The organism is Leptolyngbya sp. Heron Island J, assembly GCF_000482245.1.
Classification (GTDB): Bacteria; Cyanobacteriota; Cyanobacteriia; order Phormidesmidales; family Phormidesmidaceae; genus Leptothoe.
Window position 1 is genome coordinate 1 of the sequence record NZ_AWNH01000024.1, and the last position, 57671, is coordinate 57671.

At 46.4% G+C, this 57671-nt stretch carries 49 protein-coding genes and 2 pseudogenes (1 of these 51 running past the window's edge); 26 read left to right on the forward strand and 25 right to left on the reverse strand.

What is annotated here, in order from left to right; genetic code table 11:
• A partial coding sequence (locus tag N836_RS47465; protein ID WP_031292102.1) for a winged helix-turn-helix domain-containing protein occupies positions 1-1090 on the forward strand: 1090 nt, incomplete at its 5' end.
• Positions 1091-1092: 2 nt separating this feature from the next.
• Here the strand turns inward: N836_RS47465 and N836_RS75210 are convergent.
• On the reverse strand, positions 1093-1290 hold the full coding sequence (locus N836_RS75210; RefSeq protein ID WP_235071058.1) for a hypothetical protein: 198 nt from the start codon (positions 1288-1290) through the stop codon (positions 1093-1095).
• Between the two features lie 228 nt (positions 1291-1518).
• Between N836_RS75210 and N836_RS47470 the strand changes: the two genes are divergently transcribed.
• From N836_RS47470 to N836_RS47480, 3 genes are read left to right on the forward strand one after another with little or no spacing between them, the layout of a single operon-like run.
• Positions 1519-2124 (forward strand): flavin reductase, encoded by a 606-nt coding sequence (locus tag N836_RS47470; protein WP_023071734.1) that lies wholly within the window; start codon positions 1519-1521, stop codon positions 2122-2124.
• Positions 2121-3302, forward strand: a complete 1182-nt coding sequence (locus N836_RS47475; RefSeq protein ID WP_023071735.1) for a M20 family metallopeptidase — start codon at positions 2121-2123, stop codon at positions 3300-3302. Before N836_RS47470 ends, N836_RS47475 begins: the two co-directional genes overlap by 4 nt.
• 37 nt (positions 3303-3339) lie before the next feature.
• Positions 3340-4371 carry a hypothetical protein gene (locus tag N836_RS47480; protein WP_023071736.1) on the forward strand — a complete coding sequence of 344 codons (1032 nt, stop codon included), beginning with the start codon at positions 3340-3342 and terminating at the stop codon, positions 4369-4371.
• A gap of 80 nt (positions 4372-4451) precedes the next feature.
• On the opposite strand, the gene N836_RS47485 is transcribed toward N836_RS47480, so the two are convergent.
• The 13 genes from N836_RS47485 to N836_RS73030 all read right to left on the reverse strand — a co-directional run bounded on the left by N836_RS47485 (position 4452) and on the right by N836_RS73030 (position 15453).
• Positions 4452-5354 carry a F0F1 ATP synthase subunit gamma gene (locus tag N836_RS47485; protein WP_023071737.1) on the reverse strand — a complete coding sequence of 301 codons (903 nt, stop codon included), beginning with the start codon at positions 5352-5354 and terminating at the stop codon, positions 4452-4454.
• A gap of 19 nt (positions 5355-5373) precedes the next feature.
• Entirely contained in the window at positions 5374-6909 is a 1536-nt protein-coding gene (locus tag N836_RS47490; protein WP_031292104.1) for an alternate F1F0 ATPase, F1 subunit alpha, read from the reverse strand.
• A 1-nt stretch (position 6910) separates the two neighbouring features.
• Positions 6911-7699, reverse strand: a complete 789-nt coding sequence (locus N836_RS47495) for a F0F1 ATP synthase subunit B family protein (protein WP_023071739.1) — start codon at positions 7697-7699, stop codon at positions 6911-6913.
• A gap of 3 nt (positions 7700-7702) precedes the next feature.
• Complete coding sequence (locus tag N836_RS47500; protein WP_023071740.1) at positions 7703-7981, reverse strand: F0F1 ATP synthase subunit C; 279 nt, start codon at positions 7979-7981, stop codon at positions 7703-7705.
• The gene (locus N836_RS47505; protein ID WP_023071741.1) at positions 7974-8699 is read right to left on the reverse strand and encodes a F0F1 ATP synthase subunit A; all 726 of its coding nucleotides are present in this window, start codon (positions 8697-8699) and stop codon (positions 7974-7976) included. The genes N836_RS47500 and N836_RS47505 overlap by 8 nt, the downstream gene beginning before the upstream one ends.
• A 12-nt stretch (positions 8700-8711) precedes the next feature.
• Positions 8712-9050, reverse strand: coding sequence for an N-ATPase subunit AtpR (locus N836_RS47510; RefSeq protein ID WP_023071742.1), 339 nt, complete (start codon positions 9048-9050; stop codon positions 8712-8714).
• A gap of 93 nt (positions 9051-9143) precedes the next feature.
• Complete coding sequence (locus N836_RS47515) at positions 9144-9443, reverse strand: AtpZ/AtpI family protein (RefSeq protein WP_023071744.1); 300 nt, start codon at positions 9441-9443, stop codon at positions 9144-9146.
• A gap of 2 nt (positions 9444-9445) precedes the next feature.
• Positions 9446-9832: a F0F1 ATP synthase subunit epsilon gene (locus N836_RS47520; protein ID WP_023071745.1), complete on the reverse strand. Its 387-nt coding sequence runs from the start codon at positions 9830-9832 to the stop codon at positions 9446-9448.
• Positions 9833-9838: 6 nt separating this feature from the next.
• Positions 9839-11188, reverse strand: coding sequence for a F0F1 ATP synthase subunit beta (gene atpD, locus N836_RS47525; RefSeq protein WP_023071746.1), 1350 nt, complete (start codon positions 11186-11188; stop codon positions 9839-9841).
• Positions 11189-11193: 5 nt separating this feature from the next.
• Positions 11194-11361: a hypothetical protein gene (locus N836_RS76975; protein ID WP_023071747.1), complete on the reverse strand. Its 168-nt coding sequence runs from the start codon at positions 11359-11361 to the stop codon at positions 11194-11196.
• Positions 11362-11604: 243 nt separating this feature from the next.
• A complete protein-coding gene (locus N836_RS47530) occupies positions 11605-11985 on the reverse strand; it encodes a response regulator (RefSeq protein ID WP_023071748.1) in 381 nt (126 codons plus the stop codon).
• Positions 11986-12189: 204 nt separating this feature from the next.
• Positions 12190-14019, reverse strand: coding sequence for a response regulator (locus N836_RS47535; protein ID WP_023071749.1), 1830 nt, complete (start codon positions 14017-14019; stop codon positions 12190-12192).
• A gap of 345 nt (positions 14020-14364) precedes the next feature.
• The gene (locus N836_RS73030; protein ID WP_023071750.1) at positions 14365-15453 is read right to left on the reverse strand and encodes a universal stress protein; all 1089 of its coding nucleotides are present in this window, start codon (positions 15451-15453) and stop codon (positions 14365-14367) included.
• Between the two features lie 204 nt (positions 15454-15657).
• Between N836_RS73030 and N836_RS47540 the strand changes: the two genes are divergently transcribed.
• Positions 15658-16386: an LOG family protein gene (locus N836_RS47540; RefSeq protein ID WP_023071751.1), complete on the forward strand. Its 729-nt coding sequence runs from the start codon at positions 15658-15660 to the stop codon at positions 16384-16386.
• 27 nt (positions 16387-16413) lie between these two features.
• On the opposite strand, the gene N836_RS47545 is transcribed toward N836_RS47540, so the two are convergent.
• The 3 genes and pseudogenes from N836_RS47545 to N836_RS78145 form a co-directional block, all read right to left on the reverse strand.
• Positions 16414-16626 (reverse strand): YheV family putative metal-binding protein, encoded by a 213-nt coding sequence (locus N836_RS47545; RefSeq protein WP_152532095.1) that lies wholly within the window; start codon positions 16624-16626, stop codon positions 16414-16416.
• Positions 16627-16657: 31 nt separating this feature from the next.
• Positions 16658-17338 (reverse strand): GerMN domain-containing protein, encoded by a 681-nt coding sequence (locus N836_RS73035; protein ID WP_023071753.1) that lies wholly within the window; start codon positions 17336-17338, stop codon positions 16658-16660.
• A 135-nt stretch (positions 17339-17473) separates the two neighbouring features.
• Positions 17474-17548 (reverse strand): annotated as a pseudogene (locus tag N836_RS78145) (Hsp70 family protein); the annotation flags it as partial.
• Positions 17549-17736: 188 nt separating this feature from the next.
• Between N836_RS78145 and N836_RS47555 the strand changes: the two are divergent.
• Positions 17737-18258, forward strand: a complete 522-nt coding sequence (locus N836_RS47555; protein WP_023071754.1) for a CBS domain-containing protein — start codon at positions 17737-17739, stop codon at positions 18256-18258.
• Between the two features lie 118 nt (positions 18259-18376).
• Positions 18377-18850 (forward strand): DUF2267 domain-containing protein, encoded by a 474-nt coding sequence (locus N836_RS47560; RefSeq protein ID WP_023071755.1) that lies wholly within the window; start codon positions 18377-18379, stop codon positions 18848-18850.
• 48 nt (positions 18851-18898) lie between these two features.
• Here the strand turns inward: N836_RS47560 and N836_RS47565 are convergent, their stop codons facing one another.
• Complete coding sequence (locus tag N836_RS47565; RefSeq protein ID WP_023071756.1) at positions 18899-21637, reverse strand: UPF0182 family membrane protein; 2739 nt, start codon at positions 21635-21637, stop codon at positions 18899-18901.
• A gap of 460 nt (positions 21638-22097) precedes the next feature.
• Between N836_RS47565 and N836_RS47570 the strand changes: the two genes are divergently transcribed.
• The 14 genes and pseudogenes from N836_RS47570 to N836_RS47630 all read left to right on the forward strand — a co-directional run bounded on the left by N836_RS47570 (position 22098) and on the right by N836_RS47630 (position 44563).
• Positions 22098-22658 (forward strand): hypothetical protein, encoded by a 561-nt coding sequence (locus tag N836_RS47570; protein WP_023071757.1) that lies wholly within the window; start codon positions 22098-22100, stop codon positions 22656-22658.
• A gap of 65 nt (positions 22659-22723) precedes the next feature.
• Positions 22724-23413: pseudogene (locus N836_RS78150) on the forward strand (5'-methylthioadenosine/S-adenosylhomocysteine nucleosidase); the annotation flags it as partial.
• 597 nt (positions 23414-24010) lie between these two features.
• Positions 24011-24661, forward strand: coding sequence for an SIR2 family protein (locus tag N836_RS78155; RefSeq protein WP_442785773.1), 651 nt, complete (start codon positions 24011-24013; stop codon positions 24659-24661).
• Positions 24662-24680: 19 nt separating this feature from the next.
• Complete coding sequence (locus tag N836_RS47580; protein WP_023071759.1) at positions 24681-28415, forward strand: nSTAND1 domain-containing NTPase; 3735 nt, start codon at positions 24681-24683, stop codon at positions 28413-28415.
• A gap of 617 nt (positions 28416-29032) precedes the next feature.
• Complete coding sequence (locus N836_RS47585; protein ID WP_023071760.1) at positions 29033-30667, forward strand: LA_3751/LA_3752 family putative glycosyltransferase; 1635 nt, start codon at positions 29033-29035, stop codon at positions 30665-30667.
• 487 nt (positions 30668-31154) lie between these two features.
• Complete coding sequence (locus N836_RS47590) at positions 31155-32981, forward strand: fatty acyl-AMP ligase (protein ID WP_023071761.1); 1827 nt, start codon at positions 31155-31157, stop codon at positions 32979-32981.
• 91 nt (positions 32982-33072) lie between these two features.
• The gene (locus N836_RS47595; protein ID WP_023071762.1) at positions 33073-34887 is read left to right on the forward strand and encodes an acyl-CoA dehydrogenase family protein; all 1815 of its coding nucleotides are present in this window, start codon (positions 33073-33075) and stop codon (positions 34885-34887) included.
• Between the two features lie 94 nt (positions 34888-34981).
• The gene (locus tag N836_RS47600; RefSeq protein WP_023071763.1) at positions 34982-35281 is read left to right on the forward strand and encodes an acyl carrier protein; all 300 of its coding nucleotides are present in this window, start codon (positions 34982-34984) and stop codon (positions 35279-35281) included.
• A 27-nt stretch (positions 35282-35308) separates the two neighbouring features.
• Positions 35309-36769: an MBOAT family O-acyltransferase gene (locus N836_RS47605; protein ID WP_023071764.1), complete on the forward strand. Its 1461-nt coding sequence runs from the start codon at positions 35309-35311 to the stop codon at positions 36767-36769.
• Positions 36770-36803: 34 nt separating this feature from the next.
• Complete coding sequence (locus N836_RS47610; protein WP_023071765.1) at positions 36804-37730, forward strand: hypothetical protein; 927 nt, start codon at positions 36804-36806, stop codon at positions 37728-37730.
• A 99-nt stretch (positions 37731-37829) separates the two neighbouring features.
• The gene (locus N836_RS47615) at positions 37830-39677 is read left to right on the forward strand and encodes a DCC1-like thiol-disulfide oxidoreductase family protein (protein ID WP_023071766.1); all 1848 of its coding nucleotides are present in this window, start codon (positions 37830-37832) and stop codon (positions 39675-39677) included.
• A gap of 236 nt (positions 39678-39913) precedes the next feature.
• A complete protein-coding gene (locus tag N836_RS47620) occupies positions 39914-41383 on the forward strand; it encodes a membrane protein (RefSeq protein ID WP_023071767.1) in 1470 nt (489 codons plus the stop codon).
• Entirely contained in the window at positions 41373-42998 is a 1626-nt protein-coding gene (locus N836_RS47625; RefSeq protein WP_023071768.1) for a membrane protein, read from the forward strand. Before N836_RS47620 ends, N836_RS47625 begins: the two co-directional genes overlap by 11 nt.
• A 308-nt stretch (positions 42999-43306) precedes the next feature.
• Positions 43307-44563 carry a glycosyltransferase gene (locus N836_RS47630; RefSeq protein WP_023071769.1) on the forward strand — a complete coding sequence of 419 codons (1257 nt, stop codon included), beginning with the start codon at positions 43307-43309 and terminating at the stop codon, positions 44561-44563.
• A 34-nt stretch (positions 44564-44597) separates the two neighbouring features.
• Here the strand turns inward: N836_RS47630 and N836_RS47635 are convergent, their stop codons facing one another.
• From N836_RS47635 to N836_RS47650, 4 genes are read right to left on the reverse strand one after another with little or no spacing between them, the layout of a single operon-like run.
• Positions 44598-45725, reverse strand: coding sequence for an ABC transporter permease (locus N836_RS47635; RefSeq protein ID WP_023071770.1), 1128 nt, complete (start codon positions 45723-45725; stop codon positions 44598-44600).
• Positions 45726-45728: 3 nt separating this feature from the next.
• Complete coding sequence (locus N836_RS47640) at positions 45729-46829, reverse strand: ABC transporter permease (protein WP_023071771.1); 1101 nt, start codon at positions 46827-46829, stop codon at positions 45729-45731.
• Positions 46826-48778 (reverse strand): ATP-binding cassette domain-containing protein, encoded by a 1953-nt coding sequence (locus tag N836_RS47645; protein WP_023071772.1) that lies wholly within the window; start codon positions 48776-48778, stop codon positions 46826-46828. The genes N836_RS47640 and N836_RS47645 overlap by 4 nt, the downstream gene beginning before the upstream one ends.
• Before the next feature lie 42 nt (positions 48779-48820).
• Positions 48821-50098, reverse strand: a complete 1278-nt coding sequence (locus N836_RS47650) for an HlyD family secretion protein (protein WP_023071773.1) — start codon at positions 50096-50098, stop codon at positions 48821-48823.
• Positions 50099-50222: 124 nt separating this feature from the next.
• Between N836_RS47650 and N836_RS47655 the strand changes: the two genes are divergently transcribed.
• Positions 50223-50441, forward strand: a complete 219-nt coding sequence (locus N836_RS47655) for a PLDc N-terminal domain-containing protein (protein ID WP_023071774.1) — start codon at positions 50223-50225, stop codon at positions 50439-50441.
• A 44-nt stretch (positions 50442-50485) separates the two neighbouring features.
• On the opposite strand, the gene N836_RS47660 is transcribed toward N836_RS47655, so the two are convergent.
• Together N836_RS47660 and N836_RS47665 are read right to left on the reverse strand one after the other, a co-directional pair.
• Positions 50486-50734, reverse strand: coding sequence for a hypothetical protein (locus N836_RS47660; protein ID WP_023071775.1), 249 nt, complete (start codon positions 50732-50734; stop codon positions 50486-50488).
• A 243-nt stretch (positions 50735-50977) separates the two neighbouring features.
• Positions 50978-51169 (reverse strand): DUF4278 domain-containing protein, encoded by a 192-nt coding sequence (locus N836_RS47665; protein WP_023071776.1) that lies wholly within the window; start codon positions 51167-51169, stop codon positions 50978-50980.
• Positions 51170-51471: 302 nt separating this feature from the next.
• Here N836_RS47665 and N836_RS47670 point away from each other — a divergent pair, with 302 nt between their 5' ends.
• Positions 51472-52176, forward strand: coding sequence for a YwaF family protein (locus tag N836_RS47670; RefSeq protein ID WP_023071777.1), 705 nt, complete (start codon positions 51472-51474; stop codon positions 52174-52176).
• Between the two features lie 278 nt (positions 52177-52454).
• On the opposite strand, the gene N836_RS47675 is transcribed toward N836_RS47670, so the two are convergent.
• Entirely contained in the window at positions 52455-52946 is a 492-nt protein-coding gene (locus tag N836_RS47675; RefSeq protein WP_023071778.1) for a host attachment protein, read from the reverse strand.
• Positions 52947-53486: 540 nt separating this feature from the next.
• Between N836_RS47675 and N836_RS76980 the strand changes: the two genes are divergently transcribed.
• From N836_RS76980 to N836_RS73040, 3 genes are all read left to right on the forward strand, one after another.
• On the forward strand, positions 53487-53717 hold the full coding sequence (locus N836_RS76980) for a hypothetical protein (protein WP_023071779.1): 231 nt from the start codon (positions 53487-53489) through the stop codon (positions 53715-53717).
• Between the two features lie 109 nt (positions 53718-53826).
• Positions 53827-55764: a response regulator gene (locus tag N836_RS47685; protein ID WP_031292119.1), complete on the forward strand. Its 1938-nt coding sequence runs from the start codon at positions 53827-53829 to the stop codon at positions 55762-55764.
• A gap of 226 nt (positions 55765-55990) precedes the next feature.
• Positions 55991-57671: the 5' portion of a PAS domain S-box protein gene (locus N836_RS73040; RefSeq protein ID WP_161634946.1), read on the forward strand. Its footprint extends 749 nt past the window's final position; 1681 of the gene's 2430 nt are visible here — the first part of the coding sequence; its start codon is at positions 55991-55993; its stop codon lies beyond the right edge, outside the window.

Sequence of the window (57671 nt, forward strand, 5' to 3'; positions counted from 1 at the left end):
CCTCGGGTATGTACAGATCGACACTATATCGGTGGTAGAACGAGCACACCATCATGTCTTCTACTCTAGAGTGCCGAAATTTAAGCCCGCCATGACCAATCAAATGTTGCTCAATGGCGACATTTTTGAGTATTGGGCCCACGCGGCAGCTTTTCTCCCCATTACCGATTTTCGCTTCTCCTTACCCTACAAACACGCCATTAAAAGCGGCCAAACCCATTGGTATAGAAACCGTGATACAAAGCTCATGGGAGAGCTGTTGGCCCGCATCCGTTCAGATGGCCCGATACGAGCCCGAGATATCGAAACGAACACCACAAAACGTGCAGGTTGGTGGGACTGGAAGCCTGCCAAAAAAGCACTCGAACAGTTGTATATGGAGGGCGACCTCATGGTCAGCAACCGTGAAGGTTTCCAGAAAACCTATGACCTGACCGAGCGGGTACTACCATCTCACGTAAATTCACAAATGCCCAGCATGGAAGAATTTGCGGCGCATATTGTCGATCAACAGCTGCGCTGCCATGGTTTGGTTTCACTTAAAGGGCTGACCTACCAGCGTCGCAATGCTGAACTACGTAAGGCTGTAAAAGCTTTAGTAAACGAACGGTTGGCGCAGGGCACTTTAGAACAAGTACAAGTGAGCAGTGGCGAAGTATTTATATTGGAAACGGGGGCGTTGGAACGTCCTCTTCCCCGGTTGAACAGCCGCATGTTGATTCTTTCACCATTCGACAATAGTGTCATTCAGCGAGAACGGCTCAAAGCACTGTTTCAATACGACTACCGGATAGAATGTTATGTACCTGCAGCCAAACGTCAGTATGGCTACTTTTGCCTGCCGCTACTTTACCGCGATGAATTTATTGGGCGGATGGATTGTAAAGCCCATCGAAAAATTAGCCATTTAGAGATCAAATCACTCCATTGGGAACAACATAATTTTGATGAAGATTTAGTCATTGCTGCATTTGTAGACGCTATTACACAATTCTGTCATTTTCAACAATGTGACTCAGTGGCTTTGACTAAAGCTCACCCAAAACATCTAACTCAACGTTTGCACAGTGCGCTCAAACCTCTAGGGTGATATCAAGCCAAACAGGCTAAGAAGTCAATCAGGCCGTTTTTGGCCTTTGCCCGTAGCTTGCCAGGATTCTTCGTCCAGTCGCTGACCAGTTCCACCCAGTCAGAGGCTTCGATCACCCGATAGGTTTTGCCGTCATTTGCTTTGATTTCTGACACCCTATCGGTAAGGGTTTGAGCCGGTATATTCGTATGGTGGCTCATGGTGCGATCCCCCACTTGGCCCGCTAGTTCTGGATACCATCGCCTACAGGTCGTCCACCAGTCGCCATCGAGAGCTTGCGTTCTGACCTGCTATAGCAAATGCGCCCCTTTCGGAGTCCATGGCATGTGAGGAACAATATTACAAGTTATCCTCGCGCCATCTCACCATGAAGAAAGATTCTTACTATAGGAATAGGGTGTCCTTATTGTTGAGCGGAGGTACTTATCGTGACAGCTACTTGCCACACTCCCATTAACTTAGATTTGCAAACACCCATTTGGGAACGGTTTTTCATCGTTTCTCCACTGGTCATTATCGGTACCCGTGAACCTGATGGGAACTGTGATCTGGCTCCTAAACATCGGGCTATACCCCTGGGGGACGGCAACTTTTTTGGGTTTATTTGCACTCCACGTCACCATACCTATCAGAATATTCGACGAGAACAGGCATTTACAGTTAGTTTTTTGAATCCTAGTCAAATTCTGTCGGCAAGTCTGGCTGCGACTCCTCGTGATGCTCATGATCAAAAACCAGCCCTTAATACGTTGCCCACTATCCCGGCAACGGTGATAGAGGGTGAGTTGCTGACTGATATTACCTTAGGTTTAGAATGTGAGCTTTTCAAAATTGTCGATGGCTTTGGTGATAATAGTTTGATTGCTGGCAAAATTGTCGCAGCCCAGGTCAAGGAGGCCGCTTTGCGTACCAATGCCGAAGACGATCAAGATATTTTGCTGCGCTCACCATTGTTGGCCTATTTATCCCCAGGTCGCTACGCCAAAATTGATCATAGCTACTCGTTTCCCTTTCACGTTGGTTCGCATCTATGACTCTGACTCCCATACCTGCTCAGACTGGTCGGTTACTTCTAGATTATTTTTATCAGCACCGCAACACTATGGTTGAAACGGTGCAAGCACTGGCTAAGATAGAGTCTCCTTCTACTGTGCCCGCTTCGCAACAACCGTTACTCGATCGGTTACAGACAGAATTTGAACGGCGGGGGCTACGGGTACGGCGATTGTCAGGTGAGCGTACAGGCGGGCATCTGTTAGCTATCTCTAAGCAGAGTTCTCCGGAACAGCCGAAACAGCTAATGCTGGGACACTGTGATACGGTCTGGCCTTTAGAAACCCTAGCGACTATGCCCATTAAGCGGCACCAGGGTAAACTCTATGGTCCGGGGGTCTATGATATGAAGGCAGGCATCACTATGATGCTGTTTGCTCTAGAAGCACTGCAGGTTTTAGACCTCAAACCACAGGTATTGCCATTAGTATTGCTTAACTCCGATGAGGAGATTGGCAGCTTTGAATCGACCCGCCATGTGAGAAGACTGGCTAAGATTTGCGATCGCACCTTTGTGCTGGAACCCTCTCTAGGTCCCCGTGGTCATCTCAAAACTGCACGCAAGGGGGTGGGGCATTTTACCATTGAAGTCATCGGTCAGGCCGCCCATGCTGGATTAGAACCTGATAAAGGTGCTAGCGCCATTTTGGAACTCTCCTTTATCATCCAAAAACTATTTGACCTCAACGATCCTGAAGCCGGTATCACGGTCAATGTCGGTACCATTGATGGTGGCATTCGCCCCAATGTCATCGCTCCCGTCAGCCGCGCCGAAGTGGATGTGCGGGTGTTGCACCAAAGTGACGTTCATCGTATTGAGCAGGCAATTCTTACCCTGCAGCCCAATACGGTCGGCACTCAGCTAAAAATAAAGGGCAAAATTGGCCGGGCTCCCTTAGAAAAGACTCCCCGCAATCAACAGCTTTGGCAGCTGGCTCAACAAACAGCGACAGATCTGGGGTTTGACTTAGAAGAACGCACCGTAGGCGGTGGCTCAGATGGCAATACCACCAGCTTATATACCGCCACCCTGGATGGCATGGGGGCCGTTGGAGACAGTGCCCATGCCCCCGGTGAATTTATTTACATTGACCCCTTGGTTGAACGCACTGCCCTACTGACACAACTGTTACTCGCTCCTGCCCTGCCTCTCCTCTGAGGCAAGTCCGCTATTAAATCTCCATCAGGAGGCCATTATGGAACGACGATATATATTGGGTGCCCTCACACGCATTAGTGATTTAGACACTGTGCCGTTTACAGTTAGGCACCTGGCTAGAGATAATTGGGCTACTGGTGACTATGTGGTGGGGGAAGTGCTCTCAGCCCATCGACAGCCTGATGCCATTGAACTAACAACGGGTCGCATGGCTCGCGTGATGCCAGGAGACTGGGTTGTAGGTGCCTTTGGCGTGCGCCGCGCGACATTAGAAGCTGTAGGAGATTGGCAATCTATCCAGAAGGATAACCTGATGGAAGATATGACCAATGCCGGTTTCTTTGGTCGGATTACCTCGCAATCGGTGTTAATCGCTCCGCAGCCTGTTTTAAGGTATTGCGGCCATGTGATCCGTGAGGGACATAAGATTTGTATGCAAGATTTTGTTCCTAGGGTAGAGTGGCAATCCTATACGTGTCCCACCATTATGATCATCGGCACCTCTATGTCAGCCGGTAAGACAACAGCAGCACGAGTGATTATCCATTTACTCAAAGAGATGGGGTTACGGGTGATTGGCACAAAGCTGACAGGGGCTGGCCGCTATCGCGATATTCTGTCAATGCATGATGCGGGCGCTGATGCCATCTTTGACTTTGTAGATGCGGGGCTACCCTCTTCTGTGGTACCACCGGAAGAATTTCGGCAGTCCCTACGCCAGCTGCTATCGACAATTATGGCCCAACATCCCGATGTGGTAGTCGCTGAGGCTGGAGCCTCTCCCTTTGAACCTTACAATGGTGCCGTTGTCCTAGAAGAGGTGGCAGATCAAGTTGTATTCACCGTATTATGTGCCTCTGATCCCTATGCTGTCATTGGCGTTAGCCAAAGCTTTGGCATCACTCCCGACATTGTTAGTGGCATTACCACTAATACAACAGCTGGCATTCAGCTAGTGGAAAAATTAGCGAAGGTACCTGCCCTCAGTCTCACAACCGATGAATCTATAAATAGGCTGCGGTCATTACTCAAAAATTGTTTGGCTGAGCACCCATTAGGGATCGCTTAAGTAGTTCGGGAGTATGGGAGATCAGGCTGGTTACCCTTTTTGTAGTAATGCTGAACACATAAAAATACGGTCATAAGCTATCACGGATCTAATGCCTCAAAACCAGAAACAATATCCAGGAGTTCTTCTGTGATAGCATCTTGGCGTTGCTGCTGATAGGCTACTCTAAGGGTTTGTAAACGCTCATCAATATTCTTTTCAGCAACTTGCATGGCTGCCAGACGGCTAGCATTTTCACTTGCCAATGATTCAGCACAGGCCCGATATAGACCACTAAAGAAGTGCTGTTGAAAAATAGCTGTAAATAGACGCTCATAATCCATCATCACCTGGGGCCGACAGCGAGCAGGCCAGGGCTTCTGCTCTAACTGCTTTAGGTAGAGATAGCTCAGGGGAAATAATTGTAATAATGTTGGGGATGACATCATGCCCCCCGTCGGTCGATTATGAAATACCCAAATATGATCAACTTGAGATTTTTGTCGCCAGCTTTCTAACTGCAACACAATTTGCTGTATCAATGGGGTGATTCCCCCTAGTGAACAGGGCACTGATAGACATTGATTGACCTCATATCCAGCTGCAGTCAAACTATCTCCCACACGAGAGCCAACAGCTAAAAATGTGGGGGATTTTAACTCTGCCTCAGACCTAGCCTGAAAGCGATATAATCGTTCCAGACGGCGATTCATAAACTCAACCAGCTGTGGATTAAAACGTCCACACATGCCTTGATCGCTACCAAAGATAACAATGCCTAAACACTGAGGAACTCCGGGTTTTTGGGTACTAAGTACCCCTGGCAAATTAATCATGAGTACTTGCATAGCCATAGCCAAAACCTGACTATGGTCAGCCAAGGAAAGTACAGCATCCTCATATTGATGAATATTGACTACTGCTAGGGATTTCATCATTTTGACAATCGACTGTAAATCATCCGCAGTGCTAATTTTTCGTTGCAGAGATTCTAATGTCTTCATCGGTTCTCTTAGACTAAAGTTATCCAGAAACTAAATGCAGAGACTGTCTGGCTATCTCTAATAATGCTTGACAGTCTTCGTTAGACAGCTTTTCGCCGAGTACAATCCGCTGACATACATCCGGGAGTTGTTGCTCTACTGTTCGACACAGTAACGCTTCTATGTCAGGAATTTTAGCAAGTGGCACTTCATCTAATAAGCCGATATTGGCAGCCAGCAGCAGAGCAATCTGTTGGCTAACGGTGAGTGGATGCTGCTGGTCTTGCCGCAGTACAGCCCTAATCCGACGCCCCCGCACCAGCGATTGTTGGGTCGATTCATCCAACCGGGTACCAAAACGGGCAAAGGATTCTAGTTCTTGAAACTGGGAATACATTAATCGTAAATCCCCTGCTACGGCCCGATAGGCCGATAATTGGGCTTTGCCACCTACACGAGAAACCGACCGACCGACATCCACAGCCGGTAATACTCCCTTTTGAAAGAGTGTGGGTGTGAGATAAATTTGCCCGTCCGTAATTGATACTAAATTAGTCGGAATATAGGCCGATAAGTTTCCAGCTTCGGTTTCTACAATTGGTAACGCTGTCAAAGATCCTCCCCCCAAGTCTGACCGGAGACAGGTAGAGCGCTCCAGCAAGCGAGAGTGAAGATAAAAAATATCGCCGGGAAACGCTTCTCGTCCTGGGGGGCGACGTAACAATAACGAGAGTTCTCGGTAAGCCCGAGCATGGTGGATTAGGTCATCATAGACAATTAAGACATCACGCCCTTTATCCATAAAATATTCGGCCATAGCCGTTGCAGTATAGGGGGTAATATACTGAAGAGCTGGGGTTTCTTCACCACTGGCCACCACCACAATGCAATGGTCCATGGCTCCTTCGTGACGCAGTGTGGCAATGAGCTGGGCGACGGCATCACTCCGCTGGCCAATGGCGCAATAAATGCAGATCACATTATGCTTTTTTTGGTTGAGTATCGTGTCTAAAGCAATGGCAGTTTTGCCGGTCTGACGATCGCCCACAATCAGCTGTCGTTGTCCACGGCCAATTGGTACTAGCGCGTCGATTACCTTAATACCGGTCTGTAGAGGCACACGTACAGGAGCCCGTTCCATAATGGTAGGCGCTGGTCGTTCAATCGGTCGTCGCTCTAATAAAGGTAGGGGTCCACCTTGATCTAACGGTGTCCCAAGCGCGGTCACTACTCGACCTAACAAGCTTTCTCCCACAGATGTATCTAATACCCGACCAGTGCGCTGTACCTGGCTGCCTGCCTTGATGTCCGTATGGTTATTTAGTAACACCACACCGACTTCGTTTGGGTCCAGGTTGAAGGCCAAACCGATAGAGCCATCGGCAAACTTAACTTGTTCTTGCGATCGCACATTTGGTAACCCCACCACCCGTGCAATGCTATTTCCCAAAAAGGTAACTGTGCCAACTTCCCGACAGGTCAACTCCAGAGTAGTTTGTGTTCGCGCTTGGGCAAAGGATGCCAGCGTCTGGTCCAATGCTGTTGTTAGTGAAGTTGATGACTTAGTGTTTTGCATATCATTGCCCAGCTGGTCCACTCGATACTTGCCGATCAACTTGTCGATCTAGCATTTGAGTAAGATTCTGTTCCAGGGTCTCTAAATACCTCGCCAGGTTCCAATCTAAACAATAACCAGGAACATTCAGCTCCAGGCCACATACCAGGGCCGGATTTATGTCGTATTGGATGTGGGAGAACGGTCCAATGGTATGCAGTGCCTCTGTAATTGCTTGCTCTGTCACAGCTGATAAAGGAAAGCTACTATACAGCTGCACTGACGCTGCATCTGTGAGAGCTGTACGGAGCTTGGTACGCTCTACCTCTGGTAGCTGAGCCAGGCGAGCGAGAAAGCGATTAACAATCTGATGCTCCAGAGAAGCATCAGCCAGTTCCGTCAGTACCTGACGCAGGGTTTGGGTAACCTGATAGGTAGTTTGTTGTTGACAAGTCCGCAATACGGTTGCCTTTTCCTGAGCAATCCCTCGGTACCAGCGATCTCTGGCGGCTGCGACTTCATCTTTGGTTCTCTCTAGAAGCGTCAGGCGTTCGTCTTCTAGCTGCGATCGTAGTTCAGCTATGCGCTGTTCTCGATGGGCGGCAAAATCCTGCTGCATCTGTTGTAACCGCTGAGTCTCTTGTTGAGCTAAGGTCTCCCGCTGCTCTGCTCGTTCTAGCTGATCTAGAATGGTCTTTTTGCGCTCCTCCATAGCACGAGTAATTGGCCCATAGAGAAATCGTTGTAACAACCAAACCAAAATTAAAAAGTTAATGATTTGCACTACCACGATGCGGTAATCAATCAGCATGGCCTACCCTCCCAATTGGGTTGTCACGTAAGACCAAAATGGATTGGCAAAAATCAAAATCAGCGTAATCACAAAGCAATAAATTGCAGTGGATTCTACTAATGCCATACCCACAAATAGAGTACGGGTAATGGTATTCGCCTCATCGGGTTGTTGGGCCAGGGCACTGAGAGCTTGGGCCAGGGCACGACCTTCCCCTAACGCAGGAGCGATTGAGCCTACCGCAATAGTTAACCCAGCCACCACGATCGAAGCCATGCCAATAAGCGCAACATTATCCATGAGAAACGTCTCCTGAAGAATTAGATGAATCCGGGGATGAAAGATGGGAAGATGGGGTTTGAACCTCAGTGGCCGAGGCAATAAATACCATGGCCAAAATGGCAAAGATGTAGGCCTGAAGTAACCCAGTTACCAGGGCAAATGCCTGCATGACCACAGGAAAAAATAGCGGGGCAATAGACAGCAAAATCGCCCCGATCATGGTGCCACTCATGACATTGCCAAATAGCCGTACCGACAATGAAATAATACGAGATACATCGCCGATCAGGTTGAACGGTAACATGATCGGCGTAGGTTCTAAATATTGCTGTAGGTAGGCTCGCCATCCCTTCCGGCGGATGCCAAACCATGGTACGGCCCCAAAAACACAGATGGCTAAAGCTACCGTAGTAGAGAGTGAACCAGTGGGTGGTTGATACCCCGGCAAAATGGTGAGTAAATTTGAAGTGGCAATAAAAATAAACAACGATCCGACAAAAGGTAAATAGGGGGCCGGATCTTGCTGACTGATATCTCGAATTTGGTTGGTTACCCCCAGTACTAGCACCTCCAATAGGTTTTGCCCTGGCGAAATCTGCGTTGCTGCTGACAGTTTACGGGTTATCCACCAGGACCCTAAGACCAACAATCCCATCACAAACCAGGTAAACACCAATGTGGCATTAAGAGTAATCGGCCCAAAGTATATCAAGATTTGATCAGGAGTGAGTTTCACAAGCCCAGTTCCTTACTGGTGAGACAATATTTGAGAATCTTTGGTAGGGTAAGTAATTTTCACAGATCGTTCTACAGCTGCTAGCAACCAGACGATCAATAACGTGCGGCTAAACAACACGCCGGCACTCAGTAACAAAATCACCAACAGCGGTGGCATAGCCGTCTGTTTTAATAACCAAACACCACCTCCCAACAATATAGTTAAACGGACTAACCAGCTCACGCCCATCCCTAAGACTGGCTGTCGCCAGTGGCGAAGGCGACGCAGAGTAAACCAAAGACCACCAAAGTAAATACTTCCTAGGCCCAAACCTGCTAAGAAGAACCCTAACCAACCGATAACGCTCATACTAAAATCCTCAGTGCGATCGCATCCTTGCTCACCATCGCTACTACAACCGTAATCTCCACCAACAGGGTCAAGATCATCAGCTCTGACTCATCAATCATGCCGACTCTCCTTGGTCACCCAGTACCAGGCATTCCAACAGCCTAGCCCCAAGCCGAGAACTAACAGCATCAGGGTCCAGGAATATTGCCCCTGGTCACGACGATCTAGCCAGATACCTAAACCAAGACCCATCAGCGTTGGTAATGTGACGGCCCAACCCACCATGCCAAACATGCCCACGGCAAACCATACAGATTTTTGACTATGACGCGCCTTCAGTTTACGATGAGCTTTTTTGCCAATCTTACCTGAAAAAGAATGATTTTCTGGAGGTGGATGAGATGACGGCATATTTACTCCACAGATAAGGCCGTAAATTGACGAGCTAGACTCGATTCCATGCGAGCAATGGCTGTGCGGGCCTGACGCTCTTGTTCATCAATGGCATAAAACTGTTGTGTCACATCCTGTTTTAATACCTCTAAACTTTGTCCCTGAAATGCATTGCGGGTGGAAACGAGTACTTCCGGTCCACATTTAATCAGAATGCCTCCCTCTACGGCTAAAAATGTTTCATCGCCGTTGGTCGTTTGGAAGGTTAGAATGCCAGGCACCAGAGCCGTTAACATATCAATATGACGTGGTAATAGGCAAAAGCTCCCATTGGCTGCTTCAGCCACAACTTTGGTCACGGGCTGGTCGATGAGAATTTGAGTGGGAAGCAGAATTTTGAGATGCATCAGAGCTTAGGGGGTTGGGGCAGAACCAATCATATACAGAGCTTTTTCAGGCACATTGGCAAATTCATCATTAAGGATGCGATCGCACCCATTCAGCGCATCATCCAAAGACACCTGCTGTCCCTGGATACCCGTAAATTGTTCAGTCGTAAAAAACGGCTGAGTCAAGAATCTCTCTAGGCGTCGTGCTCGATAAACCGTTTGTCGCTCAGACTGGGCCAGCTCCTCAATCCCCAGCATGGCAATAATGTCCTTTAAGCCTTCATAATCTGCTAATGTCTGACGAACTGCCTGAGCAATCTCATAGTGACGCTTTCCCACCACTGAAGACATTAAAATTTTTGACCCAGACTGTAGCGGATCAATAGCTGGGTATAATCCCTCACTGGCGCGCCTTCGAGACAATACAATCGAAGCCGACAGATGGGAAAAAATGTGAACTACAGCAGGATCGCTCAAATCATCCGCTGGAACATACACCGCCTGCACCGAAGTAATCGAACCTGTATCAGAACTACAAATCCGCTCCTCTAACGCCGCGACTTCTGTTGCTAGAGTAGGCTGATAACCCACCCGCGAAGGCAACTGTCCCATCAGCCCCGACACCTCCGAACCGGCCTGAATAAACCGGAATACATTATCGATTAACAACAACACATCCTGGTGGGCCTCATCCCGAAAATATTCCGCCATAGTCAAAGCCGTATGCCCGACCCGAAATCGTGCTCCTGGCGGTTCATTCATTTGCCCGAAAACCATGACAGTCTTATCTAAGACCCCCGCTGTCTTCATTTCACGATACAGCTCTTCCCCTTCACGAGAACGCTCACCTACCCCACAAAAAATGCTGACACCTTGATACTGTTTGGCAACATTATTGATTAACTCAGTAATCAATACCGTTTTACCCACCCCAGCTCCTCCAAATAGTCCCGCCTTACCTCCACGTTCTAAGGGGGCCAGTACATCAATGGCTTTAATCCCCGTAGTTAGGATCTGAGTCTGAGTAATCCGCTCATTTAAAGACAACGGCTGTCTATAAATGGAACGAACAGGACCAGAGACCTTTCCTTTCCCATCGATCGGTTTGCCAAAGACATTAAAAACTCGCCCCAATAAACCATCTCCCACAGGGACTTGTATGGGCAAATGTGTCTCTTCTACACCTGTTCCCCGAGCAATGCCATCAGTGGATGTGAGGGCAATTCCTCGTACCGTATGAGCATCTAGATAACTCACCAGCTCAACAGTGCCACGCCCACCGAGAATTACCTGGGTATGTAAGGCAGGCAGTGCATCTGGAAAATGTAGATCGACTACACTGCCTCTGACCGCAATAACAGTTCCAGCTGCCATAGACTTTATGGCTGATCGGTCTCTGGAATATCACCCTCAAAGGGCTGTACCCCCGTATCAGGATAGTTGTCATCACTGGGAGAAAAGAGCCGCTTAGCGGCTTTTAGTACCCAAGCTGTCGATTTTTGGATAGACTCACCAATGGTATTAATCATGGTTTTTACTGTACTCATGATAAAGCTCCTTGAATTAACTTAACCCTGTTTTCCTTACTGCCATAGTTCTAGAACAGTTTGCCGGTTTCTATCAAGCAGTAGTTGATTCAGATAACGCCTAGAAGTATTCCAAAACACTTGAAGTGAGCTTTCCAGATAAACATTGGTTGACACTCCCTAACTGGTCCCTATCGAACTCTTTTTAGAGTACGAGGAAAGTTTGGGGATATTATGAGGAAGGAAAATAAACGGGACTACTATTTACTCGTTCCAACCCAGAAAACCAGATACTTGACTTGCCAAAGTAGTGGGATCAAAGGGTTTACTAATTACCCCCTTCGCACCCAAACGATAAAACTCACGACGATGGGTTGCTTGAGTTTTGGCTGTAAAGAAAATTACAGGAATATCTTTTGTCTCAGGGGATGATTGTAAAATCTCTAATGTTTCCGTACCTCCTTGTTGAGGCATCATAGCATCTAATAAAATAGCATCTGGATGCTGCTTGTGGGCAATCTCTACGCCTTCAATCCCTGATGACGCCGTTAGAACTGTCCAGCCGGTTTCTAATGTTAGTCCTATTTGGGCAACAGTGTGAATATCAGTTTCGTCATCAATGATGAGAATGCATTTATTAGCCACGGAAAATTCTTTCCATTAATGCTCAGAATTCTAGCCTAAGACAACTAGTCCTCAGTAAGCTAATTATCTTATTAAAATAAGCTTAATAACTGATGGAAAGGAGTAAACTGAAATTGAACAGATTGAATCTCGATGGATTCAACTGGACTACCGTGGCCTTGATCTTTATTCCTTAGTGTCATTATCCATAACATGAAGCCCTACTTATGCCTGCACATGTTGCAAGCGACTTAAAATCCGCATCGGCAGCTCTGTCACCATTACAGATTTACTAATAAAATCATTGGCTCCCACCTTGAAGGCATCCTGTTTAGTTGGGATATCTTCATGGACAGTCAAAAATAAGATTGGTAGTTGTTGCCATCGATCATCAGCGCGTAAAACCTGACAAAGTTCTAACCCATTAACCTCGGGCATCTCCACATCTAAAACGAGTAAGTTCGGTTGCACTGTCTCTAGGGCCTGCAATAGCTGAGTCGAATCAGTGAGAGTGGTTAATTGAAACCCCCAAGGAGATAATATCGTTTTCAAAAAGTCCAGTACCTGAATATCATCGTCCACAATCATCACCTTGGCTGCTGTTTGATCCTCTTGAAGTAGCTGTTTCAATGCCTTAATTACCTGTTGCGGTGATGTAGACTTGGGCAAAATTCGATCTACTCCCTGTTGTACCCAGATTAACCGCTGGCGAAAATCCATTACATCAGAAATCACCAACAGTGGCTTATCTCCTATCTCTTTCGCTAAGTGCTCTAAAAAGTCTGTTAATCCAACGTTCGTTGGTTCTACTTCCGGTAGCCATATCACTAAGCCATCGGATGGTTGTTCTTGTAATTTGGGTTTAGCTTGGGATAGGTCAGGGCAAGCTACAATACGCAATCCAGATGCTGCCCCTAACGTTATTAAAGACTGACTAAATTCTGTTCCAGCACCAAGCAGCAGAATCTGAGGTGTACTGGCCATTGCAGCGGAGACAGCTTGTTGACTCCCCCCAGACGCTAGATTCTGCTTCAACCCCTCCACCAAACTGGTCATTTGAAATACCTGTTCATTGTCCAGCGGGACATCAAGCTGTAGCAACTGCTCTAGTTTACGGGCCAGCCGTGATCCCTCTGCAAACCCAAAACACCCTAAGGAACCGGCAAGTTTATGGGCTTGAGAACGCCCTGCATGTTGCAGTTCTGGACTCAACTGACCGTCGCTACCCAAAGCAGCCACAGCCGCTTCTAATACGGTCAGCCGCTCTTGCATCGTGTCTTGATGCATGACCCAAGCTTTTGCGATCGCAGCCTCCATATCTGCTTGGGTCAGTGATTTAGAGTCTGGTACCGGCTTGTTTGCTTCAGACGGTACCATAGCTTCCAAGGCCCTCAAGCGATACCCTAAACCATAGACCGTTTCAATAAAATTCTTAGGCGCTCCGCCAGCCTTCAGCTTTTGCCTGACGCCCTTAATATGAGTCCTCACCGCATCTCCACTGGGTGGATCCTCAAATGCCCAGAGATTGTCAATAATTGCATCTAGACTAAAGACGCGATTAGGGTGACGTATAAAAAGCTCTAGTAGTGCATATTCCTTCGGCGTTACATGAAGTTGATGGTTGCCATAAAAAATCTCAAAGGTTTCTGGAGCGATCGATAGATCCCCCCACTTAAGCGTCGGTGTTGCATCGTGACCATCACGTCTGAGTAGTGCCCGGATCCGGGCACATAGCTCCTCAAAATCAAACGGTTTGACCACATAGTCATCGGCCCCAGCATCTAAAGCCTTGACTTTGTCTTGGCTCTCATCCTTGGCAGTTAACATCAAAATGGGGCAGTTAACATGTTGTTGCCGACAGGTTTTACAGAGGGTGATCCCATCTATATCAGGCAACAACATATCTAGGACTATCAGATCATAGGCAAACAGATCTAAAAATTCCTGGGCCATCTCACCATTACTAGCAATATCAACGGCATAGCGCTGTTTGATGAGACGCGCTGCTAGCGTCTCCATCAAAACCTCGTCATCGTCAATCAGCAATAGGCGCATAACCCTCAGGCTAACTTACTAACTATCCACAGTCACAATTTTACGATAGGCCAAGTCAAGATTCACCTTGAGACCCCACAAAACGCTCAGACTAGCTGTTTAAAGTTATTAATTGCCCATACTCAAGGATTGAAGATGCAAATTGTCAGTGCTGGTTTTATTAAGATTCTATGCTTTTGATTTAGAAATATGGAATAAAAGGTATGTCCTTGCCTATAACAAATCAATTATCTGACCTGTCTGGCTCTGACAAAAACACGGTGGCCCGCCGATGAGCCCGGCTCATCGGCGTAATCCACAACTGCTAAATCCTAATGAATTCCAAGACGTCAAGTTGATGATTTTCTAGGAATTCACCAGCGCCATCTCACGAGATTTTTGGCTGATGTCAGATGATTTTTCCCTTGATGGTTTTGATCGCGTAACTAACACAGAACAGGATGCTCGATGGCTGACATAATAGCTAACACTACCGACCAATAGCTCTTTTAGACCTGATAATCCACGAGAACCTATCACAATGAGATCAGCTTGCCAATCCTTGGCCACCTCACAAATACGTGGCCCTGTCCGCCCTTGCATCACATCGCAGATGGCATCAATCTTTTCATGCTCAATATCTTGAACCTTCATCTGCAGTTGTCGCCACCAGCCGTCAATAAATTTATTCCAGTTACGCTGATACTCCTCCAACAAAAGCCCATTGTGTTGCAGCATATACTGGCTATCGCTCAAAATAGGCTTTTGAGGAATATCATACTCATCCTCATCAATGACATGAACTAGCTTAATTTCAGCACCATGAAGCTTGGCTAAATCAACCGCAGTTGCGATTGCCTGTCCTGTCATATCAGACTTATCCACGGGCACTAAAATATGTTGCAATATGTTTTGCGGATTCGTTTTACTAGCTGAACCAATGGGCTGAGTAGACATCTCCGTCTGTTCCGTCTGTTTACCTGCATGAACAATCAACACAGAACAAGGGGCATGGTGCATCACATAATTACTGACACTCCCCATCCATAATTCACTTATCCCAGAGAAACCACGGCTGCCAACAATAATCAAATCTGCATTCCAGGTTTCAGCAAACTCACATAACTTTGCTCCCGGAGCACCATAAAGTAGACTTCCAGACGTATCAGTATAGGTCTTCTTACTATCAGAAACCTGCTGCCCTAACCAAGACTGAGAGTCATCAACATACTGATTCCAAGCTGTCTGGTAAGATTCTAGCGCTGTGGAATTCATCCCCGGATAGGGATAGCCATTAAAATAGGACCAAACTTGTGGTGCATCTGATTCATGACCAGACAAAACGCAAACTAGCTTGAGTTCAGCCTGATAGCCTTGAGCAAAGGCAAGTGCTTGCTGTAGCGCTTTTAGACTTAAATCAGATTTATCAAGACCAACCACAATTTTATGAATCATTATTTTCCTCCTGCATCTTCCCTATGCACGTGAAGTCAAAAAATATCTGTTGCTAGATATGCCAACCAATTCAACAGAGAATAAAAGCAGCTGATATTTCTATCCCTTCTATCATCTAGTACATCACAATAGATTGAGAAACTTGTGGGGAATAGCCATTTATGCGGAAAATCTTTAGGATAGAGCTACCTCTGGAGATACACAATGGCTGATTCGGAAAATTTCAGGAGTTTACCAACAGCCATAGAAACGGATAGCAAAGCCGTTTTTGAAGTAGTTGAAAAATCGGTCTTAGACCTTTGGGAGGTCGTTAACAACTTAACAGCCCTACGTCCACCTAAACGGGCCAGATATCGTGTCACTATTTTTGGTTCAGCCCGCATGAAACCGGGTAGTGAACTGTATGAAATTGTTAAACAGTTAGCAGGTGAATTAACCTTAATGGGCTGTGACATTGTCACCGGGGGTGGTCCGGGCTTAATGCAAGCCGCTAATGAGGGTAGTGTAATTGCCGACCCCGATGACCAAGTAAAATCCATTGGCATTCGAGTTGATTTAAAGCAGGAGCAGGAAACGAATCCATTTGTGGAAGAAGCCTACTGCCATCGTACTTTTTTCTCTCGATTGCATCATTTTGTCTTAATGTCAGATGCTTTTATTGTTATGCCAGGTGGCATTGGCACAACATTAGAAGCGCTCATGATTTGGCAACTCCTCCAAGTTCGAAAGCTAGATAAAACACCTTTTATTCTGGTGGGTTCCATGTGGCAAGGACTCATGGATTGGGTAAACAAGCATATGCTGGATGGTAAAACACCGATGATTGATCCAGCAGATATTACCATTCCTCATTGTGTAGAGAGGTATGAAGATGCGATCGCAATTCTACAAACCTCCCACCAATACTGGCAGAATAGTCGAACAGAAGCGTAGATGGCAAAAACTGTTCTCAGCCAAAACCTACACACCTAGCATTAGCAACGTAATCAACACAGCGATCAAAGCCGTAAAGACAAAGCCAGAAAAATTACGAGCAGCGGGCTTGCTTAAGTCTTCTTCATGATGACAATAAACACATTCAAAAATATCCTTATTATCACCACGATGTTCTAATCTAACAAGCCCCTGTTTTTGGCATTTAGGACAGACTAAACCAGATTCATGAGAAAGCATCACAATACCTCCTGCTATCCCGTAAACAATCTTATAGATCAACTTCGTTATTCCTGAAAATCGAGAAGTCTTTAGCAAAGGTCTGACGCGTCACAGGCTGTTCTAGAATCAGGCCCTCACCTCCTAAGGGATAGGCTTCATCAATTAAATGTCCTGCTACCGATAGATAAACCGCTGCATCAGGATCCAGACTAGTCACCGTGTAAATAACTTGAGCTACGCGGTAAATTATTGAGCTAGAACCACCACCCTCCGCAAACTCCTGGGAAAGATTGATATAAATTCCCTTAGGAGTAATGGTTAAACTTAACAACTGGGTGTCTTTAGGAATAGTGGTAAAGGCATCATCGACCTTCACTGCACCTGATAGTAAAATCTCTATTGTATTGGCAAGCATTGTCTCTGGAGCCACTTGAGTTTCCCACGACAGCGGTTGAGGCAATAACATTTCTTGCTGATCTACTATGCTTACCCAATAAGCCTGAGGCTGGACATTCACCAATACAGCCAGCTTTTCTGGCAACGATGATTTTAGTTTTGTGACCACATCAGATATATCAAACGACTGAACCGGTGTCGCTCCTTCTAGAGAATAAGTTTGTTGAGATGTCCACCAATATCCCCAGCCAGCAGCAGCCCCCAAAATGATGGCAGCTATATACATTTCTAGTGTCTTTAAACTAAAGTGGGGCAATGTTTTTTGTGCATTCATTGCTGCTACCTGCTTCCGAAACAATCGTCTTTACACTGAGCCAAGACCAGGGTGAAGCAAAACACATTCAAAAGCCTATCTCAGCTTGTGTCTTTAGGCTAACTTAACAGTTTGAGGATGTTGTGTAGATACCAATGTCACCTCAATTTGAGGAATCCCTCTGGGTGCTGGTGGTATGCCATCTAGATGGAATGTCCCTAGCACTTTTGACCAGTATGGCAACCAAGCCACAATCCTCATAACTTCCCCACATAGACCACCTAATCTAAGGTATGAGCTAGTTATGGGTATCCACTTAAACGGAGAAGTCCTGGTTGGTTAGGAATCCAGAATTCAGTCAAGATCTGGCTGCTGACTCCTAACTTCTATCCTTCAAGCGGGGAAGTGAGATAAAGACAATGGATCAAACTTATCTTGTTAAAGACTTGATGACCCCAAACCCGGTCACTGTGAAACCATCTGATTTAGTGGAGACCGTGTTGCAGCACTTGGAAAAAAATCATATCAGTGGACTGCCTGTTGTGGATGACGACGGTAAGGTAGTCGGCGTTATTTCAGAAGCTGATTTGCTCTTTAGAGAACGCCCTATTAAGCTACCGCTCTATCTAAATTTTCTAGGGAGCTTTTTTTACTTAGAGCCCCCTCGTAAGTTGAAGCAGCAGCTTCGCAAAACTCTGGGTGTCTTGGTACAGGATGTGATGACCGCCAATCCCATCACGGTTGCCCCGGACATGCCTATCGCCAAAGCCGCTAACTTCATGATCGAAAAGCGAGTCAATCGTCTGCCCGTGATCGATAATCAGGGACAGTTAGTTGGCATTATCACCCGTGAAGACTTGCTAAAAGCATTAAGAACAGAGTCTGCTCCTGAGGTTGACGTGGCCTATACTCAACACAGTTTACCGGATTTGGGGCGATAGTTTGCCATCAATTAGAAACTGATCGACCAAGGTCTTTGCGGCTGCCCGTTCATGTAGAACCCACAGACGTAAGTGACTGGGAAGCTCATAAGATCCTCACACCTTTTACCTATGATTTTTGTTAGAGGCACAAGGACGTGATGTGCCTGGAGGCAAGCTGGGAGTTTCTCAAAAAATGAAGTACGACGAGTTTATCAAACATGTTCAGAGCTTTTCCCAAGTGGAGTCGCTGGATGAAGTGAAGCGAGCTGTTCGTGCCACCCTGCAGACGTTGGCTGAGCGTATTCCTGGGAATGAGGCTAGCAAGTTAGCTAAACAATTACCTGAAGAAATGTCAACCCATTTCCAAGGTCGAGAGAACCAACCTGGCAGTGCGTTCTCACTAAAAGAGTTTTATCGGCGGGTCAGCGATAGAGAGAGCATTGATCCGGCGGCGGCTGTAGTACATGTTCGAGCAGTATTTGCTGTACTTAATTCAGCCATTGTCCCCGCTGATTTTGGTGAAGTGCAGACAACCCTTACAGAAGACTACGAAGAACTATTTGCAGCTCCCAGTGTCACCGTTCCTGGCATCAGAATGATTAGCAGCTAATAGATAGCTGTCTGCGGATAGCTATCCAGCTCAAGCTCAACAAGAGGCTTACGGTAGCGTTTCAACCTGTTGGCTTAGCTGCTGTAAGAGATTGCCTAAATTTTGTAGGGATTGACCATAGCTGTTCCAATCACGTCGATCCAAGGCGTCCTGGGACTGTTGATAGGCGGCTTGCGCAGCTTTAATCAGGGCTTTAAGATCTCTAGTATCAGCACTGACTTGTTGTGTTAGAGGTGGGCTGTCTCCAAAAATGTCAGCCAGAGCATCTTCCAAAGATGCTGCCATCACGATCTGATCACCATACGCCACAATAATTCGTTTCAGCTCGGGCAGCTCACCCTGTTCAGCCCGCAGATAGACTGGCTCAACGTAGAGAAGCGACTCCTGGATAGGAATCACTAGCAAATCGCCTCGAATCACCCGCGACCCCTTCTGACTCCACAGGGTCAAGCGCTCGGAAATTTCTGGATTCTGGTCGATTCGAGCTTCCACTTGGTGGGGACCATAGACCAGTTCTTGTTTGGGAAATTCATACAACAATAGTTTGCCATAGTGTTCACCGTCCGAGCGAGCTGCCATCCAGGCAATCATGTTGTCTTTGTTAGCGGGTGTAAACGGCAAGATCAGGATAAATTCTTCCCTCGCCTCTGCCGGTAGCCGCATGATCACATAGTAGGGCTCCATCAGCTGCTCATTTTCCTCGTACACCTCCGTGGGAAAACGCCACAGATCCTCTCGGTTGTAAAACACGTCTGGATTGCTCATGTGGTAGGCCAGATACATCTGTGCCTGAATTTTGAAGAAATCGATGGGATAGCGAAAATGGGCTCTGATTTCAGGGGGTACTGCCTGAACTGGTTCGAACAGGTTAGGAAAGATTTTGCGGTAGGTGGCCAGTAATGGATCCTGGGGATCAACCACGAAGAAACGCATATCACCATTGAAGGCATCGACAACTACCTTGACTGAATTACGGATGTAGTTGCCATTCCAACCTAAAATCTGCCTGATATTGCCCTGCAGGATGACATTAGCATTATTGCTGCGAGCAACGGGTTCAGAATAGGGGTAGCGATCGCTAACCGTATAGGCATCGATGATCCACTTCAGCTGACCGTTGATCACCGTGATATAGGGGTTGTGGTCGAACCGGAGAAACGGCGCTACATGCTGAACCCGTTGCCGAATCTGGCGATAGTAGTGGATGCGTGAGTCTTGGGTAAAGTAGTTAGAGATTAAAATCTTAAGACTGCCCAGGTCATAGGCATAGGCCAACCGATGCCAGATTGATGGGATCGGAACACCGCCTGTACCCTCATATAGGGTGAAGGCGTTCTCGCTGCCTCTGGGATAGTCAAATTCTTCGGTATTGGTGCCAGTGAAAATATAGTGATTGGTGGCCTCCCCATAATAAATGGCGGGTTCACTCACCTGTCGATCGGTGTTGGAGACCGGTGGAATATCCTTAATCAACAGATCCGGTAAGCCTTGGGGTGTTACCCGGTTCACGGAACTCATCACCAGACCATAGCCGTGGGTATACTTCAAACGCTGGTTCACCCAGGTTTGGGCCTCGGATGGTACTTGGGAATAGGCCAGTTCCCTTGCTGCCAGCATCACCTGTCGATAGTCGCCATCCAGGGTATAGCGGTCCACATCTACATCTCTAAAGCGGTAGTAAAGTCGAATCTCCTGGAGTTGGTGATAGGTGCTCAGCAAAGGGCGGTAGTCCCACAGCCGAATGTTACCGACCGTTGCCTGGTTTGCTTGCAAAATCTCGTGATTGAGCTGGCCTTTTGCTGGATAACGCTCTCGTTGCACCTGCTCTAAACCATAGGCTTCACGAGTGAAGTCAATGTTGTAGGCCACATAGGGACGCTCTTTATCCAATTCGTTAGGTTCAACGATGAAGAGCTGCTGAAACCAGGGGTAAATGCCGCTTACCAGGACCAAAATCACAAGGTACAGCCCTATCCCATAGATCGGTAAAGCAAACCCGCGTCGCCAAATAGCCAGGAGGAACAACCCGGCTAATGCCAGGGTGACAAATGTCATGGTCCAGTAGGCAGACAGCCGAGCACGAACGTCAGTGTAACCAGCTCCGAAGACGACGCCTTCTGGCGAGTATAGAAGCTCGTAACGTTGGAGCCAGAAGCCGACGGCAACCAGGATGGCACTAGCTGCTAGCAGTAGACTCAAATGGCCTTTGACCTTGCCTGTCAGGATGTTTTTCCAGTTTCCTTGTGGGGTGATAACACCTTTCAGTCCATAGAGTACGGTTGATAGGACGAGTGCCAAAATGGTCAGGGTCAACAACCAGGCCTGGATGCCTTCGTATAGGGGGAGTTTAAAAATATAGAAGCCGATGTCGTTCTGATAAATAGGATCGGCACTACCAAAATTACTAGAGTTTAGAAATTTTAAGACAGTCTCCCAGGCTGAGATACTTGCTCCTGCTGAAATTAAAGCAACAAGAGTAATTATGATTAGCGCAACATAGTTAGACGTACTTGGGACAGGTGTCTCCCAACCATTGTCCTCTAAAAAGTGAAACGGATGACTGCGGGTAAGACGCATTGCCAGCCGATAGTTTCCCCAGAGGAATAGCCCATACAAGACGAACGTTGCCAGCCAGATTAGAATTTGCCAGGTTAGTTTGGTCCAAAAGACCTCAACGAATCCAACTGCATCAAACCACCACACCTCAGTAAGAATATGGACCAGGCTGCCGGAAGCTGCCAGTGTCCCAACAAGGACAACAATCCATATAATTGGTAGACGCTTCATAGAAAATCAGAGCTGAAACTGTTCATGCTTTACTTGCTTGGACTAACCCATTCATAAGAAAACCAAGTGAGCATTTAAAGGACAGCCTGTTAACAAGACTCTCAATCAGAATAGAGCAAGAAATTGAGGAACTCGTGAGGATTTGGAGATGAAATCCCTGAAATATGTGCCGAGAATAGTAAGTTTTGTTTTAAGAAAACATACTTTTATTACTGAAAAATTTTTGTTGAAGATGGATAAATATACTGGGAGTGTCAGCGAAGTTGCCTAATATATCGTTAGTCTTTAGACGTTTTCAAACTCTGAAGACTAACACTAAGTGGTGAAGAATTTGTAAGGTTGTTGAACTTTGCAAAAGAAGTTGTAGTTTATTTCCAGTCATCGGAAATAAACTACAACTTCCTTGCGAATTAGTCATGAAGAAGGATTGAGTAGAAGCATTTTTTGATAGGAGGCTTCTATGGTTGCAGAGCAGCACAAATTGCTGGCGGTATATCTTCAGGAATACGAAAAACTGAAAGATGAGCAAGCACAGCGGATCGGTTTCCGTGATAATTTACCATATGTAATGCTGGCTTTATGTGGCACAGTTCTAGCGTTTGCTTTAGGCGAGAAGACGAATCTCTATGGATTCTTGGTGCTTCCTTGGTTGAGTCTAGTTTTAGGGTGGACTTATCTGGTAAATGGTCAGAAGATTTCAGCGATTGGCCGATATATCCGCTATCAGCTGGTGACTAAAGTTAGCAACAGCATCGATAAAACGAATATAGATATTGAGTCTATATTTGGCTGGGAAATCTCCCATAGAAGCGATGTGCAGCGAAAGCGATGCAAGATAGAGCAGTTAATCATTGATGAGATTGCATTTGTATTTTCAGGGTTAGCGGCACTCACGGTCTTCAGATATCTGGTGTTAGAACCAGTTGTTGCCATTCGGCTTCTTTGCTTAGTAGAGTTTCTTCTCTTGATGGCTTTTGGAATCGAGCTTTTGTTATATGCGGATCTGGCTAAGAGGCGGTAGAACCTGAATGGTCTAATTTTATTTTTTAATGGTCATCACAGTATCGATGAAGCGGGGGGAGCGATATGGAAGAATCCAAAGTTGACTTTGCAATTATTACAGCCATTGAGCTAGAACGTCAGGCTGTTTGTCAGGCTTTTGGCATCGGTGACCAGCACCGGATCCGCGAAGGTGATCGTACCTATTGGAAAATTCAGTTAGATCTTGTTGAGCGTCAATTCTATGAAATCGTTGTTACTCAATTACCTGACGTAGCCAGTATTGATGCAGCTCTTGCGGCGCAAGCTCTTATCACTACATGGAGTCCAGAAGCTGTTCTAATGGTTGGAATTGCAGGAGCAGCTAAAGACAAGATGCAATTGGGTGATCTGGTGCTTGGAAAGGAAGTCTACTACTACGAGCGAGGTAAAGATACGCTGACGGGTCGATTAACAGAGCATAAGCAGTATCCTGCTGATTCAAAGTTGTGGGATAGAGCGACAAAGATGGCTATGGAGAAGTTGGCCAGCTGGAAATTATCATTACCCAAAAAACCGGATGGGACAGATACTTATCCCAATAAACATGAAGGAGTGATTGCATCAGGTGAACGTGTGATTGCCCACACTGAAATCCGGAATGAGATCGCAGCGAAAAATCGAAAAATTGACGCCATTGAAATGGAAGGCTATGGCGTCAGTTCTGCTGCCTGGAAGCAAGACAGACCCGTACGTTGTCTGGTAATTAGAGCCATCAGTGATCGAGCAGATACTCAAAAAAATGATGTTTGGCAACCTTATGCAGCAGCAGTTGCAGCAGAATTTACTAAGCATTTCTTATTAGATCGACCGCTTCCTCCTCGGAACTCTCCGCATCGCGTGCCTCGTCCTCAAAATGCTTCGGTTACTTCTCCTTGCCGATTAATTGCTGATGATCTGAAGAGTGGAAACCTGATTCCTTTCTTAGGTCCAGGAATCAACTCAAGTTTCTATATCGATTTGGCGTTTGATCTGGCTGATCTTGTTCAGGATGATTTAGTTCCCAGAAATGGAGAGAATAACTTCCAAAATGAGAACTTGATTCATACCCTCATTGGCATTCCCAGTCCGACTTGTCACTACTGGCCTCCGGATGAATCCATAGAGTGCCCAATGCTGAAAAAGATGGCAGAGAAAAAAAACTGTCCACGTCATATTGAGCAAGGATTAAGATTAGCTGTCTCACAAATCAACCTCCGATATATCTCTCAGTACTACATTTTAAGAAATAACTTAGAGTCTCTTTATGATAATCTCTATGCGGTTTTGGAGAGGCTTGATAAAAAACATCGACCGAGTTCATTACATCAGTTTCTGGCAAAACTACCCCATCTTATGTCTGTTCATAACTATCCTAGACGTAGTCCTGGCTTGCCATTTCAGCTAATTGTGACCACTAACTATGACGATCTCCTGGAGAGAGCTTTTTTAGATGCTCAACAACCATTTGATGTTGTCTTTTATATCGCTGATGGGCTAGAGAAAGGTAAGTTTAAGCATAAGCCCTATCAAGGAGACGTCCAGACAATCGGGGCTAACGATTCTGACCGATTGCCTTTGCGTAGCCCTTGGGGGCACTCACCTCACCCGCATCCCATTATTTTGAAGTTATTTGGTACTTGGAAAGAATCATGGGAAAACAACTTTGTCGCGACTGAACAGCAGATGGCTCATTTGATCAGTACCCTAGAACACAATTTACCAACAAGTCTTGTTACCATTCTAAAGAAAGGCAATATCTTATTTATGGGATACAGCCCTAGTGACTCAGATCTACAGCTCCTCATGCATTGTTTCTGGCCAGCCAATAGGATTACGGGTAAATCTTGGTTACTCCATCAAGCCAAGCCGGGTGATTTGGAACAAGAACTTTGGAAGAGTCGTAACGTAGCACTTTTAAACATGGCATCTTCAGAAGATGAACCTTCCTCAGAAGACGAATTTGTCAAACAACTCCAGAGGACAATTGAGGCACGCTTTCATTAATATCTAGGGAGAAATAACAATGGGAGACGACACAAATGTTGCTAAGACCATCACTCATAATAGTAGAAACCCAGATATTTTGAAGAACGAGGCCGATATTTTTGAAGTATCTCAGGTCACTCCCCATTCTGACGATACAAAGTATTTAAAGATACCGTATAAAGGTCTGAATCCTTATACTGAAAACGACACTAGCATCTTTTTTGGCAGAGAGAGTGATATCCAGGAAATGGTCAACAACCTGTTGGCCTGGCGTTTAACCATTCTATATGGCAAGAGTGGCGTAGGTAAAAGCTCAATTTTGCGGGCAGGGGTCACCCATATCTTACATGAAGAAGCTCAACAAAATAGAATCGACTATGATGGGATACCTAAGCTGGCGGTGGTAGTGTTTCCATCTCTGGAAAGAGACTTCTCCTGGAGGGATGATCCCCTAGCAAGTTTAATTCAGCAAATTGAAGTGACGATTGCCCAAAGAGGTTGGGATATTCAACCTCCTGAATCTGGATTATCCTTCATTGAGACATTAAGTTCTTGGACAGATGCCTTAGGTGGGGAAGATTATGATGGAGAGCTTTACTTGATCCTCGACCAGTTTGAAGAATATTTTCTATATCACGCCAACGAAAAAGCAGATGGTACCTTCTATACTGAGTTTCCGCGCGCTGTTAATTGTCCTAGCTTACGAGTTAATTTTTTGATTTCGACTCGTAAGGATTCACTCGCAGCTCTTGATCGCTTTAAGTCACTGATCCCTGGATTATTAGAACATCGCCTGGAAATGGGCCATTTAAGGGGTGAAGCTGCAGAAGAGGCAATTACAAAGCCAATTGACTACTACAACAGGCAATACAACACAAATATTTCTATTGAGCAATCATTGGTGAATGCGATTTTAGAGGAGGTGCAAGTTGGTAAAGTCATTCTTGGAGATAGTGGTCTGGGGGGAGTTGAGGCGAAGCATAAAGTACTTTCGGAAATGCAGATTGAAACTCCTTATCTGCAACTAGTAATGGAACGGTTATGGAAGGAGGAACATGATAGAGAGTCTAATCTTCTACGACTAGAAACCTTCAAAGCTCTGGGGCAGGCCGATCAGATCGTGAAAGACCACCTGAATCATCAGATGGAACTGTTGACAGAGGAGGAAAGACAAATTGCTGCCAGCATCTTTCAGTATCTGGTAACTTTGTCAGGGATGAAGTGTGCTTGCTCGGTGTTTGAGCTAGCAACCCATACTAGATGCAACAGTATTCGACTTAAACAGTTGTTAGAGAAATTGGCCAGCGGAAAACAGCGGATTGTACGACCTGAGGGAAAAGCCAAGTCCGATCAACCCGATACCCAGCGCTACGAAATTTTTCATGATGCCTTGGCTAACCCTATTCTTGACTGGCGCAGACGCTATCTAGAGCAACAAAAGCTTGAGGTTGAAAAAGCGAAATTAGAGGAAAAGCGACGTCAAGAAACTGAAAAACTACAAATTGAAGTTGAGCAACAACGGCTTGAGTCTGACAAGCAGCGGCTTGAAATTCAAAGGCAACAAACAAAGAGTGAGAAAAAAATAGGAAGAGCTTTAATCACAACTGGTTTATTTGCATTAGGAATAGTTGGCTGGCTGTGCTCTTGGCTATTTATCAAAGATCGAGAGATACAGATAAATCGATTGAATCTTCAAGGAAGTAAAGCATTGGTTGAGTTTCAGTTAAATACTGCTAGTGAACTGGAATCTGTAAAGTCGGCTATGCGATTAGGTCATATTGCGCAAGAAAAGAATTTAGCTGAAGAAGAGGTGCCAAGTTTAAGTTTGTCTTTGCAACAAATCCTTCACCGCATCCGTGCAAAAAATCAATTGACTTTTACTCAAGGTATTCCGACTAGACGTGGAATTGCTCAGAGTGCCAATGGGCAGTGGATAGCCCTGGGTACGATTGATGGCATGGTCTATCGAAGAAATTTAAATATACTTGGATGGTCAAAATTCAAGGCTACCGACAACTCAGTAAGCAATCTTGATATAAGTGATGATGGACAGAGAATAGCTACAGCTACGACCGAGGGCGAAGTCAAAGTATGGGATGCCACTACGGGCCAGTTAATTAGAGACTTTACTCCCGACGCTGTATATGAGCACTTGAGGATCCGTCTCAGTCCAGATGGGCAGAAACTGGTAGTGATAAGTTCTAGCATTCCACATTTGTGGGAGATCGACAGCGGTGAACGTTTAGTTATACCTTTTCACAACTCCAGAGACATCATTCAACAAATTATTTTTAGCCCGGATGGACAAAAAATGGCTATGGTAAGCTCTAATGTAGAGAAAATATTCTCAATTAGTCTATTAGACCTGAGAGGCAACGTAATCAATTCCTGGCAAGTACCGTCTGATATTTTGAACCTTCGCTTTAGTCCTGACAGTGAACAGTTAGTCTCTTCTTCTGGTAACAGCGCCACTTTATGGAATTTACAGGGAGACGAGTTGACAACTTTTCAAGGTCACTGGAGCTCTATTAGGGCTTTGGCTTTTAGCCCAGATGGAAAAGAACTTGCTACAGGAGCAGAAGATGGCTTTGTGCGAGTCTGGGATCTCAACGGTCAGGAGAAATTTTCTCTAAAGGGTCATGACAGCTGGATTGCTGCTATTAGATTTGGTTCAGATATTCGAAATTTTACCACAATAACAAACTTAGGAACAATTAGGCTATGGGATGTTACATCAAAATCCTGTGATAGCGCAGAGAATTTGTGCACAACATTCATAAATACTTATAAATTTTCTGGGTTTAGATATCAGGCTGAAGTCGTTTTTAGCCAAGATGGTCATATGGCTACTGTCTCTGGGAATGGGACAGCCTATTTGTGGCCTCCAAACCAAACCAAACCATCTAAACCCTTCATGGGTGGGGGTAAGAGAACTTTTCGCGTCAAGCCCAGGGTTTTTCTAAGCCCAGATGCTAAACGACTGGCAACGATAGCATCTGATGGCACAGCTCGTTTATGGTCTACTCAGAATGAAAATTCTGCAACACAGTTATTTAAAGGGCATTCTGGCGAAAAGGCTGTAGCCATAGCTCTAGGGATGGATCGCTCCCTACTAGTTACGGCTTCAGAGGATGGTATCTTTCGTCTTAAAGATTTTCGACGTAACATAATTGCTGAATTTTCAGGTTACAAAGGAAGATCTTCCCAAGCTATTTTCAGCCCAAATGGAAAATTAATTGCAACAGTATCTGGAAAAAATAATATTCTCCAAATATGGAACTTGCAGGGACAGCTCTTGAATGAGTTTGATGGTTACTCAGGAGCGGTATCAGCTATTCGCTTTAGTCCAGATAGTCGTAAGTTGGCTACAGCATTTCTGGATGGCAATGTTTATTTAAGAAATGTGCGTAGAAAAGAACGATCTCTGAAACCGCTGTTCTCAACTGGTAGTTCTATTCTTAATATTCGCTTTAGTGCAGATGGCCAAAAACTGGCTACTGCTTCCTTCGATGGTAAGGCTCAAATTCGGAGCATCCAGGGAGAAAAGCTGATAGAATTTCAGACTCTCAATGGTCTTTGGGATGTTAATTTTACCTCCAATGGGCAACGGTTAGCCGCTGTTGGCTGGCGAGAAAAAGGGTATCTGTGGCAGATAGAAGATCTGAATCAATTGCTTCAGAAAGGCTGTGACTGGATGCGGGACTATCTTGAAACCCACCCTGATGAGGCCAAAGAGTTCGTTTTTTGTAATGACTTATCTGTCTCTCGCTGAACTCAGTGCAAAGTTTAGCTAAGTGTTTCTCAACCTATAACCACAGTTATGATGTTTGTACCCACAACGTCTTCTATAATTTTTCAGTGCCCTAAAATTTCTTATTTAGTGCGATCGCACCCGTAATCCAAACGGCCTCCACTGCACATCGGGCCGAAATATCTAGACATCGGCAAATGACTACTCATTGCTCCTAAAAACAGCTGTAAACACCAATAGAGCATCTCATTTGGCCAAATTGCCCTAAACACTGACTTTTCAAAAGACTAGCCTGCTGAATTGCTCCATAGTGACACAAGAAATGGGTTAACGACAGGCACTGGCAAAGAAGGCATATTTTTAATAGATGAGATCGTACCAGATCTTTAAATCAGTGGTAATGTTAAAAAATCATTGGCTTTCAACTAGAATATCCTGGCCCTTGGGACTTTTTAATTGCAACATTTTTGTAGCTTTACCATGTGTACTACATGACTGTTGCGTCAGGGGTTTGTAGCTTTAGATATAGTTACCAGTCTAAGATTTCAGCTCAAACCTGACCAGGTTTCCCATGGCCAGATGTTCGTAAATAAAAACTAATACTCTAAATCGCGACAGTCTATCGAGGAACTGCCGTTATGTATCCCTCCAGATCGAAGATATCCCTGGATGTTAAGTTCTCATGGCTGATTATCTTGGTCGGCATTCTATTTACCCTCAGTCTGCAGAAATATACCCAAGGGGGTGTATTTTTTAGTGGCGATGGTGGCCTTAAAGCCTTGCTTTCCCAACAACTGGCTGCAGGAAATTGGCATTTTGATTTACGCTTATCGGCCCCAGACTGGGTTGTTGAACTATGGAAACAAGGGCTGTATCCCTTCACGCCTCCCTATGTATATGAACGATTTGATCACTATTTCATTACTTTTCCGTTTCCCTTTCCAGCACTGACATCTATTTTTTACAGTGTTCTAGGCTACTGGGGGCTGTATGTTGTTCCTTTACTAGCCCTATGGCTAATCTGGCTAAGACTTTTTCAGATTGGACGACAACTGAAGTGGAGAGCAGATGTGCTGGCGATCGCACTCAGTATCCTCATTTTTGCCTCTCCCTTAACCTTGTATGGAGCCATGTACTGGGAGCATACCCTAGCCGTAAGTTTAGCCTTTTGGGGGATAACCATACTACTGTGGCCAAAGGGTGCTACAACCTCCAATATTCAGGTGTTTTTATCCGGTAGCCTTATCGGCTTTGCCGTTTGGTTTCGCTCTGAATTTATATGTTTGGCCGCAATTGTAGTGGGACTTACACTTTGGCAATGGGTGAGTCCAAAAATGTTGTCTTGGCTACCAATACTTCACGGCAAAGGCCACTTGTTTATCAGTGGCCTTTTGTTAAGTATGTTGGCGTTTTTTGGGCTTAATCAAATGATTTATGGCCATTTTCTAGGTATTCATGCCCTGCAGGTGGTCGAAGAATCTTCCATTAGTCAGCAACTGTCCCAAGCAATGGCTAACTACCAACAGTTGCTCAATGCGTTAATCAAGTACTTCCCATTTACCCTGTGGGTACTGACGATTGCTGTTTTAACCGGATTTAGCAAGCCTCGAGACTTTCGTTATCAGATCATCACCATATGGTTAATTCTTCTGCTATTTACCCTGGCTGTCCCTCTGATTATTCCGCCTGGGGCTGGCGGCAAGCAGTGGGGTGCTCGTTTCTACCTAATCCTGGTGCCACTGCTTACTCTGATTGGCGGCACCTATATCAATCAAGTGCTAACTCGCTTGAGGGGCTGGCGATATTATTTAACAATTAGCAGCCTAACCATCGTATTTTTAGCGGGTGCTTATCTCAATGTTTACAACGGTACCGTCGCCAACTATAGAGATCGTGCCACTACCTCTGTTTCTCTCAGTCGCAACTATGGGCCGATCGCACCGGCTATTACTGCTATTACTGGGCATTCCAGCCCTTACATTGCTATGTCCCATCAGTTTGTAGCTCAGCAACTTTGGGTGGCGACCCCTGAAAAAACTTTTTTTCTAACCGAATCAACGTCTGACGTTCAACAGTTGGCAAATGGTCTTTACCAACAGGGATATAGCCAATTTTTATATGTCTGCTACCCCCATCGCCCCTGCCCTACCCCCGAAGAACCTGCTGAGAATTTAGTGGTTTCCTCGAAGAAAACGCTATTACAGCTTAAATTCTCTTCGTTAGGGACATTTGGGAAGTACCCTGTGTACGATGTCATGATCTCACAACTTTGATCAAGCCACTAGACTTTATGAGAGTTCTTTCATCTTTTTAAGGTTGTCAAATCTGTAGCTGAAAGCCATGCCCTCACTAGGCTTAAGCGCCTAAATAGTGTGGAGCTATACTCTTCTCATGACGTACTACTAACCAACTACAATGGCTTGCTTCAGTGGATGCACTTAGATCACAAAGAACTTTATATTAGAAAAAACTGTATGTTTTTTGTGTGAAGAGCTTTCATGTTTCTGTGCTCTTTCTCTAATGTTCGTGCGATTATGACACCAGTATTTTCTCGCAGCAACCAACAGTATAAGGTCTTACATTAGTTGATTCCGTCATCCAGGTTCTAGATCAAGAACATGCTGGTTGCCTCTAATCTGCATAGTCGATTCTAAACTTCGCACCGCTATCTTTGTGCTGATAGCTTTTACAACTTTTTAAGTGCGATCTCTCTAAGCATCATTTTTATCAAATTCTTATTTGGAGCTCTGCTACATTGCCATGTTTCAGCTCTCTGTATCCCCAAAGCTTACTACCCTGATTGATCTGTTACGCTATCGGGCTGATCGCCAACCCGATCAGCTGGCCTATCAGTTTCTTGAGGATGGTAAGACTGAAGCCGCTTGCTACACCTATCAACAACTTGATCAACAGGCTCGGGCAATTGCCGCCTGTCTCCAACAGGCTAAGGGAGAGCGAGCATTGTTGCTCTATCCCCAGGGAGTTGAGGTCGTTGCCGCTTTCTGTGGCTGTCTATATGCTGGGGTGATTGCTATTCCGGTTCCTCCTCCAGACGCTGGGCGTATGAAGCGAGCACTGCCTCGTCTACTGGAGATTGTGAAGGATGCTGATGCTAGTTTAGTGTTGAGTACTCAACGCATCATCGATCTTCTGAAGAATAATAAGGATGTAGTATCTCCTCAGTTTGAACAGATGACCTGGTTCAACACCGAGCAGGTAGATTTACATTTGGCGGAGCAATGGCAAGACCCCCAGGTAGATCAGCAGGCGTTGGCTTATCTACAGTACACCTCAGGCTCGACATCGGTGCCTAAAGGGGTAATGCTGAGCCACAAAAACTTAATGCATCATTCTGCCTATTTGCAACGGGCCTGTGGGTATACGCCCGATGGGGCAACAGTTACCTGGATGCCCTATTTCCATGACTATGGCTTGGTGGAAGGATTAATCCAACCACTGTATACTGGGGTGCCTTGCTATGTGATGTCGCCCCTGGCGTTTGTAAAGCGACCTCAGCGTTGGCTGGAAGCTATTTCTAAATATCGGGCTACCCACAGCCAGGCTCCTAACTTTGCCTATGACCAGTGTGTCCGTCGGGTCAAGCCCATCAAGCGCGAAGGGTTAGATCTGAGCTGTTGGAAAGCAGCAGGTAATGCGGCAGAACCCATTAACCCTCGCGTTATGCGCGAGTTTTTGGATGCCTATGCACCCCATGGTTTTCGGTGGACAACATTTGCCCCAGCCTACGGTTTAGCAGAGGCCACTCTCCTGGTCTCTAGTAAACGGGTGGGGACAGAGCCGATGATTTTGTCGCTGAATGCCACCGCTTTGGAGAAGGGGGTTGTCGCTCCTGTCCAGGAAGATGCTCTCCAGCGAGATATTGTCAGTTGCGGCCAATTAGTCTGTGAGACTGAGGTTGTCATTGCTAATCCAGATACGTTAACTCGATGTGATCATGACGAAGTTGGAGAGATCTGGGTGGCTGATCCGGGTGTTGCTGGTGGATATTGGCAACGAGCTGATGCCACCGAAGAAACATTTGGAGCAAGGCTCAAGGATACGCCTCAGGTTGGCCCCTACCTGCGCACAGGAGATTTAGGCTTTATACGAGCAGGGGAGCTTTATATCACCGGACGTATTAAGGATCTGATTATTATTCGCGGTACCAACCATTATCCTCAAGATATTGAGTGGACGGTGCAGCAGCTGCATCCGGCTCTTCGTCCGAACTATGGCGCTGCCTTTTCCATCATTGATGAAGGAGAAGAAAGGCTAGTAGTAGTGCAAGAAGTGGAGCGTCAGTATCAGTTAACCCTGGCAGCGGACGACATTTTGGCAGATATTCGGCAGGCTATTGCCGAAGCCCATGAATTACAGGTGAGTGCGATCGCACTAGTCAAATCCGGCAATGTTCTCAAGACGTCCAGTGGCAAAATCCAACGTCGGGCCTGCCGCGATAGCTTTTTAGTCGGTACCCTAGAGGTCATTGCCGACTGGAGTGAGCATCCTCAGCTGACGGCCAGGATGAGGAGCTTTAAAAATGATGTTGACGCCCTGGAACACCAGGTACAAATGGCATCTTCTTGATGGTTGTTGGTGCTACAGAATCTAGTTGTCCTGTTTTATGACGATAAGGCCTTATTGCCTAGATTAAGTTCTCAATCCTAGTAACCGTTCTATGAAATCTCTTAAGCAATACTGGGTGGCGGAAGCCCTGGAGCGCTCCCTAGGCAGCCCTTTTACTCCAGAAAACCCTCTTTCTTTTCAGCACACGGCTACCCTTGATGAACAAGAGGTCTTCCCTGAGGCTGAAATTAAGGGGCTCTATGACTGGGGATTACAACACTATTACATTCCCACTGACTGCGGTGGCAAATTTACCTCTTTTGAGGAGTTTGTTGCATTTGTGCGGGTGCTCTCTCGTCGCGATCTGAATACTGCGATCGCATTTACCACCATGTTTTGGTCTTTCCTCACCTGGATGGCAGGTACGGAAACACAAAAACAACAGCTGGCTCGGTTTATGAAAGATGATTACGGCACCATGTGCCTGGCCTATTCTGAACGGGAGCACGGCAGTGATCTAGTCGGTGGCAGTTTGGTGGGAGAAAAAGTGCCTGGTGGCTATCGCCTCACTGGTGAGAAATGGCCCATTAACCGGGCGACTCGCTCGGGAATCACCTTTGTGTTGGCCCGTACTGACAAAGCAGGCGGTAATCGAGGGCTGTCCCTGTTTATGCTAGACAAACGGGCACTTGATCCCACTAGTTTTGGCAACAACCCTAAAATCAAAACCCACGGTATTCGTGGAGCCGACATGAGCGGTATTTATTTTGAAGACTGTTTTGTCCCTGATGAAATGCTTTTAGGCAAAGAGGGGCAAGGATTAGAGCTAGCCCTAAAAGGATTTCAGATTACTCGGGCCTTGTGTGCAGCATTTTCCCAGGGCTCTGCCGATACTTGTCTGCGCACCACCCTCAATTTTGCCCTGAATCGTCAGCTCTACGGCAAGACCGTCTGGGATATGCCTCACCCCCGCCGTGTGTTGGTGAATGGATTCCTTGATATCCTGGCCTGTGACTGTGTGAATATTGCGGCGGCGCGAGGATTTCACGTTGCTCCCCGGCAGTTTAGCGTCTGGTCTGCGGTGGACAAGTATTTTGTGCCTGTCACCCTAGAAAAAATGCAGCAGGATATTTCAGTTGTACTGGGTGCAAGGTTCTATATGCGCGATGAGCACGACTATGGTGTGTTCCAAAAAATGTTGCGAGACAGTTCTATTATCAGTGTGTTTGATGGCAGCTCGGTCGTTAATCTCCATTCCTTAATCCTGCAGCGACGGCAGCTAGCCAAAGCTCGCAGTCGTCGTAAACCCAAGGATTTAGTCGCTCTCCAGGCACGTTTACGCAACAGCTTTGATCTAACGACAGAGCTACCCGCCTTCGCTCCCAGCCAGCTCGATCTGATCGCTCGGGGAACCGATGATGTGTCCCAGGGATTAGAATCCGCCCTGGCTACCCTAGAGGCTCTTGGCAAACCTCTAGATATCGATGCCAATGTCCTGGACTGTCTCAAGCAGCAGTACCAACAATTTCTGCAAGTCTTAGATGAACAGGATGAAGCCATTGCGGATGGTGCTTTTGAACATGGTCACGATCAGTCCTTTGAATCCTTTGAAGAGGCCAAGGGATACTGTTATATTCATGCTGCAGCGGCTTGTCTGCACATGTGGCTGCACAATCGCAGCCAGCTGGGAGATTTCTTTGCTCAAGGGAAATGGCTGGTGCTGTGCGCAGATCGATTGTTAGCCCAGCTCACCCCTGAGCAGCCAGCCATACCGTTGGCTTACTACGAAACCGTAGCGGAGGAACTGTTACGGCTCCATAGAGCTGACAAAATGTTGTCAATTGTGCCATTTCAATTGGCATCTAGGACAAATTCTGTTAGCGCTTCTGCTCCGATCAAATCCCCTGCTCCAATTTTGCAGGTTTAGATCTGAAAGGTTGTCTCATTTTCAGACTAGTTAAAGCTGTTGCCGTTTAGTTAGCTCTCGTTAACAGTTTTGCATCTTACATTAACTAAAACCTATGACATTTTCTACTACTCAAAACCCAACGGTTACCTCTCCGGTTGAAGCTATCCAGACCTGGCTGGTTAAGCAGCTGGCTGATGTACTTTCCTTAGATCCAACGACGGTAGACGTCACTCAACCTCTGACTCGCTATGGGTTAGATTCCATCGATGCTGTGACCCTAGTTGCCGATTTAGAGGACTGGCTTGACCTGGAGCTACCGTCTACATTGTTTTGGGACTATCCCACTATTGCCAAAGCCTCTACCTACTTAGTCAATGAATTTGAGGTCTCGATAGATCCCAAGGATCTGTAGGGCAAATGCTACTAAGGAGACACCGTTTTGAATTTCTCTGAGTTTTCCTTTTGGTGGATTTTGCTGCTGTTCTGTGTCCCGTTTTTTACGGTGCGCTTGATTGGACAGGTTTTGAACCTTTGGCGTGGCGTTTTTGATACGATGGGGATTGCGGCCCTGTCACTACTGCTGTTTTTTAATGCCAGTGCCACCAGTTTTGTTGTCTTTTTGATCCAAATCCTGTTTAACTATTGGATGGTGCGGTGGATGATCACCCGCCCACCCCAACAGGAACGACTCATTGCCACGTTGCTGATTATTTTTGACGTGGGTGTGCTGGTTTATTTTAAGTATTTAACCTTTTTTGTTGAGGATATTTTAGGATTGGCGGTTGTGGTGCCGGGAAATTGGCGATCGCAATTTCCACTGCCGGTCTTTGGAGGAATTCCGCCTGGGGTTTCGTTTTACACCTTTCAGATGGTGGCGTTTGTGGTGGATTCCCTCAAGGCCCGCCGTAAAAAGCCGATTGAGTTCATGGACTATGTGAACTTTGTTGCCTTTTTCCCTCAAATTGTGGCGGGTCCCATTGAGCGACGGTCGGCCCTATTACCTCAAATTTCTAGTTTTAGATTTAAGTTCACAGCGGATAACTGGGACTGGGGGCTGCGGTGGTTGTCCCTGGGCTTGTTTATGAAGTTTGTCCTCGCCGATAACATTGCGCCCTACATTGATCTGCAAGAGGCGGGGAATGCTTGGCTGGTTTGGTTTTATGCCTTCTTGTTTACGCTGCGGATTTATTTTGATTTTGCCGGCTATAGCTTTATGGCTGTGGGTATTGCCCGGGTGCTAGGGGTGCGTTTAACTGTAAATTTTCTAGCCCCCTATACATCTCAGAGCATCAATGAGTTTTGGCGACGTTGGCATGTTTCCCTAAGCACCTGGTTTCGTGACTATGTGTTTTTACCGCTCATGGGATCGCGTAAAGCCTGGGCTCCTGCTTTTCTGTTTGCTACGTTTACCCTCTCGGGATTCTGGCATGGAGCATCTTGGAACTTTATTCTCTGGGGCGCTTATCACGGTGCTCTCCTGTTACTGCTGCGCTATGCTGGTCGACCCTTTCAGAGAGTTGTTAACAAGTATGTCAAGCGACCTCAAATTATGTCGTGGGCATTAACCTTTGGCTCAGTGGTGCTGGGCTGTTTGTTCTTTATGGAGTTGAATACAGCTCGGCTCGTCACTAAGTTGACCACACTGATCACACCCTGGGCCTATTCGTTAGCTAATCTCGGCAGTGCATTTAGTCAGTTTAGCCTGAATGAAGCTATGGCGCTGGGGCTGATTTTGTTGTTAGCTGCAGGATTTTTACTAGTAGAGCATATTGCAGTTTGGCAAGAACGGTCTTTAGAATATGAGCTTTTTTTGGTCCCCTGGGTTTCTAAAGCCTTATTAGTGCTAACAATTCTCTTTGCTGCCAATATTCCATCTGAATTTATTTATTTTGAGTTTTAGAGCCTAGGGATTATACAAGAGGGGAGTCAGTCAGATGCAAGAGTCACTCAAGTTATTACGCTGGGCTGCGATCGCAAGTTTAGCTTGGGGCGCTGGCAGCCTGTATAACGTTTACGGCGGTGGTGAAACCAGCTGGCTGCGGTCTATGTATCAGCGCAAAATCGCCCTGGCGCAAACCATCGAATCTCCTAAGCTGATTGTCACCGGGGGGTCAGGAGCCCACTACACGATCAATGCTGAGGTGCTGGAGGCAGATCTGGGGCTACCGGTGATCAATATGGGCATTGATGGTCCAGTGGGGTTGAACCTGATCTTGCCCAGTGTTTTACCTCAGGTAGAACCGGGTGACACTGTTATGTTAATTCCGGAATATCTGTTGTTAAACCATGAAAATGGTTTAGGTGAACGCTCTGGGGCCTTTGCCCTGGCAACGGGGCAGCCGTTGACCGGTAATATTCCACCCAAACAGTTGGCACAAAGTGTGTTGATGTTGGGGGTGCCTTCACTGCGGGCAGTGGTGAAGTCTTCTATAGATTTGGCCACCTTGGGACGAGTGACGGGTTACTACGATGATCCCCTCACCGAGCAAGGAGATCCAACCATCACCAAGGTACGCACTGGGGAATGGTGGCAGATGAAAATCAAACAGCCTGCCACACCCTATGCCCTTGACCGTATTGCTGAGTTTCGTCAGGAGGTGGAGGCCAAAGGAGCTACGTTGTTGCTAGCGATGCCCTGGGTCTATGCTGATGCCGACGATTTAGAAACACAGAACAATGTTGAGGCCACAGCGACAGCATTATCGGAAATTGCTCCTTTGATATACGACCCTGAGACTTTCAATATTCAGTCTGACTCTACTCTGTTCGCGGATACCCATTATCATCTGATGCCTGAGGCGCGCAGGTTGCGATCTCAAACCCTAGCCCAACAACTTCAACCGTTACTAGCTAACCCATAGGTCTAGCTAATAGAGCCAGCAAAATTGAACTTATGAATCCACCTCCAAACTCCCTTACCCCTTAAACAGTCTCTTTGTCCTCCTTGCCCCCATTGTTCCATGGCCGACACTGTTCCCCGCCCCGGATTTCTAGAAAAGCGCTATGGCCTAGATTTAAGGTCTTTGGCATTGTTACGCATGGGTCTGGCTTTAGTTATCCTGGCAGATCTGTTGACTCGTATGGGTGATTTAGTTGCCCACTATAGCGATGCGGGAGTGTTACCCAGGCAGGCAGCCGCCGAAATCTTACCCGATGGGTACTGGTCGCTTCACCTGATCAGTGGTCAAGCCTGGGTACAGGCCCTGATATTTCTGGTGGCGGTGATCTTGGCCTTGGCTCTGTTGGTGGGGTACAAAACCCGTTTAGCGACTATTGCCTCCTGGGCATTGATTGTCTCTCTCCATAATCGCAATCCAGCCCTGATCTTCGCGGCCGATGATGTTTTGCGGGCGGTCATGTTTTGGGCGATGTTTCTCCCAATGGGGGCCAAGTACTCCATTGACAGTGCTCTCAATACCGCTGCCCAAAGTCTACCAAAACGTTTCTTTGGGGCTGCTAGCGTCGCTTTTATGGTTCAGCAGTGTTACATATACATGTTCTCCGCCTTCTTCAAAACAACCAGTTCTACCTGGTGGCCTGAAGGCAGTGCAGTCTATTATTCCTTAAGCTTTGACCAATATGTCACCCCCCTAGGAGCATGGCTCTTAAATCTGGGTGCTTTGCTCCCCATATTGACCTTTTTTACCCTGGTGTTGGAGTGGATCGGTCCGCTGTTTATATTTGTGCCTATCCGTACCGATCTGTTTCGCAATATCGCTATCGTCACCTTTATTTTGCTGCACCTGGGCTTTGGTTTTACCCTTAACCTTGGCATTTTTCCAGCTCTGAGTATTGTTACCTGGCTTGCGTTTATTCCCACCTCTACCTGGGAACGGTGGGCTAAGAGTTGTTATGGTCGGGAGCACCATGGCCTGGTGATTCACTATGATGCTGACTGTGGCTTCTGTAAAAAAGTCGTGCACCTGATCCGCACGTTTTTACTATTGCCAGATACTCCTCTCCGTACTACGCAGAGCGATCCTGATATCTTCGCGGCCATGGAGCGCCATAATTCCTGGGTAGTCGTTGATTGGGAAGGCAAGTATCACTATAAGTTTGAAGCGATCGCCTATGTGTGTAGCGTATCCCCTGTCTTTTGGTTTTTAGCCCCGGTGCTGCGTTGGTTGCCCATGATGAACGTGGGTACTCGGTTTTATGATGCGATCGCCAACAACCGCCGCAGGGCTGGTTTAGTCACACGTCCCTTTAAATTTAAGGCTTTTTCTGTCAGTGCTTCGTGGTTTGGCAACAGCCTGGCGGCAATTCTGCTAATTCTTACCTCTATCTGGAACTTCCGCAGCATTACCCATCACCATGCCTTTATTGATAATCCCCATCCAGCAATTCGTGTTCTCCGGCGCGTGACCAATAGCCGTACCGTCAATCGGCTTCAAATTCCAATACAAGCTGCACGACTAGATCAGTCCTGGAGTATCTTTTCACCCAGTCCTCCCCGTGATGATGGCTGGTATTCTGTAGTAGGCACTTTGGCAGATGGTCATACCGTGAACTTACTGCAGCCCAATCAGCCTATATCTGCAGATAAACCCACCCTGGCTCAACGACAGGCAATCTACAAAAATCTCCAGTGGCGCACCTATTTTATTAATCTCAACCGAGCGCTAGGCAAACAACTCTATCCTTACTATGGAAAGTATGTTTGCCACAGCTGGAACCACAACTACTCAAGCAATCAGCGTCTCAAAAGCTTTAATGTATCTTTTGTAGATGAGCGCACCTTGCCTCCTGGAGAAAGCCAAACGATGGCAGCAACCCAACCCTGGAGCCAGTCTTGTAACCCTAATTGAGTTCACAACGATACTGATATTCATCATCAATGAGTACGAGCTGTTGTCTGTATAAAATGGCAGAACCTTAAAGAGAGAGTTGCCTGCCTCTGTCCAATATCTGAATAGGCCAAAAATGCTACAGGTTATTGTCTGACATGAAGTTACTTATAAAGCTTATTTTAATTACATTTTTATGGCTTGCTGTCATAAATCCCGGCACATATATCGGCCTAGATACTGCGTTAAGGCTTCAAATGACCCATTCCTGGTGGCAAGGGCAGGAAGAAGTGCTTGTGTCTTCCGAAACGCAGCCTAAACGACGGGGAGACATCCGATTTGGCGTTCAAGGCAGAGATAACAAACGGTATATTGCCTATGATGTTGGGCAGTCTCTGCTGATGTTGCCTGGTGACTGGGTAGGGACGCAGTTAGGTCGTTTATTTCCCTCCATTGGAGAAACTGTGTTTCGAAATTTAGCCGTTCAGTTTTTAGTGTTTATACCTTTGAATGTAGCAGCTATCATCGCTTGCTTTTGGCTACTCAGGTTATTTCAGTTTAAACAGCATGTAGCAGCTTTGTCGAGCATTGGCTGGTTACTAAGTTCGACGGTGCTTCACTATGCTCAAATTCCCCAGCAAAATAATCAGATCCTGTTGTTTGTGACCATTGGATATGCATCTGCCCTAGCTGGTGTACGTTTTAATAAACTCTCCTATGTATTTTTAAGTGGCTTATCCTTGGGGCTCGCCATGCTCATTCGCACAACCAGCATTTTCCACGCTTTGACGGTCTTTTTGTTTTTAAGTGGCTGCGTTCTCTATCAAAAGCGACACCTACCCAACCTGTTTAGATTCTCAGCGGTTTGGATCTTAGGACTGATTCCATTTACTCTTCTAGGCCGTTTTGTTGATTATCTGAGATATGGCAGTTTATGGGCAACGTCAAACAGTGAAATCTTAAAGCAGCTTGGAACAGATCCCATGTGGTCTGGCTTACCGCAACTTCCTGCAAATTATCCCTTTGTCAATCCGCCTTGGATCGGCATTCTGGATACATTATTCTCGCCAGCGAGAAGTATTTTTATATACGATCCGCTATTTTTACCCTGTCTGATACTGACCATTGTCATCTGGAAAAAGATTGCTCCCTATGTCCAGCTGTACCTATTAACTGGGCTGCTAAATCTAGCGTTACACATATTGCTGACCAGTAAACTGGTGTGGACGGGTGGTACAGCCTGGGGAGCAAGATTTCATGTTACCTCTGTTCATTTGTTGTTAATACCCCTGTTGGCTCTACTTGTACAACTGCTTTTATCATCCAGGCAATTGAAAAGATACTTAATTCAGGGTGTGCTTGTAATCGCTATTATGACCCAGTTTGCTTCTGTGCTTATGCAACCCAACTTAGAAATATATCAAAAAAAAGTTGGTTTTCCCGGAACGCGCTTTGATTTTCGTTTGATGCAGCGAGTTGCGAATATTGCTTGTCTTGTAGATGACTCCATCTACAAGGGATGTATTGGGCAAAATCCTGAAAAGAGGCAATATGTAGACAATTTAGATCATATCTTTATGTCGCCCTTTGTTTTAAGCCACCAAGCGACAGATGATAATAACGTTGCTTTAAGCAAGCTATCGTCCATCGTTTTTGTACTTTGGCTACTAGCCCTCGTGACAGCTATTGGCCTCACATTTTGTTCTGGATGGCTATATGAGATTTAAGCTGATATTGGGATACATTTTTATACTTTTAGCAGTTGCAATTGGCTTATCAACACGGCTGTTTGCAGTATTTCAGTATGTGACATTTGATATTGGTCCTGATCCCGATCAAATCAGAGATGCATTTGCCGTCATAAAAATGTGGCAAGGCTCTTTTCCTACGCTCGGGCCTCAAAGTAGTATCGGTAGACATCATATTTTACCTCTGTACTATTATCTTTTCTTTCCTTTTACTCTTTTAGGACCCGATCCAGTATTTCAAGCATTACCCAATGCACTATTTTCTTTTTTGTCGATCCCTCTTTTTATTTGCTTATTACATCAGCTCTTAGAAAATATCAAAAACTCAACTAGAGTTTTTCTGAGTGGTTTAGGGGGATTGTGGTATAGCCTTCTTTTTGGAGATATTTTTATCAACAATTTTCAATGGAATCCCAGCTCAATACCATTTTTTATTATGGTTCTAACCTTGCTTTATAAGCTGCAGATGCAAGGGAAGTTTTCTTTTTTGGTGCAAGCACTGCTATGGATCTTCTCCGGAGTTATTTTAGCTATTTTAGTTAGCTTGCACTCTTCAACACTATTTATAATGCCAGTTGTTGTTGCCATCACCTCTTCAGTATTTATATATAAAGTGATTAGGAGAAAACGAAACCTTTTACTGATCTCTTTGCCGATTATAAGCGTCCTGTCAGCTGGAATTATATTATTACCTTATTGGATAGGCGAAATTGGACGAAACTTTCAAAATACAAAAGCAGTTTTAAAGACAGTACTTAATTCTAATCACAACTCAGGTGGCCACTTTTTGGTTGGTTTATATACTAAAATTAGCGGTTTTTTTCTTGGTTATCTCACGCTCAATCAACAAGCTTATTTTTGGAATTCCTCATTGTTTTACCTTGTGGTATCCATAGTATTTTTGTCTCTAGTCAGTTGGTGGGGGATTTTTAAATTTAAAGGGAATCGACCTATTTGGTTGATGTGGTGTTCTATATGGATAATTTACTTACTGGCCGCTGCAAATATCAATTCTATGGCAACGCCTCTGCACTACAGATTGCCCATCCTTTTTGCTCCTATTGTGCTGACACTCACCTCACTGGCATATCTGGATTGTTCACCAAGTAAGAAGAGACTTTTTTCAATTGCTGTTGGTGTGCTGATTATAGGCTCAATGTTCGTTAATTCACTCCACGATTATCAATTTATACTCAGCAAATATGGCACAAACCGTTTGATGAGTACAAGTGATGTAACTCAAATACTAGCCCAGCTACCTGCTGGTTCGATTATTTGTGATCCTAGAATAAAGCGTAAAAGAGAGGTTAATAATCAGTACAATTATATTGATACATATATTACTCATAAGGGGATAACGGCTTTAGCTGATTGTCAAACAGATAGTTTTGTTATACATCCTAAGAGGGTCCTGTTCATAGAGAATAATTTTCTCAATAGAGGTACTTATCAAGAAACTTATTTTGTCAGGTCTGTGCCCAAATCGCCAATAAATCTATTTCCCATATTCAAGGTTGTTGAAAATGAAGCCATGGAGAAACCACACAAGCTTTTCTTAGAAACGGATACAGCTTATGTCTATCGTTTAGATTAGAATTTTCTAAAACTCTTGCCAGCCCTTGAGATATTGCCCTAGTACTCTGTGGCGTAAGTTTGCCCACTGTCCAATGTGGATGAGTCGATGGGTGGATGGGTAGATGAAATAGCTGCCAAATTTCTGCCATCGGGTACTAGATCGCTAGATATCTACAGTCAGGTCGGAGAGATAGGATCTCATCTATATGAAGCGGTAAATTCTTTGCCAATCAAGGGATGTAGCTATCTAGGGACTAACTTTGATTAACTCACTACTGAGAAATATTAGCTATGGATCACGTAACATCTACTACGGAAACTCATAGGATGCAGCAATCTTCTCTGGTAGCTGTTCCGGTAGGACCGCTGATCATTCCTGCGATATTAACACCAACCGTGTATCAAGGAGAGCCGGTGAGTTTTTCATTACTTACCTCTACTAAACCGCCATTATTATCGTTGGTAATTCCAACCTATAACGAAAGTAGAAATGTTAGAGCAATTGTTGAGCAGCTAACCACTCTATTAGATCGCAAAATCCCTGGTAATTATGAGCTAATTTTAGTGGATGATGATAGCCCTGATGGCACCTGGGAAGTTGCTTCTGCTCTGAGCAAAGCCTGTCCGCAGCTGCGAGTCATGAGACGACAGCAAGAGAGAGGGCTATCGTCTGCTGTTATTCGAGGCTGGCAAGTTGCGCGGGGAGAAATCTTAGGCGTGATTGATGGTGATTTGCAGCATCCGCCAGAAGTGCTGCTGGATATGCTATCTGCAGTGCGAAATGGAGCAGATTTAGCGGTTGCCAGCCGTCATGTGGGTGGGGGTGGTGTGAGTGACTGGAGTGTTGTTCGGCGCTTCCTATCGCGTGGGGCTCAGTTTCTAGGGTTGCTGATTTTACCCAATGTCGTGGGGCGAGTCACCGATCCCATGAGTGGCTATTTTATGGTGCAACGTTATGCAATCCAAAATCATTCTCTTAATCCTAAAGGCTACAAAATTCTTTTAGAAGTCATTGGTCGGGGACAGGTCAAGACTATTGCGGAAGTGGGGTATGTATTTCAAGAGCGGACAGCGGGTGAAAGCAAAGTCACCTGGAGACAGTATGTCGATTATCTCCATCACTTAGTCCGGTTACGCTCACGGGGGCGAGTGGCTCGTTTACGTCAAAAATTTCCACTAAAACGTTTCCTCAGGTTCGGTATTGTTGGCTTAAGTGGTGTGTTTGTGGATATGGCGGTTTTATATTTGCTGCATACAACTTTGGGCTTAAACTTGACCCGTAGTAAGATTTTGGCAGCAGAAGTTGCTATTATTAATAATTTCATCTGGAATGATGCGTGGACATTTTCTGATGTTGTTCAAAAACAACAAGGGTGGGGAGCAAGGCTAAGACGGTTTTTGAAGTTCAATCTGGTTTGCCTATCAGGGTTAGTCTTAAATGTGTTGGTTCTAAATGTCATCTACAATATTGTTTTTGGTCAACGCTATGCCTATCTGGCCAACCTGATTGCGATCGCACTGGTCACCCTATGGAACTTCTGGCTAAATTTAAAGCTCAGCTGGCGGGTTACCAAGGTAAAGTAGCGCCCTGTCTGGCTTAGGTTTGCCTGATAGTCTACTAGCTCACCTGATGTCGAAATTGATTGGTGCTAATGGTGACTAAAATCGCTGCAAATACCAGCAGAGCGATCGCATGGGGCCAGATCACCTCCAAACCTACGCCCCGCAGCAATACAGCCCGTAAAATTGCTACATAGTGACGCAGGGGATTCAACAATGACAAATAGCGGAAAACCGCAGGCATGCTTTCGATGGGTGCGATCGCACCCGACAGCTGAATCAACGGCATATTGATAAAAAACGAGGTCAATATTACCTGCTGTTGATTGCGACAGAGTGTGGCCAACATCATACCAATGCCAATACCGACAAAGACATATAACCCCGACATCACTAAAAAGAGCAACAAGCTGCCCCGCAACGGCACGTTAAAAATGATATTGGCCACACTGAGCGCCAACAGCGCATCCCCTAGCAACAGCACGAATAACGGCACAACTTTTGCTAGCAAAATCTCCCCGGCTGACGCTGGAGTCATCAAGAGCTGCTCCAAGGTGCCCGTATCTTTTTCTCGAATCAGGGCAGACGAAGAGACGATTGACCCAATTAACGTCAGGACGACACCCATCATGGCAGGTACAAAAAACCAGCTACTGATGAGTCCAGGATTGTACAGGAAGGTAATCTGTGGTTCAACAATACTGGGTATTTCAATAGTATTCAATTGACGATTATATTGCTGGATAATCTGGGTAAAGTAGCCACTGGCAATGCCTGCCGTATTGGCGTCCACGCCATCCACCATCACCTGGATCTCAGCTGATTTATCCTGGGACAAGTTGCGATTAAAGTCAGGCGGAAAGACTACCCCCAAGGTGATGTCTCCCCGTCGCACCTGTTCCCCCAGGCTCTGTTGACTGGCACTATAGCGATCGACAACAAACACATCATTCTCGGTCAAGGCGGCCACCAGTTCGCGGCTGGCCCCAACATTAACCTGATCCACAATTCCTAATTTCAGGTATTGCACATCTGGGTTTAAGATCAAGCCATAGAGCAACAGCTGCACCGTCGGTGGAAAAACTAACATAAACAGTAGCTTCTTATCTCGCAAGATCTGCTGAACCTCCTTTATGGCTAAGGCCCAGAAGCGACTGTTAAGTAAACGCTGGAACAACTTAAACATCAATCAGTCCGGTAACTGCATCCGACGCAGACCACGCCAGGCGGCTGCAAAAAATAACAATACCAGCAGCGCAATGGCCACCAGGGCAACCCAAATGCCTTCCCACCCGGTCCCCCTGACAAAGGCATCGCGAGTCACATCAATGTAATAGCGAGCTGGCACAATATTAGAAATGAGTGAAATGGGAAACGGAATATTACTCAACGGGTAGATAAAGCCCGAAAACAAAAAAGAGGCTAGAAAACCAGTAAATGCCACCCCCTGCACCGCCGCAATGCGATTACTAGAGCGTACGCCGATCAAAAGACCATAAAGAACACTGGCTGTCGCAAATAAGCAGGTCCCTAGCATCAATGGTAGAGGATTACCGGCCAACCCAATCCTAAACAGAAGCGATCCCAAACCCATGATGCAAAGGGCTTCACCCATGGCCACAATAAAGTAGGCTAACCCTTTACCCAGCAGCAGCTCAGTCGCACTCAAGTTAGAGGCATAAACCTGCACAATCGTGCCTTGCTCCTTCTCACGCACCATGGCGAGAGTTGCCAGTAAGGCCGGAAAGATAGCCAAGATAACAGCATAAAGACCTGGCACGATGAAGAGAGATTCCTTGCGACCCGGATTGAACCAGAGGCGAATGCGGGCAACCACCTTAACTGTTCTAGATTGAAGTCCTTGATCCTGCACAAAGAAGTTAGTCGTTGCCCGTATGCTGTTGCGAATCACGCGGGCATTGTTCACATCGGTACCGTCCACCAGCACCTGGATAGGGCTGGATTTCTGGTCTTTGATGCGACGGGAAAAATCTGGTGGAATAATCACTGCCGCTTTAGCGCGTCCTTGATCAATGATCTCAATGGGCTCTCCCGACCCTGGGACAGGCTGAAACTGATTAGTGGCAAAGAGTCGTTCTACATAGCTACGACTGAGGGGAGTCATGTTAAAGTCCTGGATCGCCAGGGGAATATTTTTTGTCTCCAGTCGGATGGCATAGCCAAAAATCAGTAGCATCCCCAACGGCAGGATAAAGGCCAGGGCAAACGTCAAGCGATCGCGACGAAATTGAGCCAATTCTTTGATGCACTGAGACCAGATGCGCTTCATGGCTGACCTCCCTGGGCTCGTTGGATAATGCCAATAAAGGCATCTTCCAGAGAGAATGGCACAGCCTGGATGGATTGAATGTCGAATTCTGCTGTGCTCAGTAATGAGCGTAGACGAGGCACGTCTATATCCGGCTGATCCAGAACAATGTGGAGACGGGCACCAAATAAGGATACTCGCCAGTCATCAAAATACTGTTTGAGTAAGTCGGAGACAACCTGAGGCTGGGGAATCTGCACCTCAAACAGCTGTCCCGGCTGGCTGGCCTTAATTTGACTTGGAGACCCATGGGCAACAATCTCCCCAGCCGCCATAAATGCCATGCGATTGCAATGTTCAGCTTCTTCTAGATAGTGGGTGGTTACCAGCACTGCTGTGCCCTGATGGGTTAAGTCTTCGATTAATCGCCAGAACTGACGGCGAGCTAACGGATCCACACCGGATGTGGGCTCGTCTAAAAACAAAATTTCAGGTTCGTGCATAACTGATGCCCCAAAAGCTACGCGCTGTTTCCACCCACCTGGCAGCTGCCCCGTAATCAGGTCTGCTTTGCCGGTCAATCCACAAATGTCTAAAACCCAATTGATTTTGGCGGAGCGCTGACGACGGGGGACACCATATACCCCACAGTAAAATTCCAAATTCTGTTGAATAGATAAGTCATCATAGAGAGTGAATTTCTGACTCATGTAGCCCATCCGCTGACGTAGAGCACTGCTACGCAAATTGCGGGTTTGACCGGCTAGTGTGACTTCACCTTGGGTAATCCCCAACAACCCACACAGCATCTTGATGGTGGTGGTTTTGCCAGCGCCATTAGCTCCCAACAATCCATAAATTTCACCATAGTGAATATCCAGGTTGACCGCTTTAACCGCCTGAAAATTGCCAAATGTCTTACTGAGGTCACGGGCACCAATGGCAATGTCATCACTGCTGTGGACTGGCAATGACCGCAGCCGAGGCAATGGCACAAAAGCAGGGTCCGACCCCTGTTGGCGCAGCTGGTTGACAAAGACATTTTCCAGGGTAGGCGCTGCTGGACGAATCGTGTCGATTACTAGCTGATGCTGTCCCAGGAGAGCACGGACCTGGGTTTCACCAGTCTCTGCATCGTTAACCAGTACATCCAGGCGATCGCCAAAGGTTTGTACATCCACAATCGGAGTAGACGGTTGAGCGAGTAACCCCTGTTCAGCGGTTTTGAGGTTGCTAGCGCGCACCTCTAAGCGTTGGAGCCCCAGATTATCTCGCAGCTGAGCCGGTGTTCCCATTTGCTGAATCTGGCCATCATACATCAGGGCAACACGATGGCAGCGCTCAGCCTCATCCATATAGGGTGTGGCCACCACAATGGTGACGCCCTGATGGGAGAGGGTGGCCAGCACATCCCAAAACTCACGCCTGGAAACAGGATCTACACCCGTTGTCGGCTCATCCAGAAGTAATATCTGAGGTTGAGCAATCAGGGCACAGCACAGGGCCAACTTCTGTTTCATGCCACCAGACAGTTGACCGGCTAAACGATCTGAGAACGGCTCCAGATTCATCAGCCTGAGATATTGGTTGCGCCGCTGTTCAAAACGCTGGGGCGGCACTTCATGGAGACCAGCCACATAGCGCAGATTCTCATCCAGGCTGAGATCCAGATAGAGCGAAAAGTGTTGGGTGAGATAGCCGGTTTGCAAGCGAGCATCCCGAGGCGCACGCTCCAGAATGATGACATTGCCCGAGGTTGCTTCCATAACACCTGCTAAGATTTGAAACAGGGTGGTCTTGCCAGCACCATCGGGACCAATGAGACCAAAGATTTCGCCCCGCTGCACCGTAAACGTCACCTCGTTTACAGCGGTTAGCTTGCCATAGCGTTTACATAACGTATCTACCTGAATGGCAGGGATTTCGAGCGCTGTCTCTGGCTGATAAATCTGATTAGTCGTTGAATACATGGTTTGATTTGTCCATCTGTGGCTAAGACAAAATCGGCATGATCATTCAAAATAAATTTCACCATCGGCAGGCATGCCAGGTTTGGCAAATCCTCCGGGATTCTCAATACCAAGTCTCACACCAAACACCTGCTGCACTCGGTCTTCTCGAAAGTAAATATTTTCAGGCGTAAAGGAGGCCTGGGTGTCGATGCTGATAACACGAGCGGTCAGGGGTTGAGCAGGGGCTGAATCTAGAAAGATACTAGCCGTTTGACCGACCCGGACCTTACCGATGTCGCCCTCAGGAATAAAGCCCCGGAGATAAACAGTATCGAGGTCAATGAGAGAAAGCAGCGTCCTGCCTGTCGTGACCACTTCTCCTGGTTCTGCACTGCGGGCGGTGACCACGCCGTTTAAGGGGCTAGCGATGGTGAGATAGCTCATACGAGCTTCAATTTCTCGCTGAACGGCTTCAGCCCTGGCCACATTGTCCTGTGCGGCGACTGCCTGGGATTGTGCTTGAATCAGTTGTTTTTGCAAAACGTCTAGCTCAGCCGTACGAAGATCTGGATTGAGCCGGGTGGTTTGGGCCTGGGTCAAGCGACCTGCTGCGGCATCAACCTGTCTTTGAGCGGCGACAACGGCGGCTTCACGTACACCCAGCCGGGCTTGGGTGGTTTCAAAAGTCGTTTGGGCCTGATCGGCGCGCTCTTGGGTCGCGGCACCGACTTGGGCCAGTTGGATGTAGCGATCGCGTTCCACCCTGGCCAGATCTAAGTCTGATTTAGCCGCAATCAGCTGTGCCTTTGCTTCCGCCAGCTGTGCCTGAGCCGTAGCAAGATTAGCCTCGGCCTGGTTGACCTGACCAACTGTATCCCCCTGGGATTGTTCCAGACTCACCTGAGCTCGCCGAATTTGGCTTTGCAACACCTCAATCTGCAATCGCGCCTGTCGTTCCTGCTGTTGGGCTGAGGCCAGCTGTGCTTTAGCCTCGTCTAATTGAGCCTGAACTTCTTCATCATCGAGCCGAACAATCACTTGACCATCATTGACCGGGTCGCCTTCTCTGACAGCTACAAACTCCACTCGCCCTGATACCTTTGCGCCCACGTCTGTCTCGTAGCCCTCAATGCGGCCACTCAACTGCAGCTTGTCTGTGGGGGAGCGCGATAAGAAGTAGGTCACGGAGAGACCCCCACCCACCACCAAAAGACCTAACGGGAGCAAGACACGCAGCCTGTTTTTATGTTTACTTTTCGATACGTCAGAGGCAGTGGAATGGGGCTTAAACCGAGTAACTAATTGGTTGAGATTCAGCCGTGAACCTGGCAAATGCATAGACAGACCTCATGGTTACAAGACCGAGAAGGTTTGACTTTAACTACGGTAAAGTCAGCTCTATTTTGAACTTAGGAGATAGATATGAGGAAGTTATGAGTACCCCACCAAGCATCGCTTAGCGATGCTGATGCCAATGTTGTGGGCGTTTCTTTATGATTTCTGCAAAGTTGTTGCTGCCCTATTTGGGCTATGGGTATTGATTGACTGTGCTACTCAAGAAGCAAGTGAGGGCAATACTAAAATTGTTTGGACTATTATTATCTTGTTCTTGAATTTTATTGGTGCACTGATCTATGTCGTTGTGAGACGACCACAGCGTCGTCGAGAGCTTGCACAGTGAAGTCTAGAAGATTCAGCCAAAATCCATGGGCAATTTTAATGTCATCACTCACTGCTAGCTGTGTCAGGCATACTGCCGTAGTTAAAATTATTTCGCCAGTAAAGCTCTAATTGCTGACGATTTTTTTCAATCACATAATCTCTGGTCCAGCACCGTTCTAAGAGTTTGGACCTGTAGGACACAGTAAACATGAGAGGATTCCATTCAAATCTAGCGTCCCTATCAAACAAGGGCTGATTGAGATAATCCCAGATGGCCAATAGGAGAGAAAATTTTCGGGATGGTGTAGTCATGAACCAAAGACCTCCCAAGGAGTCGACATTAAAATTCAATGCCAGTAGATGGGGAGCAAGGTAAGAAAAAACAAGAAGAAGACAACTGGTTTAAGTAGCCAGCCCCCTATATCTACTCTGAGAGTGAATTGCCTCAGATAGTTTCTAAAAAGAAATTATCAGTTTCCTGAGCCTTCTTCTAGTGTTGATAAGCAAAGGTACCTTTGCTTATCAACATTTCGGCATTAGAGCTTCACAGCCAAATTAGGCAGCTGAACCACCAGTATGATATGAAACTCCACGATACTTCAGGTCAAAAACTGGTAAAGACAGTGCTTTAACCAATTTATGGAAGTGGAACGTAGCACCTCGATATTTACCAACTTCTTCACTCTCGGCAATTGCGATCTCAGGAACCTTATATTCATAACTAACGCCGCGATACTTGAGTTTCATAGTGTCCCCCTGAAATTGTTAGATATTGGGATACCCTCATCCCACTTTGATGTTAGATAAAGAGTTTGAGAATCTTATGAAGCCTGTGGGATATCCTAGGGCATGAAGGATCAACTATTTGGAACCACTGGCCAATACCACTTTGTTAGCATGGAGCCAATCGGAGCAAGCAAGGTGCGACTAATCAGCACTGATATATCAGTCTGTGACCCTAACGGCAACAAAGGACTATATTGCATTTCTCAATCACGAGGTGCTGTGTCAGAGTAGTCAACGGTTTGGCAGCAGTAACAGCAAATTTTATGTTGCAGGCATCGCTTCATCAGTTTCAATCATTTTCACTGACTCATGTCATCGTCGTTGGCGTTCTGGCTGCAATGTGGGGATGCATTATTGCCTGGGGCTTACACTACCAGGGCACACAGCTGTTGCTGCAATTGGAGAAAAGATTAGCCAAGCTATATCTGCTCTTGTGGATGGTTGTTCATGGTTGGTGGTTGCTGCCTGCCCACTTTGACCCAGCAAGTTCATTGCCCATTCATATCTGCGATCTTGTCGGCCTGATACTGCCGTTAGCACTGATCTGGCGCAAACGTTGCCTGATCGCATTACTCTATTTCTGGGGCCTCGGTTTTAGCCTACAAGGTCTATTAACTCCAGATTTGCACATGGGCCTACTTAGCCCGCTGTTTTGGATCTTTTGGCTTTATCACACCACCATTGTCGGTACTGCCATTTATATGGTGATAGTCCATCGATTTCAACCAACACGACGAGATTATCGTTGGGCGATCAAGGCAGGGCTGATCTATGTAGCTTGTATTTTCCCAATTAACGCTATCTTTGGTTTTAACTATGGCTATCTAGGTAACCAACGCCCCGGTCAACCTTCATTGATTGATTGGCTGGGGCCCTGGCCCTGGCGAGTGGGCATGATGATTGCTCTTGCCTGGGTTGGGATGACTCTGCTCCTGATACCCTGGGAATGGCTGCATCAGAAGCATTAGGCATCCAGCTTTAAAGACCACACGAGCCAGGCAGCTGGGCCACCTAGTACTCTGTGGCGTAAGTTTGCCCACTATCAAATGTGGATGGGTAGATACAATAGCTGCCAAATTTCTGCCATTGGGTACTAGGTGGGTAGCGCTGTTGCCAGTGCTTGATAAGCTTGTTCAATGTTTTATTAGTTGAGTTAAATAAGACATGGCAACACCTCAAGTCAGGAATGCAAATCTGACATAGGATGCGCTGCTTTGATCTGGGTGTAAGGAATTGTCAGCAATTGTTAGAGTCTACTCCGAGCTGGCAACTGTCCTTTTATTGCCAGATAGTCGTGCAGTTCATGGGGCTTTAGATGACATAGATCTCGGGCTAATTCGTTTAGCTTCAATTGCTTGGGGGATAGTGGGGTAAACACTTCTCGCATCAACCCAAGAATCTGAGGAGTCGCAATGATAGTGAGTTGTCGAACTTGATGGGTCTGAGCCAAATCCATCAAGTGTGTAGCAATGGACTTAGCGAATCGTCGTTCAAATTCAAGTTTATGGTTCTGCCGATGATCATCATATCTGTGAGCCTTGCCGCTAGCACCACGGTTGCGTCCCGATTGAACGTTGGTCCACAGGGCCTTACCAGATAGTTCTCCCTCAGCACTCGAAATACTCTCATGCTCAACTAAAATCTGCTCGTCTGAATCAGACTCAGATAAGGTTGCTGCTTCCAATGTGAAGAAGCGAGCGATGGCTCTATTAATTGTGACAACAAGGAGTTTACTCATAGATTGTCTCCATTACTATATGAAGTTCTATGTCACTAGGTGGGACTGATCGTAAGGGGATTGCACCAAAATCAAGTCCCAGATTGAGGCTGTAGATGGGGGGATGAGTGATGGGGCAACGGGGGAATTATTTAAGCCCATGAGCCTATACCTTGCCAAAAGCACATCTTGGCAAGGTATAGGTCAACCCCAAACTAACTGCAAATCGGAAAGCCTCATATCTAAATTATATTTCAGGCTTTGTCGGCATCTCACATTTCGGAAGAAGTTGTGATTCTAGTCAATGTTCAAGCCGGGTGATTCTTTCTGTGGACTATGATGCCACATGGGCAATCCTTGCCCATCGCGTAAGCTCAAAACGTGCTCCCCTTTTGTTCCTTTTAGGGCTGTGATGCTTGACTGTTGGATTTTGCGAGTTCTCTTGCCCTCAATGTTGATAAAATCTTCTTCACCCTTCTGGGTGATTAAGGTTTCCGCAGTCTCGCTATCATCGGGGACATTATATAAGAGTACCTAAGTTAGCACTTTGAGAACAATAGGATGGGTGGCCAGATCCAAAGTAATCAGCCCCATGAGGAACTTATGAGGAGTGATCCGGTGCGTGACTATTTGAAGATCATGCCTACAAAAGACTACAAGTTTCCAACCTATGTCTATTGGTGGATTCGGTCAGCTATTATGTGTGCGATCGCAACCCAAGCTCGCTCCATTCACTGGTTAGCTATTAATCCAGCCAATAATTTCCCTAACGCCTTGACAGCCGCAAAATAAAATTAATAATTACCATAAATAAAACAATGTGTCAACCGCAACTTAGCTGAATCCAATTAGCATTTAAGCTAAAGTAGTCCTTATATTGGCGCTATTTGGTGAAGCTTGCGTGAAGTTTTTGCTGGTAGAAGACGATAACCAGTTTGCTGAAGCACTTGTAGAGGTGTTGGCAGATCATCGTTACCTCGTCGATCGGGCAACGAATGGTGAAATGGGTCGGGAAATGGCTAAGGCTTTTCCCTACGACTTGCTCTTGCTCGATTGGATGCTGCCTAAGATAGATGGCATCAAGGTCTGCCAAGAACTAAGAGCTACAGGCAATGGCACACCGATTATTTTGATGACAGCTCGCGATACTGGCACCGATAAGGTGGCTGGGCTAGATGCTGGAGCAGACGATTATTTGGTTAAACCTTTTGGCTTTGAGGAACTGTTAGCGCGGATTCGGGCCTTACTGCGGCGGTCAGAAGGAAATGCCTCGCCGATCTTGCAATGGGGTGAACTACAGCTTGATCCTCGTAGTGCCGAGGTTAGCTATCGCCATGTCCCTATTGCGCTCACACGCAAAGAGTATCTCTTGCTGGAGCTATTTTTACGCAACCCCAGTCGGATTTTTAGTCTGGATGATTTGCTAGATAAGATTTGGTCCTTTGAAAAGGCACCCCATGTGAATGCTGTACGCACCCAAGTCAAGGGGCTACGCAAAAAATGTAAGCAGGCAGGCCTCAACAATGTGATCGAAACGGTCTACGGGTTGGGCTATCGGTTAGCTGCGGCTAACTTAACTAAACAGCTCAAGCAGCACACTAATCATCAGACGATGGCTGCATCATCTAGGGTCGATAGCCAGTTAGATTTGACCGCCCTTTGGCAATCTGTAGAGGAGATCTACACCCAGCGTGTAACTAATTTGGCCAATACTCTACATGAGCTACAACCAGGAGCATTTAACGAAACCGTGCGAAAGCAGTTGGTCGCAGATGCCCATGCTCTGAAGGGATCACTAAGCAGCTTTGGATTCTCAACAGTATTAACTCCTTTTCAAGAGATAGAAAACATTCTGCTGGGCAATAGCCGTCTTGAGGCTCGGCACTTAACTCAGTTAAGACTGTTGATTGCTACTGTGAAAGAGGCGCTAAAAGCGCCTGAGACGTTACCTGAGACGGCTTCGGAACTAGCAAAATTGGCGGCAAAAGATACATCGTCGTCTGCCACTTTGTTAATAGTGGATGATGATCCGGAAATGCTCAACCTGCTAAAAACTCTATTACAGCCCTGGGGATTTCGGCTGCAGCTGTTGGATAAGCCGCAATACTTTTTGGAAACCCTGGATCAGGTGATGCCCGATTTAATAATTCTTGATGTAGACATGCCTCACGTCAGTGGTTTTGATCTGTGTCAGATACTACGTAATGATCTTCGCTGGCGTGAGTTACCGATACTTTTGTTGTCGGCCCATACAGAAGCAGAAACGATTCAGCAGGTATTTTCGGTCGGTGGAGATGACTATATCCGTAAGCCTATCGTGGCTCCAGAACTGGTGATGCGTGTTTTCAATTGGCTAGAACGCGCCTCTACTCAGAAACTGCGGGAAAATATTGATAGCCTGACAAAGTTAGCGAATCGACAAAAATCAATCCAGGACTTAAGTCGACTCCTCAGGTTGGCTCACCGTCAAAAGCAAACATTTTGTTTTGCAGTTATCAAACTTGATAACTTTCAACACATCAAGGATGAGTATGGCCAAGAGCTGAGTAATCTTATCCTGCAGCGCTTAGGTGAGTCTTTAGGTAGAGAGTTTAGGGAGGAAGATGTGGTTGCCCGTTGGGGTGAAGAAGAGTTTGTGGTTGGACTGTATGGAGTCAACCTCAAGACAGGAACACAAAGATTGCTGCAGTTGTTGCAAACCTGTAAGCATGAACAATTTACTAGTGATCACCACAGGATTCAGATGACCCTCTCGGTTGGAGTAGCTGTTTTCCCTCAGGATGCAATGGATTTGCAAGGACTATACCAGGTGGCGAGCGAGGTGTTGTTGCCTGGCTAAGCCATTGGTGTAACTAAAGCTTGGTAGCGGTTGCATCACCCATGACTATTCCACCCCATCCCATAAAATCGTCATAATTGTCGGTTAGGTTGAGTTTAGAGCGTTCAACTCAGTGCAGACTGAAAATTCTTCGTCGGCCTGTTGACATATCTCTGAAAATATCTAAAGGCAGATGATGTCTACTGATTCACGTGATCCACATTCACATGCTTTTGCTGGTCGAGCTGTGATCTCCGCTCCGCTCACGGTAACACCGGAGACGTTGATTGATGACGCGATCGCACGCATGCATCAGACCCAAGCCAGCTGTGTACTCATTATCGATCAGCAACGCCGGGTCGGTATTTTTACCGAGCGAGATCTGGTCAGACTGGTGGCCTCAGGGCAACCGACCGCAGATGTTGTCATCGCAGCGGTGATGACCCAGCAGGTGAGGACGATTCTAGCTGACCAGGTCAAAGACACCCCGTCTCTCTTTAACCTGATGCGGCAGTATCAGGTGCGTCATTTACCTGTAGTTGATAACGAGGGTCAACTACAGGGCATGATCACCCAACAAAGCTTACGACAAGCACTCAAAACCACCACCTTATTAAAATTTAAGTCTGTGGCAGAAGCCATGGAAACCCAGGTGATTTGTACACCGCAATCATCATCGGTGCTACAGGTTGCTCAACTGATGGCAGCCCACACGGTTAGCTGTGTGGTGATCACAGAACGCGATAGTCAACCCACAGGTATCATCACCGAACGAGACATTGTGCAGTTTCAGAGCCTTGGGATTGATGTTCACCAAACCCTGGCCCAGACGGTAATGAGTACGCCTCTATTGCCTATCCATCCCTACGACTCCCTCTGGCTGGCCCATCAGCAGATGACCCAGCACCATGTGCGACGTTTGGTGGTGTGCGCTCCTACCGGTGCGCTGGTGGGGGTGATTACTCAAAGCAGTATTTTGCAAACCTTAAACCCTGCTGAAATCCAGCAGTTGGTTGAGCTGCTACAGCAAGAGCTGGAGCAGTTACGTTCGGAAAATCAGATATTATTGGCAGCGAAGAATCGAGAGCTAGAACAAGCTCAAATTCGCCTGAGTGAACAGCTAGCAGCTGAGCAGATAGAAAAAAATCAGGCTGAGACGCACATTCAGTTTCAAGCAGGGCTCTTAGACGCGGTGGCCCAAGCGGTCATTGCCACCGATCTTGATGGCCAGATTCTCTACTGGAATCGCTTTGCCGAAAGTCTCTACGGCTGGTTCGCAGATGAGGTAGTAGGCCGTTCTATTTTGGAGATCATACCAGCTGATACCACCCGAGAACAGGCTACTGAAATTATGACTTACCTGCGGCAGAGTGAGCAGTGGTCTGGGGAGATTTTGGTGCAGCGCCAGGATGGTACTTTCTTTCCGGCCTGGGTCATCGGTTCTCCGATTTATGATCATCGAGATGCCTTAGTGGGGTTTGTGGGAGTTTCGAGTGATATTAGCGATCGCAAACGCATCGAAACCGAACGCCAGCAGGCCGAACAAGCTCTTCAGCAGTCCTATGCCGATCTAGAAGCTCGGGTCGAAGCCCGTACCGCTGACCTGCGTCAGGCTGAGCAACGTTGGCGTAGTCTGCTCGACAATGTGCATCTGGCAGTTGTCGGTCTTGATTTTGATGGTAAAGTAACCTACGCCAATCCGTTTTTATTAAACCTGACGGACTACACTGCGGCTGAAGTATTGGGCCAAGACTGGTTCTCCAAATTTGTGCCCACATCCCAGCAATCGTTGGTCAAAAAGTATTTTCAGCAGTTACTCAGTCAGGAAGACACTTCCCTAACCTGTCAGAACCCTATCCTGACTCAGTCAGGGTCACAGCGCATCATTGCCTGGAACAACACCGTACTGCATAACGGTCAGGATCACA

Coding starts and splice junctions, on each gene's coding strand:
- N836_RS47555 (WP_023071754.1), top strand. CDS start 17,737: ATGGATCAAACTTATCTTGTTAAAGACTTGATGACCCCAAACCCGGTC.
- N836_RS47520 (WP_023071745.1), bottom strand. CDS start 9,832: ATGCATCTCAAAATTCTGCTTCCCACTCAAATTCTCATCGACCAGCCC.
- N836_RS47570 (WP_023071757.1), top strand. CDS start 22,098: ATGGTTGCAGAGCAGCACAAATTGCTGGCGGTATATCTTCAGGAATAC.
- N836_RS47665 (WP_023071776.1), bottom strand. CDS start 51,169: ATGAAACTCAAGTATCGCGGCGTTAGTTATGAATATAAGGTTCCTGAG.
- N836_RS47540 (WP_023071751.1), top strand. CDS start 15,658: ATGGCTGATTCGGAAAATTTCAGGAGTTTACCAACAGCCATAGAAACG.
- N836_RS47585 (WP_023071760.1), top strand. CDS start 29,033: ATGTATCCCTCCAGATCGAAGATATCCCTGGATGTTAAGTTCTCATGG.
- N836_RS47640 (WP_023071771.1), bottom strand. CDS start 46,829: ATGAAGCGCATCTGGTCTCAGTGCATCAAAGAATTGGCTCAATTTCGT.
- N836_RS47595 (WP_023071762.1), top strand. CDS start 33,073: ATGAAATCTCTTAAGCAATACTGGGTGGCGGAAGCCCTGGAGCGCTCC.
- N836_RS47515 (WP_023071744.1), bottom strand. CDS start 9,443: ATGCCGTCATCTCATCCACCTCCAGAAAATCATTCTTTTTCAGGTAAG.
- N836_RS47660 (WP_023071775.1), bottom strand. CDS start 50,734: ATGACTACACCATCCCGAAAATTTTCTCTCCTATTGGCCATCTGGGAT.
- N836_RS47545 (WP_152532095.1), bottom strand. CDS start 16,626: ATGCTTTCTCATGAATCTGGTTTAGTCTGTCCTAAATGCCAAAAACAG.
- N836_RS47635 (WP_023071770.1), bottom strand. CDS start 45,725: ATGTTTAAGTTGTTCCAGCGTTTACTTAACAGTCGCTTCTGGGCCTTA.
- N836_RS47580 (WP_023071759.1), top strand. CDS start 24,681: ATGGGAGACGACACAAATGTTGCTAAGACCATCACTCATAATAGTAGA.
- N836_RS47475 (WP_023071735.1), top strand. CDS start 2,121: ATGACTCTGACTCCCATACCTGCTCAGACTGGTCGGTTACTTCTAGAT.
- N836_RS47645 (WP_023071772.1), bottom strand. CDS start 48,778: ATGTATTCAACGACTAATCAGATTTATCAGCCAGAGACAGCGCTCGAA.
- N836_RS47630 (WP_023071769.1), top strand. CDS start 43,307: ATGCAGCAATCTTCTCTGGTAGCTGTTCCGGTAGGACCGCTGATCATT.
- N836_RS76975 (WP_023071747.1), bottom strand. CDS start 11,361: ATGAGTACAGTAAAAACCATGATTAATACCATTGGTGAGTCTATCCAA.
- N836_RS47500 (WP_023071740.1), bottom strand. CDS start 7,981: ATGGATAATGTTGCGCTTATTGGCATGGCTTCGATCGTGGTGGCTGGG.
- N836_RS76980 (WP_023071779.1), top strand. CDS start 53,487: ATGGGTGGCCAGATCCAAAGTAATCAGCCCCATGAGGAACTTATGAGG.
- N836_RS47485 (WP_023071737.1), bottom strand. CDS start 5,354: ATGAAGACATTAGAATCTCTGCAACGAAAAATTAGCACTGCGGATGAT.
- N836_RS78155 (WP_442785773.1), top strand. CDS start 24,011: ATGTCTGTTCATAACTATCCTAGACGTAGTCCTGGCTTGCCATTTCAG.
- N836_RS47510 (WP_023071742.1), bottom strand. CDS start 9,050: ATGAGCGTTATCGGTTGGTTAGGGTTCTTCTTAGCAGGTTTGGGCCTA.
- N836_RS47625 (WP_023071768.1), top strand. CDS start 41,373: ATGAGATTTAAGCTGATATTGGGATACATTTTTATACTTTTAGCAGTT.
- N836_RS47600 (WP_023071763.1), top strand. CDS start 34,982: ATGACATTTTCTACTACTCAAAACCCAACGGTTACCTCTCCGGTTGAA.
- N836_RS47620 (WP_023071767.1), top strand. CDS start 39,914: ATGACCCATTCCTGGTGGCAAGGGCAGGAAGAAGTGCTTGTGTCTTCC.
- N836_RS47565 (WP_023071756.1), bottom strand. CDS start 21,637: ATGAAGCGTCTACCAATTATATGGATTGTTGTCCTTGTTGGGACACTG.
- N836_RS47480 (WP_023071736.1), top strand. CDS start 3,340: ATGGAACGACGATATATATTGGGTGCCCTCACACGCATTAGTGATTTA.
- N836_RS47655 (WP_023071774.1), top strand. CDS start 50,223: ATGCTGATGCCAATGTTGTGGGCGTTTCTTTATGATTTCTGCAAAGTT.
- N836_RS47615 (WP_023071766.1), top strand. CDS start 37,830: ATGGCCGACACTGTTCCCCGCCCCGGATTTCTAGAAAAGCGCTATGGC.
- N836_RS47590 (WP_023071761.1), top strand. CDS start 31,155: ATGTTTCAGCTCTCTGTATCCCCAAAGCTTACTACCCTGATTGATCTG.
- N836_RS73035 (WP_023071753.1), bottom strand. CDS start 17,338: ATGAATGCACAAAAAACATTGCCCCACTTTAGTTTAAAGACACTAGAA.
- N836_RS47610 (WP_023071765.1), top strand. CDS start 36,804: ATGCAAGAGTCACTCAAGTTATTACGCTGGGCTGCGATCGCAAGTTTA.
- atpD (WP_023071746.1), bottom strand. CDS start 11,188: ATGGCAGCTGGAACTGTTATTGCGGTCAGAGGCAGTGTAGTCGATCTA.
- N836_RS47650 (WP_023071773.1), bottom strand. CDS start 50,098: ATGCATTTGCCAGGTTCACGGCTGAATCTCAACCAATTAGTTACTCGG.
- N836_RS47535 (WP_023071749.1), bottom strand. CDS start 14,019: ATGCGCCTATTGCTGATTGACGATGACGAGGTTTTGATGGAGACGCTA.
- N836_RS75210 (WP_235071058.1), bottom strand. CDS start 1,290: ATGAGCCACCATACGAATATACCGGCTCAAACCCTTACCGATAGGGTG.
- N836_RS47670 (WP_023071777.1), top strand. CDS start 51,472: ATGTTGCAGGCATCGCTTCATCAGTTTCAATCATTTTCACTGACTCAT.
- N836_RS47675 (WP_023071778.1), bottom strand. CDS start 52,946: ATGAGTAAACTCCTTGTTGTCACAATTAATAGAGCCATCGCTCGCTTC.
- N836_RS73030 (WP_023071750.1), bottom strand. CDS start 15,453: ATGATTCATAAAATTGTGGTTGGTCTTGATAAATCTGATTTAAGTCTA.
- N836_RS47495 (WP_023071739.1), bottom strand. CDS start 7,699: ATGCTGATTGATTACCGCATCGTGGTAGTGCAAATCATTAACTTTTTA.
- N836_RS47490 (WP_031292104.1), bottom strand. CDS start 6,909: ATGCAAAACACTAAGTCATCAACTTCACTAACAACAGCATTGGACCAG.